At 53.7% G+C, this 56,386-nt stretch carries 62 protein-coding genes and 1 tRNA gene (1 of these 63 cut by a window edge); 37 read left to right on the top strand and 26 right to left on the bottom strand.

The genetic code is table 11. The features are described 5' to 3' along the window. The 3 genes from CLV80_RS02750 to murJ form a co-directional block, all read left to right on the top strand. Positions 1–608, top strand: partial view of a penicillin-binding protein activator gene (locus tag CLV80_RS02750; RefSeq protein WP_375342186.1) — the 3' end only. 640 nt of this gene lie to the left of the window's left edge; only the last 608 of its 1,248 coding nucleotides appear in the window; its start codon lies beyond the left edge, outside the window; its stop codon occupies positions 606–608. Continuing rightward, positions 568–3,381, top strand: a complete 2,814-nt coding sequence (locus CLV80_RS02745) for a [protein-PII] uridylyltransferase (protein ID WP_207766491.1) — start codon at positions 568–570, stop codon at positions 3,379–3,381. The genes CLV80_RS02750 and CLV80_RS02745 overlap by 41 nt, the downstream gene beginning before the upstream one ends. 96 nt (positions 3,382–3,477) lie before the next feature. Then, the gene (gene murJ, locus CLV80_RS02740; protein ID WP_106354579.1) at positions 3,478–5,040 is read left to right on the top strand and encodes a murein biosynthesis integral membrane protein MurJ; all 1,563 of its coding nucleotides are present in this window, start codon (positions 3,478–3,480) and stop codon (positions 5,038–5,040) included. On the opposite strand, the gene CLV80_RS02735 is transcribed toward murJ, so the two are convergent. Continuing rightward, positions 5,037–5,720 carry a rhomboid family intramembrane serine protease gene (locus CLV80_RS02735; protein WP_243394377.1) on the bottom strand — a complete coding sequence of 228 codons (684 nt, stop codon included), beginning with the start codon at positions 5,718–5,720 and terminating at the stop codon, positions 5,037–5,039. The genes murJ and CLV80_RS02735 overlap by 4 nt on opposite strands. Before the next feature lie 84 nt (positions 5,721–5,804). Here CLV80_RS02735 and trpS point away from each other — a divergent pair, with 84 nt between their 5' ends. From trpS to CLV80_RS02660, 15 genes are all read left to right on the top strand, one after another. Then, positions 5,805–6,824, top strand: a complete 1,020-nt coding sequence (gene trpS / locus CLV80_RS02730) for a tryptophan--tRNA ligase (protein WP_106354575.1) — start codon at positions 5,805–5,807, stop codon at positions 6,822–6,824. A gap of 60 nt (positions 6,825–6,884) precedes the next feature. After that, complete coding sequence (locus CLV80_RS02725) at positions 6,885–7,715, top strand: class I SAM-dependent methyltransferase (RefSeq protein ID WP_106354573.1); 831 nt, start codon at positions 6,885–6,887, stop codon at positions 7,713–7,715. 290 nt (positions 7,716–8,005) lie between these two features. After that, positions 8,006–8,461 (top strand): universal stress protein, encoded by a 456-nt coding sequence (locus CLV80_RS02720; RefSeq protein ID WP_106355325.1) that lies wholly within the window; start codon positions 8,006–8,008, stop codon positions 8,459–8,461. A gap of 75 nt (positions 8,462–8,536) precedes the next feature. Further along, positions 8,537–9,100, top strand: coding sequence for a NifU family protein (locus CLV80_RS02715; protein ID WP_106354571.1), 564 nt, complete (start codon positions 8,537–8,539; stop codon positions 9,098–9,100). After that, the gene (gene tsaB, locus CLV80_RS02710; protein WP_106354569.1) at positions 9,090–9,749 is read left to right on the top strand and encodes a tRNA (adenosine(37)-N6)-threonylcarbamoyltransferase complex dimerization subunit type 1 TsaB; all 660 of its coding nucleotides are present in this window, start codon (positions 9,090–9,092) and stop codon (positions 9,747–9,749) included. The genes CLV80_RS02715 and tsaB overlap by 11 nt, the downstream gene beginning before the upstream one ends. Further along, positions 9,746–10,165 (top strand): GNAT family N-acetyltransferase, encoded by a 420-nt coding sequence (locus CLV80_RS02705; RefSeq protein ID WP_106354567.1) that lies wholly within the window; start codon positions 9,746–9,748, stop codon positions 10,163–10,165. The genes tsaB and CLV80_RS02705 overlap by 4 nt, the downstream gene beginning before the upstream one ends. Before the next feature lie 189 nt (positions 10,166–10,354). Continuing rightward, positions 10,355–11,350 carry a BMP family lipoprotein gene (locus CLV80_RS02700; protein WP_106354565.1) on the top strand — a complete coding sequence of 332 codons (996 nt, stop codon included), beginning with the start codon at positions 10,355–10,357 and terminating at the stop codon, positions 11,348–11,350. A gap of 78 nt (positions 11,351–11,428) precedes the next feature. Beyond that, on the top strand, positions 11,429–11,797 hold the full coding sequence (locus CLV80_RS02695) for a nuclear transport factor 2 family protein (protein ID WP_106354563.1): 369 nt from the start codon (positions 11,429–11,431) through the stop codon (positions 11,795–11,797). Positions 11,798–11,860: 63 nt separating this feature from the next. Beyond that, on the top strand, positions 11,861–13,396 hold the full coding sequence (locus CLV80_RS02690; protein ID WP_106354561.1) for an ABC transporter ATP-binding protein: 1,536 nt from the start codon (positions 11,861–11,863) through the stop codon (positions 13,394–13,396). Further along, the gene (locus CLV80_RS02685) at positions 13,396–14,481 is read left to right on the top strand and encodes an ABC transporter permease (RefSeq protein ID WP_106354559.1); all 1,086 of its coding nucleotides are present in this window, start codon (positions 13,396–13,398) and stop codon (positions 14,479–14,481) included. Before CLV80_RS02690 ends, CLV80_RS02685 begins: the two co-directional genes overlap by 1 nt. Position 14,482: 1 nt before the next feature. Beyond that, positions 14,483–14,905: a hypothetical protein gene (locus tag CLV80_RS02680; RefSeq protein ID WP_106354557.1), complete on the top strand. Its 423-nt coding sequence runs from the start codon at positions 14,483–14,485 to the stop codon at positions 14,903–14,905. Further along, on the top strand, positions 14,906–15,871 hold the full coding sequence (locus CLV80_RS02675) for an ABC transporter permease (protein ID WP_106354555.1): 966 nt from the start codon (positions 14,906–14,908) through the stop codon (positions 15,869–15,871). After that, on the top strand, positions 15,855–16,661 hold the full coding sequence (locus CLV80_RS02670; protein WP_106354553.1) for a purine-nucleoside phosphorylase: 807 nt from the start codon (positions 15,855–15,857) through the stop codon (positions 16,659–16,661). Before CLV80_RS02675 ends, CLV80_RS02670 begins: the two co-directional genes overlap by 17 nt. 125 nt (positions 16,662–16,786) lie before the next feature. Next, positions 16,787–17,698, top strand: coding sequence for a sulfite exporter TauE/SafE family protein (locus CLV80_RS02665; protein ID WP_106354551.1), 912 nt, complete (start codon positions 16,787–16,789; stop codon positions 17,696–17,698). Continuing rightward, complete coding sequence (locus CLV80_RS02660; RefSeq protein ID WP_106354549.1) at positions 17,698–18,450, top strand: TIGR02186 family protein; 753 nt, start codon at positions 17,698–17,700, stop codon at positions 18,448–18,450. Before CLV80_RS02665 ends, CLV80_RS02660 begins: the two co-directional genes overlap by 1 nt. On the opposite strand, the gene CLV80_RS02655 is transcribed toward CLV80_RS02660, so the two are convergent. The 7 genes from CLV80_RS02655 to CLV80_RS02625 form a co-directional block, all read right to left on the bottom strand. Continuing rightward, complete coding sequence (locus tag CLV80_RS02655) at positions 18,447–19,157, bottom strand: SDR family oxidoreductase (RefSeq protein WP_106354547.1); 711 nt, start codon at positions 19,155–19,157, stop codon at positions 18,447–18,449. The genes CLV80_RS02660 and CLV80_RS02655 overlap by 4 nt on opposite strands. Further along, entirely contained in the window at positions 19,154–20,680 is a 1,527-nt protein-coding gene (locus CLV80_RS02650; protein WP_106354544.1) for an ATP-dependent DNA helicase, read from the bottom strand. The genes CLV80_RS02655 and CLV80_RS02650 overlap by 4 nt, the downstream gene beginning before the upstream one ends. A gap of 40 nt (positions 20,681–20,720) precedes the next feature. After that, on the bottom strand, positions 20,721–21,356 hold the full coding sequence (locus CLV80_RS02645; protein WP_106354542.1) for an acyl-homoserine-lactone synthase: 636 nt from the start codon (positions 21,354–21,356) through the stop codon (positions 20,721–20,723). A gap of 118 nt (positions 21,357–21,474) precedes the next feature. Beyond that, entirely contained in the window at positions 21,475–22,206 is a 732-nt protein-coding gene (locus CLV80_RS02640) for a helix-turn-helix transcriptional regulator (RefSeq protein ID WP_106354540.1), read from the bottom strand. Further along, the gene (locus CLV80_RS02635; protein WP_106354538.1) at positions 22,184–22,399 is read right to left on the bottom strand and encodes a hypothetical protein; all 216 of its coding nucleotides are present in this window, start codon (positions 22,397–22,399) and stop codon (positions 22,184–22,186) included. Before CLV80_RS02635 ends, CLV80_RS02640 begins: the two co-directional genes overlap by 23 nt. 196 nt (positions 22,400–22,595) lie before the next feature. After that, entirely contained in the window at positions 22,596–23,876 is a 1,281-nt protein-coding gene (gene ccrA, locus CLV80_RS02630) for a crotonyl-CoA carboxylase/reductase (RefSeq protein ID WP_106354536.1), read from the bottom strand. 237 nt (positions 23,877–24,113) lie between these two features. After that, positions 24,114–25,472: a 1-acyl-sn-glycerol-3-phosphate acyltransferase gene (locus CLV80_RS02625; RefSeq protein WP_106354535.1), complete on the bottom strand. Its 1,359-nt coding sequence runs from the start codon at positions 25,470–25,472 to the stop codon at positions 24,114–24,116. Positions 25,473–25,580: 108 nt separating this feature from the next. Between CLV80_RS02625 and CLV80_RS02620 the strand changes: the two genes are divergently transcribed. The 3 genes from CLV80_RS02620 to deoD all read left to right on the top strand — a co-directional run bounded on the left by CLV80_RS02620 (position 25,581) and on the right by deoD (position 28,781). Continuing rightward, positions 25,581–27,575, top strand: coding sequence for a methylmalonyl-CoA mutase family protein (locus CLV80_RS02620; RefSeq protein ID WP_279338289.1), 1,995 nt, complete (start codon positions 25,581–25,583; stop codon positions 27,573–27,575). A 105-nt stretch (positions 27,576–27,680) separates the two neighbouring features. Next, positions 27,681–28,007, top strand: a complete 327-nt coding sequence (locus tag CLV80_RS02615; protein ID WP_106354531.1) for an H-NS histone family protein — start codon at positions 27,681–27,683, stop codon at positions 28,005–28,007. A gap of 69 nt (positions 28,008–28,076) precedes the next feature. Further along, on the top strand, positions 28,077–28,781 hold the full coding sequence (deoD, locus tag CLV80_RS02610) for a purine-nucleoside phosphorylase (RefSeq protein ID WP_106354530.1): 705 nt from the start codon (positions 28,077–28,079) through the stop codon (positions 28,779–28,781). Here deoD and CLV80_RS02605 read toward each other — a convergent pair. The 13 genes from CLV80_RS02605 to CLV80_RS02545 all read right to left on the bottom strand — a co-directional run bounded on the left by CLV80_RS02605 (position 28,778) and on the right by CLV80_RS02545 (position 38,166). Then, entirely contained in the window at positions 28,778–29,623 is an 846-nt protein-coding gene (locus CLV80_RS02605; RefSeq protein ID WP_106354529.1) for an urea carboxylase-associated family protein, read from the bottom strand. The two genes, deoD and CLV80_RS02605, sit on opposite strands and share 4 nt — an antisense overlap. Positions 29,624–29,676: 53 nt before the next feature. Further along, positions 29,677–30,456, bottom strand: coding sequence for a succinate dehydrogenase iron-sulfur subunit (locus CLV80_RS02600; RefSeq protein WP_106354527.1), 780 nt, complete (start codon positions 30,454–30,456; stop codon positions 29,677–29,679). 42 nt (positions 30,457–30,498) lie between these two features. Further along, positions 30,499–30,792 (bottom strand): hypothetical protein, encoded by a 294-nt coding sequence (locus CLV80_RS02595; protein WP_243394375.1) that lies wholly within the window; start codon positions 30,790–30,792, stop codon positions 30,499–30,501. Then, positions 30,789–31,112 carry a succinate dehydrogenase gene (locus tag CLV80_RS02590; RefSeq protein ID WP_106354525.1) on the bottom strand — a complete coding sequence of 108 codons (324 nt, stop codon included), beginning with the start codon at positions 31,110–31,112 and terminating at the stop codon, positions 30,789–30,791. The genes CLV80_RS02595 and CLV80_RS02590 overlap by 4 nt, the downstream gene beginning before the upstream one ends. Before the next feature lie 40 nt (positions 31,113–31,152). After that, on the bottom strand, positions 31,153–31,599 hold the full coding sequence (locus tag CLV80_RS02585) for a hypothetical protein (RefSeq protein ID WP_106354522.1): 447 nt from the start codon (positions 31,597–31,599) through the stop codon (positions 31,153–31,155). Next, on the bottom strand, positions 31,599–33,404 hold the full coding sequence (gene sdhA / locus CLV80_RS02580) for a succinate dehydrogenase flavoprotein subunit (protein ID WP_106354520.1): 1,806 nt from the start codon (positions 33,402–33,404) through the stop codon (positions 31,599–31,601). The genes CLV80_RS02585 and sdhA overlap by 1 nt, the downstream gene beginning before the upstream one ends. Positions 33,405–33,424: 20 nt before the next feature. Then, the gene (gene sdhD, locus CLV80_RS02575) at positions 33,425–33,796 is read right to left on the bottom strand and encodes a succinate dehydrogenase, hydrophobic membrane anchor protein (RefSeq protein ID WP_106354518.1); all 372 of its coding nucleotides are present in this window, start codon (positions 33,794–33,796) and stop codon (positions 33,425–33,427) included. Positions 33,797–33,808: 12 nt separating this feature from the next. Then, positions 33,809–34,198, bottom strand: a complete 390-nt coding sequence (sdhC, locus tag CLV80_RS02570) for a succinate dehydrogenase, cytochrome b556 subunit (protein ID WP_106355322.1) — start codon at positions 34,196–34,198, stop codon at positions 33,809–33,811. 250 nt (positions 34,199–34,448) lie between these two features. After that, positions 34,449–35,537, bottom strand: coding sequence for a M48 family metallopeptidase (locus CLV80_RS02565; protein ID WP_165793306.1), 1,089 nt, complete (start codon positions 35,535–35,537; stop codon positions 34,449–34,451). Positions 35,538–35,551: 14 nt separating this feature from the next. Further along, positions 35,552–36,577, bottom strand: a complete 1,026-nt coding sequence (locus CLV80_RS02560; RefSeq protein WP_106354514.1) for a MaoC family dehydratase — start codon at positions 36,575–36,577, stop codon at positions 35,552–35,554. Then, positions 36,574–36,777, bottom strand: a complete 204-nt coding sequence (locus CLV80_RS02555) for a DUF1737 domain-containing protein (RefSeq protein WP_106354511.1) — start codon at positions 36,775–36,777, stop codon at positions 36,574–36,576. Before CLV80_RS02555 ends, CLV80_RS02560 begins: the two co-directional genes overlap by 4 nt. Positions 36,778–36,781: 4 nt before the next feature. Beyond that, complete coding sequence (locus CLV80_RS02550) at positions 36,782–37,327, bottom strand: NnrU family protein (protein ID WP_106354509.1); 546 nt, start codon at positions 37,325–37,327, stop codon at positions 36,782–36,784. Continuing rightward, the gene (locus CLV80_RS02545; protein ID WP_106354506.1) at positions 37,324–38,166 is read right to left on the bottom strand and encodes an HpcH/HpaI aldolase/citrate lyase family protein; all 843 of its coding nucleotides are present in this window, start codon (positions 38,164–38,166) and stop codon (positions 37,324–37,326) included. Before CLV80_RS02545 ends, CLV80_RS02550 begins: the two co-directional genes overlap by 4 nt. A gap of 172 nt (positions 38,167–38,338) precedes the next feature. Here CLV80_RS02545 and CLV80_RS02540 point away from each other — a divergent pair, with 172 nt between their 5' ends. After that, positions 38,339–38,650, top strand: coding sequence for a hypothetical protein (locus tag CLV80_RS02540; protein WP_106354504.1), 312 nt, complete (start codon positions 38,339–38,341; stop codon positions 38,648–38,650). Between the two features lie 115 nt (positions 38,651–38,765). Beyond that, a complete protein-coding gene (locus CLV80_RS02535) occupies positions 38,766–39,401 on the top strand; it encodes a PRC-barrel domain-containing protein (protein WP_106354502.1) in 636 nt (211 codons plus the stop codon). Positions 39,402–39,438: 37 nt separating this feature from the next. On the opposite strand, the gene CLV80_RS02530 is transcribed toward CLV80_RS02535, so the two are convergent. Further along, complete coding sequence (locus tag CLV80_RS02530; RefSeq protein WP_106354499.1) at positions 39,439–40,194, bottom strand: sulfite exporter TauE/SafE family protein; 756 nt, start codon at positions 40,192–40,194, stop codon at positions 39,439–39,441. Positions 40,195–40,354: 160 nt separating this feature from the next. On the opposite strand from CLV80_RS02530, the gene mdh reads away from it, so the two are divergent. Beyond that, a complete protein-coding gene (gene mdh, locus CLV80_RS02525) occupies positions 40,355–41,317 on the top strand; it encodes a malate dehydrogenase (RefSeq protein WP_106355320.1) in 963 nt (320 codons plus the stop codon). A gap of 61 nt (positions 41,318–41,378) precedes the next feature. Here mdh and CLV80_RS02520 read toward each other — a convergent pair whose 3' ends face one another. Next, a complete protein-coding gene (locus tag CLV80_RS02520) occupies positions 41,379–42,011 on the bottom strand; it encodes a LysE family translocator (protein WP_243394374.1) in 633 nt (210 codons plus the stop codon). 305 nt (positions 42,012–42,316) lie between these two features. Between CLV80_RS02520 and sucC the strand changes: the two genes are divergently transcribed. The 10 genes from sucC (at position 42,317) to CLV80_RS02470 (ending at position 52,846) form a co-directional block, all read left to right on the top strand. Then, a complete protein-coding gene (sucC, locus tag CLV80_RS02515) occupies positions 42,317–43,510 on the top strand; it encodes an ADP-forming succinate--CoA ligase subunit beta (RefSeq protein ID WP_106354494.1) in 1,194 nt (397 codons plus the stop codon). Beyond that, positions 43,510–44,040: a hypothetical protein gene (locus CLV80_RS02510; protein WP_106354492.1), complete on the top strand. Its 531-nt coding sequence runs from the start codon at positions 43,510–43,512 to the stop codon at positions 44,038–44,040. The genes sucC and CLV80_RS02510 overlap by 1 nt, the downstream gene beginning before the upstream one ends. 77 nt (positions 44,041–44,117) lie before the next feature. Next, positions 44,118–44,999, top strand: coding sequence for a succinate--CoA ligase subunit alpha (gene sucD, locus CLV80_RS02505; protein WP_106354490.1), 882 nt, complete (start codon positions 44,118–44,120; stop codon positions 44,997–44,999). A gap of 4 nt (positions 45,000–45,003) precedes the next feature. Then, positions 45,004–45,441, top strand: a complete 438-nt coding sequence (locus CLV80_RS18785) for a DUF805 domain-containing protein (protein WP_106354488.1) — start codon at positions 45,004–45,006, stop codon at positions 45,439–45,441. After that, the gene (locus CLV80_RS02495) at positions 45,438–48,395 is read left to right on the top strand and encodes a 2-oxoglutarate dehydrogenase E1 component (protein ID WP_106354486.1); all 2,958 of its coding nucleotides are present in this window, start codon (positions 45,438–45,440) and stop codon (positions 48,393–48,395) included. Before CLV80_RS18785 ends, CLV80_RS02495 begins: the two co-directional genes overlap by 4 nt. Further along, positions 48,395–49,594, top strand: coding sequence for a 2-oxoglutarate dehydrogenase complex dihydrolipoyllysine-residue succinyltransferase (odhB, locus tag CLV80_RS02490; RefSeq protein ID WP_106354484.1), 1,200 nt, complete (start codon positions 48,395–48,397; stop codon positions 49,592–49,594). The genes CLV80_RS02495 and odhB overlap by 1 nt, the downstream gene beginning before the upstream one ends. 164 nt (positions 49,595–49,758) lie before the next feature. Continuing rightward, the gene (locus tag CLV80_RS02485) at positions 49,759–49,962 is read left to right on the top strand and encodes a L,D-transpeptidase family protein (protein ID WP_279338292.1); all 204 of its coding nucleotides are present in this window, start codon (positions 49,759–49,761) and stop codon (positions 49,960–49,962) included. Positions 49,963–49,966: 4 nt separating this feature from the next. Further along, positions 49,967–50,377 carry an MAPEG family protein gene (locus CLV80_RS02480; protein ID WP_106354480.1) on the top strand — a complete coding sequence of 137 codons (411 nt, stop codon included), beginning with the start codon at positions 49,967–49,969 and terminating at the stop codon, positions 50,375–50,377. A gap of 66 nt (positions 50,378–50,443) precedes the next feature. After that, entirely contained in the window at positions 50,444–51,832 is a 1,389-nt protein-coding gene (lpdA, locus tag CLV80_RS02475) for a dihydrolipoyl dehydrogenase (protein ID WP_106354478.1), read from the top strand. A gap of 180 nt (positions 51,833–52,012) precedes the next feature. Then, the gene (locus CLV80_RS02470; protein WP_106354476.1) at positions 52,013–52,846 is read left to right on the top strand and encodes a tellurite resistance TerB family protein; all 834 of its coding nucleotides are present in this window, start codon (positions 52,013–52,015) and stop codon (positions 52,844–52,846) included. Here CLV80_RS02470 and CLV80_RS02465 read toward each other — a convergent pair. Then, positions 52,843–53,490 carry a GntR family transcriptional regulator gene (locus tag CLV80_RS02465; protein WP_106354474.1) on the bottom strand — a complete coding sequence of 216 codons (648 nt, stop codon included), beginning with the start codon at positions 53,488–53,490 and terminating at the stop codon, positions 52,843–52,845. The two genes, CLV80_RS02470 and CLV80_RS02465, sit on opposite strands and share 4 nt — an antisense overlap. Positions 53,491–53,522: 32 nt before the next feature. Next, the gene (locus tag CLV80_RS02460) at positions 53,523–54,215 is read right to left on the bottom strand and encodes a M48 family metallopeptidase (RefSeq protein WP_106354472.1); all 693 of its coding nucleotides are present in this window, start codon (positions 54,213–54,215) and stop codon (positions 53,523–53,525) included. A 111-nt stretch (positions 54,216–54,326) separates the two neighbouring features. On the opposite strand from CLV80_RS02460, the gene CLV80_RS02455 reads away from it, so the two are divergent. The 3 genes from CLV80_RS02455 (at position 54,327) to CLV80_RS18370 (ending at position 55,187) form a co-directional block, all read left to right on the top strand. After that, positions 54,327–54,647, top strand: a complete 321-nt coding sequence (locus CLV80_RS02455; RefSeq protein ID WP_106354469.1) for a TIGR02300 family protein — start codon at positions 54,327–54,329, stop codon at positions 54,645–54,647. A 101-nt stretch (positions 54,648–54,748) separates the two neighbouring features. Then, a tRNA-Ala gene (locus CLV80_RS02450) sits at positions 54,749–54,824 on the top strand. 189 nt (positions 54,825–55,013) lie between these two features. Next, on the top strand, positions 55,014–55,187 hold the full coding sequence (locus CLV80_RS18370; protein ID WP_165793305.1) for a hypothetical protein: 174 nt from the start codon (positions 55,014–55,016) through the stop codon (positions 55,185–55,187). A 268-nt stretch (positions 55,188–55,455) separates the two neighbouring features. On the opposite strand, the gene CLV80_RS02445 is transcribed toward CLV80_RS18370, so the two are convergent. Beyond that, a complete protein-coding gene (locus CLV80_RS02445; RefSeq protein WP_165793304.1) occupies positions 55,456–56,214 on the bottom strand; it encodes a hypothetical protein in 759 nt (252 codons plus the stop codon). Positions 56,215–56,386: the final 172 nt, after the last annotated feature.

Genomic DNA, 56,386 nt, shown 5'->3' with positions numbered 1-56,386 from the left:
AAGCGATTGCCACCGCCGTCCAAAACAACGGCGGTCAAGTTGTCGGCATGGAAAGCTACCCACTGTCACAACAAGGCATATTTACCTCGACACGTCGAATCGTTGGTAGCGTACGCAGTTCCGGCGCGCAGGCCGTTTTCACCACAGCTGGCGCAGCGGCTGATCTACCACTGATCGCGACCGCATTGCCGGATGCAGGCATGAACACGGACACAACAAAAATTGTGGGGCTCACCCGTTGGGATACCGTACCGCAGCTTCATGCTTTGCCCGGCATTCAAGGCGGGCTATTTGCAATGCCAGATCAGTCAACAGCGGCACTTTTTGCCAACCGGTATGCAGCAACATACGGCGAACAACCTCATCCACTTGCAGGCCTTGCGTACGATGGGGTCGCCGCAATTGGTGCGCTGGTCGCCGCAGGCAACTCCGAAGCGCTCACCAAATCCGCGTTGACGTCTCCGCAAGGTTTCCGCGGTACGTCTGGCGTGTTCCGGCTGCTGCCAAACGGGCTAAACCAACGCGCCTTGGCCGTAGCAACAATTAACGAAAATCAGGTAGTTATCCTTGAACAAGCCCCTCGCAGCTTCGGTGGCGCAGGTTTCTGACCTCGCTACAGAATTAAAACCAAACGCGCCGGACAGTTTCATCTGTCCGGTGTCCGACATTTTTGATCGTCACAGCGTCGCAGCAGAGCTGGCGGCGGCATTGGATGACTTACCCAACGAGCGTGATATTCGTGCGGCAACGGTCGCAGTCTTGTCACGCGCACGCGAAACTGGCCGCGCCGTTATTGCGTCCTCGTTCCAAGCACAGCCTTTTGCGTCGCGCACAACGACCCGCGCGTATAGCTGGTTGACGGATCAAATCGTCGAACTGGTGCTTGAGGTCGCGACACAAAGATTGCACCCGCTGCCCAACCCGACCGAGGGTGAAAAACTATCGCTTATTGCCGTTGGCGGTTATGGGCGCGGCGAAATGGCCCCTGAATCTGATGTCGATCTTCTGTTTTTAACGCCTTATAAAATGACCCCTTGGGCCGAAAGCGTGATTGAATCCATGCTTTATATGCTCTGGGATCTTAAGCTTAAGGTTGGTCACGCAAGCCGTACAGTCAAAGACTGCATTCGTCTTGCCCGCGAAGACTACACAATACGAACGTCGCTGGTGGAATACCGTTATCTTGCTGGCGACGAAAAACTGGCGAAACGGTTGGGCGCACAGCTTTGGTCTGATCTATTCAAAGGCACCGCGGGCGAATTTATCGAAGCGAAGTTGGACGAACGGTCTGAACGCCACCGCAAGCAAGGCGGTCAACGCTATGTGGTCGAACCAAACGTCAAAGAAGGTAAAGGTGGCCTACGCGATCTTCAGTCGTTGTTCTGGATTAGTAAATACGTCAACGGCGTCAAAGACGCGGCAGACCTTGTCGGGCTGGGCGTGTTTTCACCTGATGAATTCGAAACATTCGTCACCGCCGAGGATTTTCTGTGGGCTGTACGCTGCCATCTACACCTGATTACAGGCCGTGCAACCGATCAACTTACCTTTGACCTACAAGTCGAAGTCGCCGAGGCAATGGGCTACACCGATCATGGTGGTCGCCGCGCTGTCGAACACTTTATGCAGGCCTACTTCCGTCAGGCAAACAGCGTGGGCGAGCTGACACGTATCTTCTTAACCGCGCTCGAGGCCACACACACCAAGCCTGAACCGATGCTTGTAAGGTTGCTTGGCCGGCGCAAACGGGCAAAGGTCCCTTACGCGATCAAACAAAACCGCCTGACAGTCGCCGATGAAGACGCATTTCTGGCTGACAACGTGAATATGCTCCGCATTTTTGAAGAAGCGTTGCGCACAGGCACATTGCTGCACCCGGATGCGATGCGCTTGATCGCAGCGAACCTTGACCTGATCGACGAAGACATGCGCCAAAACAAAGAAGCGCGGCGTATCTTTATCGACTTACTGCTCAAACATGGAAACCCTGAACGCGGCTTGCGCCGTATGAATGAACTCGGCGTTCTTGACGCATTCATTCCAGAATTTGCGCCCATCGTCGCGATGATGCAGTTCAATATGTATCACCACTATACGGTCGATGAACACACCATCCAATGCATCAGCAACCTTGCTCAGATCGAACGCAAAGAGCTAATCGAAGAATTGCCTGTCGCGTCAGGCATCTTAGAACGCGGTGTGAATCGCAAGGTTCTATATGTTGCACTATTGCTGCACGACATCGGCAAGGGTCGGGATGAAGATCACTCGATTTTAGGAGCGCAAATCGCCCGCAAGGTCGCGCCACGGCTTGGCCTTAGCAAAAAAGACTGTGACACTGTCGAGTGGCTGATCCGGTATCACCTACTGATGTCCGATGTGGCCCAAAAACGCGATATTTCCGAACCGCGCACCGTGCGTGGCTTTGCCAAGGCTGTAAAATCGGTTGAGCGGCTGGACCTTCTGACAGTCTTAACTGTGTGTGACATTCGCGGCGTTGGTCCCGACACATGGAATAACTGGAAGGCAGTGCTACTGCGCAATCTCTACACCGCGACCAAAGATGCGCTTCAAAACGGGCTCGAGGATCTGAACCGCGAAACCCGTGAAAACGAAGCGAAACGTGCACTGCGCGCCACGCTTACGGACTGGAGCGCAAAAGCGCTCAAGGCCGAAGCGGGCCGCCACTATGGCCCATACTGGCAAGGTCTACCGCTCGCGGCTCATGTCATATTTGCAAACCTGTTGCATGACATCTCTGACGACGAAATCCGGATTGACCTGATGCTAGACGAAGATCGCGACGCGACCCGCGCGTGCTTTGCGATGGTCGACCACCCCGGTTTGTTCAGTCGCATGACCGGTGCTCTCGCGCTTGTCGGTGCGAATATCGTCGACGCAAGCAGCTATACATCAAAGGACGGATACGCCACCGCAGTGTTTTGGATCCAAGACAATGACGGCCATCCTTACGAAGAATCTCGCCTGCCGCGCCTACGTCAAATGATTGTTAAAACGCTCAAAGGCGAAGTCGTCGCCCGCGACGCGCTCGTCAGCAAAGACAAAATAAAGAAGCGTGAACGCGCGTTCAGAGTCCCGACGAATATCACATTCGACAATGAGGGATCAGAAATCTACACGATCATCGAGGTTGAATCGCGCGATCGTCCGGGGCTTCTTTTTGATCTAACGAGGACGTTGGCGAATAATCATGTCTACATCGCATCAGCAGTCATCGCGACATATGGTGAACAGGTCGTTGATACGTTCTATGTCAAGGATATGGTTGGGTTAAAGTATTACGCAGATTCCAAACGTGCCGCGCTTGAACGCAAGCTGCGCGAGGCTATCGCGCAAGGTTCAGAACGCGCACACACCTGACATCCTGCACATTTCTTGCACAATCGCATTCTTGCTGCGCCCCAGTCGCTTCCATAGGGTGTTCCAGAACGGCTCTACGATCGAGGTCACGACCCCATGAAACCAATCCGTCTGATGTCGGGCTTCTTCACCGTTGGCCTATGGACTTTGGCCAGTCGCCTGCTTGGCTTCGTCCGCGATATCATGATCGCGGCCTACCTCGGCACTGGCCCGGTGGCCGAGGCATTTTTGGTCGCGTTTTCACTGCCCAACCTTTTCCGCCGTTTCTTTGCCGAGGGCGCATTTAACATGGCCTTTGTGCCCATGTTTTCCAAAAAAATAGAAGGTGGTGAAGACGCCAAAGAATTTGCCCAAGACGCGTTTGTGGGCCTTGCAGGTGTGCTGGTCGTTTTCACAGTCGTCGCAATTGTTCTTATGCCAGCTTTGGTGACCATGATGGCCAGCGGCTTTATTGGCTCAGAACGGTTTGATCTGGCTGTCTATTACGGGCGTATCGCGTTTCCATATATTCTGTTTATATCGCTGTCAGCGCTGTTATCTGGCGTACTTAACGCGACGGGTCGTTTTACGGCCGCAGCGGCGGCCCCCCTGTTACTCAACATTGTCTTTATCAGCGCACTTGTTTTGACTGGCCTAACATGTGGCTGCACAGGTGTAGACAATCAGACGCTCATGGGTGCGGCGCTTGCCTATGCCGTACCTATTGCCGGTATTGCCCAGGTTACGCTTGTTTGGTTTGCAGCAAAGCGCGCAGGGTTTCCAATGCGGTTACGGCGGCCCAAGATGACCCCTGAACTCAAGCGCCTCGCAATTATCGCCGCCCCCGCGGCATTGGCTGGTGGCGTCGTACAGATCAACCTTTTAGTTGGGCGTCAGGTCGCCAGCTTCTTTGACGGCGCGGTCGCATGGCTCAACTATGCAGACCGCCTGTATCAGCTGCCGCTCGGTGTCGTTGGCATCGCGATTGGCGTTGTACTACTGCCCGATCTATCGCGCCGCCTGCGTGCTGGCGATCACGAAGGCGGGCAAAACGCCTTTAACCGTGCCAGCGAAATCAGCCTTGCGCTGACAGTACCTGCTGCGGTCGCGCTCATGGTGATCTCTCTCCCGCTTGTCAGTGTCTTGTACGAACGTGGTGTCTTTGACAGCGACGACACGGCAGCGACAGCAATTGCAGTGGCGATCTATGGCCTTGGCTTGCCCGCGTTTGTTATGCAAAAGACGCTTCAGCCACTTTATTTCGCACGCGAAGATACCAAACGCCCGTTCTATTACGCCTTGGTCGCGCTTGCTCTTAACGCGGCGCTTGCGATCGGACTTTCGCCCTTTATCGGCTATATTGCTGCGGCAGTTGGCACGTCCCTAACGGGTTGGGCCACCGTTCTGCTTTTACTGAATGGCACGCGCCATATGGATGGCGCATCAAAATTTGATGCACGCTTTAGACAGCGGCTTCCTCGGATCGTTCTGGCCTCTGCTGGAATGGGGCTGATCTTGTGGGTGGCGGCTGCGGTGCTATCGCCATTTTTCGGCGTCGCGACGCTACGCTACCTTGCGCTGCTTGTGTTGGTCCTAATCGGGATCGTCAGCTATTTTGGGATCGGGCATTTGATTGGCGCGTTCAAACTCGCCGAGTTCAAACGCAACCTGCGCCGCTAGGACCGCTGCCGCATCCGGCCCAAGAACGCTGTCCAACCGCCGGGTGCGAGCAATAGCGACAATGCAAAGCCAACAACAAATCCAGTCAGTTCCGCGACCCAGCCATAACCGGTCTCAAAGAACAGTCCGAACAACAACTGAAGCCCAAGCAACACAGCGATCAAGCGAAAAGCCTGTAGCTGGTTCTGCCCCATTGCGCCAAGGTTCAGCCAAAGCGCATAGGTGTATGCCCCGATCAAACCATAAACCGACGGGAACCCACCGATCAGTGGGTAATTGTTTGGTGCCAACAAGCCAAAGACCAAAGCGCCGATGATCGCCGTTACCGCATAGAGTACAAAGATTTTGATGCCGCCATAAAACTCTGCCGTGAATTTCCCCAAGGCAAGGGTCAGTGCAGCGCAAAACGCCGCTTGGGTCAGGTTCGCGTTGATGAACGGATAGGTCACCAATCGGCGTATCATTCCGAATGAATAGTCCCCGTGGATCAACATCCGGTCTAGCACAGCGCCAGAAAAACCATAGTCTTGGATCGCTGCGACACGCCAGCCGACACCCCGCGCGCCGCCTAAGACTCCCAAATCAGCAAGCTGCATGATGCATTCGACGGCAACGATAATCAGTGTCAGCACAATAATAATTGGCGGAATAGCGTTGATTGGGCTTTCAGGTTTCATCATGCTGCCTTGGGCTGTTGAAATTGACGGGTCCGTCTGGCATGGGTATGCGACCCCTGCCCCGAAATCCAGCCCGGACATTTTACAATGACAGATACGACATTCACGCCCCGCGTTTTCTCTGGGATTAAACCCTCTGGCGGGCTGACGCTGGGCAACTACCTTGGTGCGATCAAACGGTTTGTTGGCATGCAAGGCCAGATGGAAACCATCTATTGCGTCGTCGACATGCACGCGATCACGGTCTGGCAGGACCCAAAAGAGCTGGCCAATATGACCCGCGAAGTTGCTGCTGGCTATCTGGCCGCTGGCCTTGATCCGTCGCAATCGATCCTTTTCAACCAAAGCCAAGTCGCGGCACATGCGGAACTCGGCTGGATCTTTAACTGTGTGGCGCGTGTCGGCTGGATGAACCGCATGACCCAGTTCAAAGACAAAGCAGGCAGCAACGCTGAAAAAGTATCGCTAGGCCTATACGCCTACCCATCACTGATGGCCGCTGACATTTTGCTGTACCACGCAACCCATGTGCCCGTGGGCGAAGACCAAAAGCAGCACGTTGAACTGACCCGTGACATCGCCGCCAAGTTTAACCACGATTACAAAACCGACTTCTTTCCGATGACCACCCCAGTCATCGAAGGACCAGCCATGCGCATCATGAACTTGCGTGACGGAACCAAGAAGATGTCAAAGTCAGGCGAAAGCGACATGGAGCGCATCAACATGACCGATGATGCTGACAAGATCGCCAAGAAGTTCAAAAAGGCGAAAACCGATCCAGAGCCACTGCCCGAAACAGTCGAAGGGTTGGCTGACCGCCCAGAGGCACGGAACCTTGTCGAAATCTATGCCGCACTGGACGACACAACACCCGAGGCCGTGATCGCACAGTACCCCGGTGCTGGATGGGGAACATTCAAACCCGCACTTGCTGATCTTGCCGTCGCTAAACTGGCCCCCATTTCCGAAGAAATGGCACGGCTGATGGACGACCCCGCTGAAATCGACCGTATCTTGGCGGTAGGTTCGGACAAAGCGCGCGCAATTGCGGAACCAATCCTGAAAAAAACTTATGACATCGTTGGATTGCTCCGCTCCTCATAATCGGTCCACATGAACCGAAAATTTGGCGCGTAAATTACAGCTTTGAGAAAAGGCAATTTTATGACGACGAACCGTCCCAGACTACTCAGAAACTACTTCGATCAAGAAATAGCCTCATATCAAGTCTTGAAAGAATCTCGGGAAAATACCGCTTATCTCTCAGACAAATTAAGTAAGTGGATTAGTCGGACGCGACAATCATGGAAGTCGCTTGATAAAAAGGGTGTCACTATTCCGGTAGATTTCCTAAAACCCTACCCATTTCCAAAAGAAGAATTCCTGCCCAATAACTTTGACGCCATCGTTAATACGTCGCAGCGCATATTTGAGATGGTGCAACCAAAATATCAGTTGCGTGCGCATAACGTACTGCGCGAGTTCGATCGGTGTTTGACGCTATTTCCAGAAGTACTGGATAGCGCCAAACCCTACGATATATTGGAACTATCTTCCGGCGGATGCGGCGGCGCAGAGGTAGCAAAGCACTTTGGGAATACATATCAGGCTACTGACTTCCTTGATGGGCGCGGCTCGGTATATGCGCCTATCCATAATGCACTCAACCTGCCAGTTATCGGGTTTGATGGATCGAAAACTCCGTACGCTTTCGACGACAATTCTTATGATATCGTCGCTTGCTTTCAGGCAATCGACGCATACGGATACGAAGAGCACTACGAGACGTTTATAGACGAAATGCTACGCATAGCCCGAAAGAAAGTTGTACTTGTCTTCAATCCAGGTCTTCGCGCGAAGCATGATAAGATTGAAAACGGTTATGAACTATTAATCCGAGACCCGTTAATAAAACGGTACAATGGTCTCAACTTCCAGAAATGCCCATCAACCGGGATGCCCGCGGTTACCATCTGCCCCGACGATCAGGTTTAGCTAATCGGGAACGGGCCATCACCGCGTTCGCTAACGCATTTTCTAATACCCACCGTACTGTCAAGACCGTCACAAAACTGAATCGCGCCGCCCCGACCATGGGGTAGCGTCGCATCGATTCGCTCTGCACGCCCCGCCCGGGCGTCATCGCCCCGCCCAGTAGGACGCCCCGGTATACGAGGCGTTCGGTGTCCCCCGGCATCGAACGCCAACGTATTGGCTGTGTTTCAATTTCATTGCCAGCACACGAACTATGCTCCAATATCGGCTTAAACGGGAGAATGCTAACGATGCGCAAGTTTCTGGTCGTACTGGACGATAGCCGAGAATGCCTGAATGCAATGCGCTTTGCTGCTATGCGCGCTGCCAAAACAGGGGGTGGTGTTGCGATTTTATCTGTGATCCCGCCAGATGAATTTAACCACTGGATTGGCGTGGGTGAAATCATGCGCGCAGAGGCACGTGAAAGGATCGAAGTCCATTTCGAGGTCTTTGCAAAATGGATGCGTGACCGTCAAAATGTACACCCTGAATTGGTCATTCGCGAAGGCGAACCAATGCACGAGATCATTAACCACGTGAGTGAAGACCCCGAAATTGGGGTTCTTGTTCTAGGCGCAGGTACTGACAACAAAGGCCCCGGCCCATTGGTCACACAGCTATCGCGTCAATCCGGTAGCCTGCCAATTCCAATAACAATTGTACCCGGTGACCTTTCGAAAGAACGCCTTGAAGCCATTACCTAGTTTAGAATCGTTCCAAACCTTGACATAGACCTGTCCAAGGCGCATATCAGAACCCTGACAAAAAAGGTTTGCATCATGTTCATTCAGACGGAATCAACGCCGAACCCGGCAACGCTCAAATTCCTGCCCGGCCAGAACGTGCTAGAGGTGGGTACTGCCGATTTCCCGACCCTTGAGGCGGCTGAGAATTCTCCGCTCGCGAAGCGCATCTTTGCGGCTGGAAAAGTGACTGGTGTGTTCTTTGGCAATGATTTTGTCACTGTAACGAAGGCTGACGACGTCGAATGGGACCACATCAAACCCGGTATTCTGGGCGCGATCATGGAGCATTACCAATCTGGCCAACCAGTTATGGCTGACGACCACGCCCCGGCAAGCGGCCACGCCGAACACTCCGGCGAAGACGGCGAGATCGTAAACCAGATCAAAGAACTGCTAGACACCCGTGTCCGCCCTGCCGTTGCCCAAGACGGCGGCGATATCACGTTCCACGGGTTTGAGCGCGGCGTCGTTTATCTGCACATGCAAGGTGCTTGCGCAGGTTGCCCATCATCCACTCTGACGCTGAAAATGGGCATCGAAAACCTGCTACGCCACTACATCCCAGAGGTGGTCGAGGTGCGACCCGTTGCAGCCTAACACCAAAGTCATCGCATTTGACACTTCGGCGGCGCATTGCGCCGCCGCTTTGTTGTTGGGCGACCGAATTATCACCCGCATCGATGAAATGTCCAAAGGACAAGCCGAACACCTGATGCCCATGCTTGAAGAAATGCTGGCGGTAGAGGGACACACGTGGCGTGATCTTGATGCTATCGGCGTCGGGACAGGACCGGGCAATTTCACGGGCATTCGTATCTCAGTCTCTGCTGCCCGGGGTCTATCGCTTGGCCTTGGGAAGCCTTCGATTGGTGTTTCTAACCTAGAAGCCCAGACTTTTGGACTGAAAGGACCATTAGTCTCCTGCCTAGACGCTCGTCGAGGCCACGCGTACGTGCAAGTCTTTGTCGGTGACGCGATGACACCCCCTAGAATATGCGCATTGACAGCATCAGAGTTACCGAAATGGCATGACGGCTTGAAACCACGCGTTGTCGGATCATTAGCCGAACCAATTGCAGAGATCATGAATTGCGACACGGTGGAAGCCCCCAATCCGATAATCGAAGGCATCGCATATTTTGCAGCGTCCCGTATCGACACGACCACAGACCGCCCCACCCCGCTCTACGTACGCGCGGCTGACGCTGCTCCTCCTCGTGATCAAGCGCCAGCGATATTGCTGTGACCCCTGAAACGCTTGCTGAAATTCATGCCGCTGCATTTCCAAACGCGCGGTCATGGTCGGCAAAAGAATTTTCAGCGCTGCTTGAGCAACCGGGATCGATTCTATCAGGGGACGAGCGCTGCTTTGCTTTGCTGCGTGTTATCTTCGATGAAGCCGAAGTTTTGACCCTTGCCACCGCACCTAAGCATCGCAGAAAGGGCTTGGCCAGCGTTGCATTAGGACAAGCCGAGGCATTTGCCCAAAAATCAGGCGCCTCCAGCGTTTTTCTCGAAGTCGCCGAAAATAACGAAGCCGCAAAAGCCTTATATGCAAAAGCAGGTTACACCCAAGTGGGCCGCCGCCGCCGTTATTATATGCCCAAAGATGGGGCAGCCGTCGCTGCACTGGTTTTAAGTAAGCAACTTCAGGTCGTGTAACCCGACGTAAGCCTTTAATATAAAGCCCCAAACAACGCCAAACACCACGGGCGAAACGAAAAAGCAGTTGATCTTCCGCGTCAGTCAGGGCCTTATCGGCTGATGGACCGACGTAAAGATCGGCTCGGCTTTTGATAGAGGCGGCGAATTGCGCCGATCAAACCTCGTATAACGACTTGGGAGACCCAAATGACTCTTGCACAAAAATTTCTAGGCGCGTCTGCCGCGCTTGCACTGACAGCTGGCGCAGCGGCCGCTGACCCCGCCATCCTTTTTGACCTTGGCGGCAAATTCGACAAATCCTTCAACGAAAGCGCCTATAACGGTGCAGAGCGTTGGGCGGCCGAAACTGGCGGTTCTTATGCTGAAGTTGAAATTCAATCTGACGCACAACGCGAACAAGCGATCCGTCGCTTTGCCGAATCTGGCGCAAACCCAATTGTCATGGCTGGTTTCTCTTGGGGAACACCACTGGCAGAGGTTGCTGCTGATTACCCAGACACGAAATTCGCTATCATCGACATGGTTGTTGACGCGCCAAACGTACGCTCAGTTGTGTTTAACGAACAAGAAGGGTCATACCTTGTGGGTATGATGGCTGCGCTGACATCTGAAACAGGCACTGTTTCATTCATCGGCGGCATGGACATCCCACTGATCCGTAAATTCGCATGTGGTTACGCACAGGGCGCCAAAGCGGCAAACCCAGATGTGACAGTGATCTCTAACATGACAGGTACTACACCTGCGGCTTGGAACGACCCGGTTAAGGGTTCTGAACTAACACTTGCACAAATCAGCCAAGGTTCTGACGTTGTATTCGCGGCAGCTGGAGGCACAGGCGTTGGCGTTCTGCAAACTGCTGCAGACGAAGGCATCCTGTCCATTGGTGTTGATGCGAACCAGAACCACCTGCACCCAGGAAAAGTTCTGACATCCATGATGAAACGCGTTGATACTGCTGTTTACGACGCAATGTCTGATGGCGCTGATATGGAAACCGGCTTTAACGTGATGAGCGTTGCGAACCACGGTGTTGGCTTTGCAATGGACGCAAACAACGAAGGTATCGTTGGCTATGACGTTCTGGCGGCTACCTACGCTGCTGCAGCTCAGATCGAAGCTGGCGAACTGGCCGTTCACGACTACTCTAGCGACGAAACATGCCCCGCGCTTGATTTCTAAGCTGTTCTAATAAAAAGAACGACCAACGCCGCGCGAAGAAATTTGCGCGGCATTCCCGTTTAACATGAGGTAGAACCAATGGTAGATGCGACGAACAAGTTCTTCGCGGCATGGTCTATGCAAGATCCAAGTGCGCAAGCGGAGGTGATCGAGCAGTGTTTTGCCGAAAATGGCACCTATTCTGACCCACGATCAGGTGAACGCCTGTCGGGTGCGACCGCCATTGCAAATTATGTTGCCATGTTCAGCGCAAATGCTCCCGGTTGGGGCGCCGAAGTGACCAAAAGCGACAGTATAAACAACTACACCCGCGCCATTGTTCAGTTCAGCGGCAAAGGCCCAGACGGACAAGAAATGGCCCAACACGGAACCTATTTCGTGGATACCAATGCTGACGGCCAGATCATTGCGATCGCAGGGTTCGTCGGCGAAACGCCTGCAGATTAAGACACCTAAGAACGACCTTTGGTTGGCCAAAAATCGGCCAACTTCGAAATTAAAGGCCCCACTATGACCCAAGCCCCCGCAATCGAACTCAAAGGCATTTCTAAGGCCTTTGGACCCGTGCAAGCCAACAAAGACATCTCGATTCGTGTGATGCCCGGCACAATTCACGGGATCATTGGTGAAAACGGTGCGGGTAAATCGACGCTGATGTCGATCCTCTATGGCTTTTACAAAGCCGACGCTGGCGAGATTTTCATCGCAGGCGAAAAGAAAAACATTACCGACAGCCAAACCGCCATCGCGGCAGGTATCGGAATGGTGTTCCAGCACTTTAAACTGGTCGAAAACTTCACGGTGCTTGAGAACGTGGTGCTAGGGGCCGAGGATTCCGGCCTGCTTAAACCGTCGCTCGCCCGTGCCCGCCGCGAACTGAAAAACCTTGCTGAAGAATACGAACTGAACGTTGATCCCGATGCGGTCATCCAAGACGTCGGTGTTGGGATGCAGCAGCGTGTCGAAATCCTGAAGGCGCTCTATCGCAAGGCCGATATCCTCATCCTCGACGAACCAACAGGCGTGCTTACCCCTGCCGAGGCTGACCATCTTTTCCGCATTCTGGAAAACCTGCGTCGCGAAGGCAAAACGATCATCCTGATTACGCACAAACTGCGCGAGATCATGGAAATCACCGATACGGTCAGCGTCATGCGCCGTGGCGAAATGACCGCCACCGTCAAGACATCCGAGACAAACCCAGCCGAACTGGCCGAACTAATGGTCGGTCGCAAAGTACTTCTGCGCGTCGACAAGGCCCCTGCCCAGATCGGGCGCAAGATCCTTGAGGTCAAAGACCTGAACGTCACCGATGCAAAGGGTGTTCACCGCCTCAAAGGGATCAGCTTTGATGTGCATGCAGGCGAAATCCTTGGGATCGCTGGTGTCGCAGGCAACGGCCAGTCTGAACTGCTTGAGGTTCTGGGCGGCTATGAAAAAGCCACTGGCAGCATCAAGATGAACGGCGAAGAAATCGACCTGACCGGTGCGAAATCTGACGGCCAAAGCCGCCGCGCACGTGGCATCGCCCACGTTCCCGAAGATCGTCAGCGCGAAGGGCTGATCATGGACTTCCACGCGTGGGAAAACACCGGATTTGGTTACCACCGCGACGCCCGCTATCAAAAGAACGCGCTGTTCATGGATAACGCCGCGCTTAAGAAAGATACCGAAGAGAAGATGGCCCGTTTCGACGTGCGGCCACCTGACCCAACACTCGCCGCGAAAAGCTTTTCCGGCGGCAACCAACAGAAAATCGTTCTCGCCCGCGAGATTGAACGCAACCCCGATTTGCTGCTAATCGGCCAGCCAACACGCGGTGTGGACATCGGCGCAATCGAATTCATCCACCAGCAGATTGTTGCACTAAGGGATCAGGGCAAGGCAATTTTGCTGGTTTCAGTAGAGTTAGAAGAGATTTTGTCGCTCTCAGACCGGATCGCTGTTATGTTTGACGGAAAAATAATGGGCGAGCGGATGCCTCAAAATACAGACGAAAAAGAACTCGGGCTTCTCATGGCCGGGATGAGCGGAGGCGATTCCTAATGGACGTGATGCCAAAATGGGCTGACGTGATCCTGATTCCAGTGATCTCGATCATTCTTGCTGCTATTCTGTCTGCGCTCGTGATCCTCGCGATTGGTGAAAACCCTTGGGCCGCACTTAAGCTTATGGTCAGTGGCGCGCTCGGTTCCACCTATGGCTGGGGCTATACGATCTACTACGCTACCAACTTTATATTCACCGGCCTTGCTGTTGCGATTGCGGCACAGGCAAAGATGTTCAACATCGGCGGCGAAGGTCAGGCTTTGCTTGGCGGTTTGGGCGTTGCGATCGTGTGTTTGTACATCCCATGGCCGCACTGGACAGTAGCGCTAATTGGCGCGGCGGCTGCGGCGGCCCTATTTGGGGCCGCATGGGCTGCTATTCCTGCGTTCTTGCAAGCCAAACGCGGCAGCCACATCGTTATCACAACAATCATGTTCAACTTTATCGCTGCTGCGCTGCTGAACTTCCTGCTGATTGGCGCGCTCAAGGCACCGGGCATGGAACCAGCAACATCCAAATTCCCGGAACCCGCGCATCTGCCATCCTTCCAAGACATGTTTAACTTTGGCGACACCACGTTTTTCCGTGGCGCGCCTGCGAACGTGACATTTTTTGTGGCACTGGCGGCATGTTTGTTCGTTTGGGCATTGGTCTGGCGTACGCGTCTTGGTTACGAAATTCGTTCATTCGGGGAATCTGAATCTGCCGCGAAATACGCAGGCATCAGCCCCACAAAAATCATCATGGTCACCATGCTTATTTCCGGCGCACTTGCCGGTATGATGGCCATCAACAACGTACAGGGCGAGGCCGAACGGCTGGTCCTGAACGCAGCAGAGGGCGCTGGCTTTATTGGCATCGCCGTCGCGCTTATGGGTCGCAACCACCCCTTTGGGGTTCTTTTGGCGGCCCTTCTTTTCGGCTTTCTATATCAAGGCGGCGCAGAACTCGCCCTATGGACGTCGATCCCCCGTGAGTTGATCATCGTAATACAGGCATTGGTGATCCTCTTTACGGGTGCACTAGACAATATGGTGCGCATGCCGCTCGAGCGGCTATTCCTGGCAATGAGGAGAGCATAAAATGATGGCAGGACCCTTTAAAATAGGTGTCGATGATGACACCGGCGCAGATCTGGGCTTTGTGCTCAGCTGTCTTGCGCTTGGCATGATCACGATGGAAGAGCTCCACATGTGGATCCATCACGTGATTGCACAAACACCCGGCGGCGACGTACCACCACATTTGGTGGCACTGCTTGCACTGCAAAAACCCGCAAGCGTATTCCGCCCGAATGAGGCAGTGATGCGCCGCATCCCACACGACCCATTCATCACGGACGACCGTTTTGACGCAATGCTGGGGCTACAGTTCTTCTTGCGCCGTGACAAAACCCAAGCCGTCGACATCACACAGGCCGAGGCAGAAGACGCCCTTCGCCGGAACCCAGAAGTGGCTGACCGCTTCTTTGCCCTATTTCCATTCTTGATGGAGAAAGTTGCCTAAATGGACTTTGCGACCCTCTTGCAGATGCTAGACGCGACCCTGCGTCTAGCGACCCCGCTTTTGCTGGCCTGTTTGGCTGGCCTGTATTCCGAGCGGGCCGGGATTTTCGACATCGGGCTAGAGGGCAAGATGCTGGCGGCGGCGTTTATGTCGGCAGCGATTGCATCTGTCACAGGCGACGTTTGGCTGGGACTATTGGCAGGCATCGGTGCATCGATGCTGCTGTCTGGTATTCACGGATTGGCATCGATCACCTTCCGTGGAAACCAATTGATATCCGGGGTCGCGATCAACTTTCTTGCGGCGGGCTTAACGGTCGTCATCGCGCAAAGCTGGTTTAAACAGGGTGGTCGTACGCCGCAATTGGCTGGTGATGCGCGTTTTAACCCAATCGACCTGCCTTTCGCAGAGCAGTTACGCGATGTGCCGGTGTTTGGAACGATCTATTACGAACTCATTTCGGGTCATACGATCCTTGTATATGTGGCGTTGTTGCTCGTACCTACGACATGGTGGGTTCTTTACCGCACCCGGTTCGGCCTGCGCCTGCGTGCCGTGGGTGAAAACCCAGCGGCCGTTGATACCGCAGGTGTTTCGGTCATCGGCCTACGCTTTGCGGCTGTGGCGATCTGTGGCGTGCTTTGTGGTATTGCTGGCGCTTATCTGGCGACAGCGCTGCAAGCTGGCTTTACCAAAGACATGAGCGCCGGTCGCGGCTATATCGCTTTGGCCGCGCTTATCTTTGCGAAATGGCGCCCATGGTACGCGCTGTATTCGTGCCTGTTGTTCGGTTTCCTTCAGGCGATGGCGCTGCGGTCCGACGTTGTTGAAAACGTCATTGGCTTTGCGCTGAACAACCAACTGCTGGACGTACTACCGTTTATCCTCGTGGTTATTCTGACTGGTTTCGTCGGCAAGGCCGCTGGTCCCAAAGCTGGGGGGCAAGCCTATGTCAAAGAACGCTAAGGCGCTTGCTGACCAAATTCGCGGCATCGCTGGCGATGCACCCGTCCAGATAGGTCTGATCCTCGGATCGGGCCTTGGGCACATTGCAGACACTGTTGACGGCGTCGCGATCCCTTATGGCGACCTACCCGGTTTTCCACACGCGGGCGTGTCCGGACATAACCCCAACCTTGTGATCGGTGATCTCGAGGGCGTGCGTGTTGCCGTCTTCGGTGGCCGCGCGCATTATTATGAAAACGGCAAAGCCGACGCCATGCGCCTCCCGCTCGAGGTATTGCGCGAACTTGGTGCGGATCGCGTGATCGCGACCAATGCTGCCGGGTCGATGCAGGCTGACATGCCGACCGGGTCCATCATGTGCCTGTCCGACCATATCAACTTTTCCGGGCTGAACCCGCTGATCGGTGAACCAACTGACGCACGCTTTGTCCCGATGAAAGACGCCTACGATCCTGAAATCCGTGCGGCGTTACGCAAGGCTGCGGATACGGCAGATGTCGAAATGGCCGATGGCATTTACGCTTGGTATTCTGGCCCATCGTTCGAAACACCCGCTGAAATTCGTGCGATCAAATTGCTTGGCGCTGATGCCGTGGGCATGTCCACTGTGCCAGAGGTTATCCTTGCGCGTTTCCTTGGGCTAAAGGCTGCCGCGATTTCGACGATCACCAACATGGCAGCCGGGATGAGCGACGAGAACATCAGCCACGAACACACCAAGGCCATGGCCCCCATCGGCGCGGCCAAGCTGGAAAAGGTTCTGCGCGGGTATTTAAAGGCGCAGGCCTAGGTCTGCATTCCTCTCACTAAATCGGCAATTCAGCACCTCGCGTGCATTAAATTTGTGCGACCGTTTGACACTCCGACAGGAAACGGTTTTGGTGTGTGTACAGGCACAAACGCCCGGATCAGTTCATGCAAGTTTACCTTCCCATCGCCGAAGTATCGGTGAACGCTTTTCTTCTGTTAGGGATCGGCGGATTAGTCGGGATTTTGTCGGGAATGTTTGGCGTTGGAGGCGGGTTCTTGATCACGCCACTTCTGTTTTTTATCGGCATCCCACCAGCCGTAGCCGTCGCAACAAGCACGAACCAAGTTGTCGCTTCGTCATTTTCCGCCCTTCTTGCCCACCTCAAACGAAAAACTGTCGATATGGTGATGGGAACGGTGCTGCTGATTGGCGGGCTTATTGGGTCTGCGCTTGGGGTATTGCTATTTAGCTACCTGAGATCATTGGGTCAGGTCGATCTGCTTGTCCAGCTTTGTTATGTGCTGTTCCTTGGCGTGATCGGCGCGTTGATGTTTGTCGAAAGCCTGAATGCGATACGCCGTGCCAACAAACCCGGTGCGCGTATTACACGTCGCAAACATGGTTGGGTACATAACCTGCCCATCAAGATGAAATTTCGGGTTTCGGGGCTTTATATCTCGGTCATTCCGCCAATTCTTGTGGGGATGTTCGTTGGTGTCCTTGCCGCGATCATGGGCGTTGGTGGCGGGTTCATCATGGTACCCGCGATGATCTATTTGCTGGGAATGCCTACCAAGGTCGTGATCGGCACATCGCTGTTTCAGATCATCTTTGTTGCTGGCTTTACGACGGTTTTACACGCCACGACGAACCACTCAGTTGACGTAGTACTAGCCCTACTTCTGCTGATCGGCGGCGTCATTGGTGCCCAGTTTGGCACACGCCTTGGTGTACGGATGAAGGCCGAACAGCTGCGCATTCTTTTGGCAACGCTGGTGTTGGGGGTCTGCCTAAAGCTAGCAATTGATCTGTTGATCAAACCGACCGAGCTTTATTCTTTGACGGCGGGAATGTGATGATCCGGTTTATCGCATTCCTACTAATCTGCGCCCTGCCCGCTCATGCGGAAGAAGAAATCGTGCTTGGCCTGTCACAGGACCAAGTCGCAATCACCGCGACATTCGAAGGGTCCGATATCCTCGTGTTTGGCGCGGTAAAACGCGAAACTCCTATCCCTGACAAAAGCGAACTTGGCGTGATCGTCACGATCGCAGGGCCAGATCAGCCCGTCGACATCTGGCGCAAAGATCGTCGTGTTGGAATTTGGATCAACACAGATGAAGTCGAAGTAGACGCGGCCCCGTCATTCTATGCAGTCGCAACATCCGCACCGATGCGCGATGTGCTGCATCACGTCGAAGACCTGCAATACCGCATTACAACCCCCCGCACGATCAAGGCAATTGGCGGTCAGGTCAGCGACAGCGTCGCCTTTATGAACGCCCTGATCCGCATTCGCACAGACGAAGGATTATACCAGCGTCTTGAGGGAGCGATTGACCTTGAAGAGGACACGCTATTTCGGACTGCGATTACGTTGCCCGCGAACTTGACCGAAGGGACCTACGAGGCGCGTATATTTCTAACCCGCAATGGTCGTGTGATCGACGAATACCGAACCGAAATCCCGGTGCGAAAGGTCGGGTTAGAGCGTTGGTTATATAACCTCGCCCACAATTACGCCCTGCTGTACGGGCTGATGTCGCTGGCAATCGCTGTCGGCGCCGGTTGGGGTGCATCCGCGATCTTTGGGATGTTGCGCCGCTAACCGCGCCCGATATGTGGCATCTTCGTTGCCATCACCATCATCGTCTGCACGTTCGCCTCTGCGGGAAGCGAGGCCATGTGGTAAACAGACCGCGCCACATCTTCGACCGCCATTGTTGGCAAAGGATCTAGCCCTTGGGCGGCACGCGCCTTTTCCAAGTTTTGCACCATCTCGGTACGCGCATTGCCGATATCGATTTGACCGCAAGCAATATTAAAAGCCCGCCCATCAAGGCTAATCGTTTTGGTTAGGCCAGACACACCGTGTTTCGCGGTCGTATAGCAGATCGAACCTTCGCGCGGGGTGTAAGCCGAAATAGAACCGTTGTTGATGATCCGCCCACCTTGTGGCGTCTGGTATCGCATCTGCCGGAACGCGGCACGCGCACATAGAAACATGCCCGTTAGGTTCACGTCGATCACCTGCTGCCAATCCGACAGCGCGATTTCGTCGATGGTTGTTTGCGGACCAAACATGCCAGCGTTGTTAAACAACACACCCAAATGCCCGAAATCAGCAAAGGCGCCATCAACCGCTGCCTCATCCGTCACGTCGCAGGGCAAGTGCACCGCGTTAGCGTGGTCAATTTCCGCTAGCGCATCCGCACGACGCGCGATCAGCCCAACACGCCAACCGTTGTCTAGGAAATGTTCAGCTGTGACGCGCCCAATACCACTGCTGGCGCCAGTAATCATGATTGTCTTCATGGTTCCTCACTTGTCAGTTCTAGGGGCGCGGCCGGGACTTCAAGGTCGTCAACACGCAATACGCCATCTGGCCGTGCCAAACGGTTTCGAACGACCCAACGCAGCTGCGTTTCCGCACGGGTAATTGCAACATAGGCTAACCGCTTCCACAACGGCTGTCCTGCCTCAACACGGCCCATGCGGCTGGCCGCGTAAATATCAGGGGCAAAGACCTGCACCGTGTCCCATTGCGAACCTTGCGCCTTGTGAATGGTAACGGCTGCACCATGAAGGAACGTGGCCCCCATACGGGCAGCAAAGGGGATAAACGGCTCTTCATCGCCTTCTTGTTCGATCTTCACGATACTTGCTGCGCTGACCTGTGGATCCTCAGCGCCCATCACATGCAAGCGGGAAAACCCAGGTTTGCGACCCGGCCCAAGGTAGATCACTTGCGCGCCCTTGATCAGGCCGCGCGCCTCTAGGTCCAACCGCTTTTTGCGGTGTTTCATCGGAAGTTCGATACCATCGCAAATCAGCGGCTCGCCCGGTAGCAATTCGTCATGAGGGGCACCGAACGCAGACCGAAATGCGTGGATCAGACGAATACGGGTGGCGTTGCGCCAGACCAGACAGGGGGAACGTGCCATCAAATCGGCCTCGACCCTTTGGGCCATCACGACACGTTCATCTGTTTTTGACGCCTCTTCGACCATGCGCTCAAACGCATAGAAATCGAGCTGCGGATCAGCCAAAGCATGCGCCAGATCAAGGATCGGGTTGCCCGCGTCCTGCCGGTGGATACGGTTCAACGTTAGAACGCGCTTTTCCGGCAGGGTTTCAAATACCATCCCGCCAGACGACTGCACCGGAGGTAACTGCGCCGGATCGCCAAATAGGATCAGGGTCGGGAAAATCTCTTGCAGGTCTTCGAACTGCTTGCTGTCCAGCATCGAGCTTTCATCAACAAAGCCGATATCCAACGCTTCTTCGCGCCGCTTCCAACCCGTAATAAAATCACTGCCACGCAGACCAGCGGCCGCCAGTGCCGCAGGAATGGATTTGTTAACTTGATAGGATGCAAAGGCGCGATCAAGCGCGACATCTGTCAGGCCTTCGATTTCGGGGCGCTCACCCTGCCCGGCCAGCCATTCCGCCACCTTTTCATATTCTGGATCATAGACCGGGGTATAAAGAATCCGGTGGATCGTCGTCGCGGGAACGCCACGGTTTCGCAGCACGCTCGCGGCCTTGTTGGTCGGTGCCAGAATCGCCAGTGTTCGGCGGTCTTTGCGTTTGCGGCCTTCCCAATCGCCAGAAATGACGTCAACGCCCGCTTCTTCCAATGCTTTATAGAGCTTGGCCAACAGCATGGTTTTACCGGACCCCGCCTTGCCAATCACGGCCATTACTGACGACTTGTCAGATGCGGGCGGCATAAGCAAGCTATCGTCTAAGTCCACGCCGGATTGGCGCAGGGCGGTCGCGACGTTATCCCAAGCCTCGGCCTGATCGTCTGAAAATGTGATGACTGGTGCGTTCATGCCGCGACAGTACCTGTACCGTCGCGGCGGGACCAGTAGATTAGGCCACCTTTTGCATCTGCTGAATTGACCGCCCGAAAGAAAGATCGAACCAGCTTTCTGACACGTCAGAAGAAACCTCTGCACGCAGTAGAACACGCACACGATCTTCTGGCCGGTATGCCCATAATCCAACGCTAATCTTATCGCGGCCTTCGCCTGAACTACCCAACACTTCGGGCGATGCACCAATCATCGAATAGATTCTGACCATCCGCGGATCAAAAACCCCCAATAGATGAGTTAACGAAAACGCACGCATCAATTCGCCCCCCGCAAGCATCATAGCGGCAGCTACCCGCGGCGTCGCTTGCGCGCCCAACACAAAACGGGTGCATTCCCATATAAATGGGCTTTCAATTTTTTCACCCTTTAACAAATCACTAAAATGATCATTCACCATTGTCTGTTCAGACGTTGGTAAAAACCGCATCGATCCACCATGCGTGCCATCGGCGTTTTCCCAGATGACATAAAGCGGATTCATCGCGTCATATTCATCACGTTCCCACCCGTTGTCATCGACATGCACCGCCCATTTCAGACGCTCTGAAAACTGGGTCGCGCGGTCTCTGTGCATAGTATCTTGGAGTACAGGAAATTGAGAAAGATCATTCCCATAAATGTAACGAAGCATTCTATGCTCCCCTTGAGCCGTTAACGATGTCTCAAGGGTAGAAGCCGTCACACAGGTATTTGGTTAATTGCGCGAGCCGTTCGTTAACGTATTCTTAATAAAATGCCGCATTGCAGCGTTACCCCGAATCGCGACCAGGCCAACCACCTCGCGCGGCCTTTGCCGCACCGCCCAACACAATCAGACCTTCAGCAACGGCCCGCGCGACGGCATGGGTTGTATTCGATGCGCCCAGCTTAAAACGCGCGCTTTCAATATACGCCCGCAAAGTATGTTCAGAGATATTTAAAAACTCTGCAACCTGCGCTCGTCCATGGCCCATACCAAGATAGGTTAACGCCTCTATTTCACGCGGAGAAAGCTGACGGACTGGCTCTGGCCGACGGCGGCTTTCCAACTCCATCGCTTTGCGGTTCAGATAATGTGCGATCAAAATCCACTCTCGTTGATTGGATTTCGTGAAACTTTCCCAAGTTTCATCATCAGTAGTGTGAGATGCGGTCAACAACGCGAGCTGTCCATTCGGCCCGCGAATTGGGAAAGAAAACCCTTGATTGCCGACGCCATGAGCGATCGCATCTTTTTGAAGGGCCTGCGCCGCGCGCGACGACCAGTCAAGCGACTTCCAGTCCGCGGGATGGAAGCGTTGGAAACAGCCAATCACGACCGGATCAATACGCATATAATCGCGTTCGACATAGCGCTGCACCCAAACAGGATCGTAAGTACCGAACCCGTATTGTTCACCATCGGCGCTCAACCAATGATAGACCACATGATCAACTGCAAATTCATCACGTAAGCGCACGATCAGACCTTGAAGGTCATCAAGCGCGCCTGCCTGCTCCAATGCTTGGAGAAAACTGTCGATTTCCAGGACCGTCTCCCTGTGTCAAGTGACATGTATCTTCGACCATCCGCCCGATTTCTGCCGAAGCGACAAGCGTCGTATTTTCGAGCTGCGCTTCTAACATCGGTAGGTCGTGCGTATTCGCAAAGCGTTTCAAGTCTGCAAGTACGTCGATGATCCAATCGTGTCCCATTTTTATGTCTCTCTACTAATCATTTTTGTTTTACTGACGGCAAGAGTATCGATGAAATTTATGAAACAATAATTCATGCCTTCATACTCCCCAAAAATAGTGAGTAGACGGATTACGATTTAAAATCATTGCGATAGCAAAAAAGGCGTCACCCGTTTGGGTAACGCCTTTCTACCTTTTAACGCTGATATATGCGTTATTTCTTAGATGCCTCCAAGGTGTCGTCGAATGATCGCAAACCCGCTTTGGGGGATTGAATTAACACCGCCATATTTCCGGGCTTATGTTCATTTCTGCGCATCTTACTGTGTGCTTCTGGCAACTCATCCCAAGTAAATACTTCTGACATGCATGGATCCAAGCGGCGTTCGATCATCAGCTGATTTGCAGAACTTGCCTGCTTCAAGTTGGCAAAGTGACTGCCCTGCAAACGTTTTTGGTGCATCCACATATAACGAACATCGAAAGTCAGGTTATAGCCTGTTGTCCCCGCACAGATCACAACCATGCCGCCGCGTTTACATACGAACGTAGAAACCGGGAATGTTGCCTCGCCGGGGTGTTCAAACACGATATCGACGTTATTGCCTTTTCCGGTGATTTCCCAAATGGCTTTGCCGAACTTACGGGTTTCATTAAACCATTCCTTGTATTCGGGCGTATTTACGGTTGGCATTTGGCCCCAGCATTTAAAGTCATTCCGATTAATGACCCCTTTTGCGCCCAGCGACATGACGAAATCACGTTTTGATTCATCGCTAATTACGCCGATGGCATTTGCACCTGCTGTATTGATTAGCTGAATTGCATAGGAACCCAGACCACCTGACGCGCCCCAAACCAGTACGTTTTGACCTGGCTTTAGTTCATGTGGGTGATGGCCGAACAGCATCCGGTAAGCCGTGGCAAGCGTAAGCGTGTAACACGCGCTTTCTTCCCAAGTCAGGTGCTTTGGACGGTGCATCAACTGCTGCGATTGCACACTTGTGAACTGCGCGAACGATCCATCCGGAGTCTCATAACCCCAAATCCGCTGGCTTTCCGAGAACATCGGATCGCCACCATTACAGTCTTCATCATCACCGTCATCTTGGTTGCAGTGAATGACAACTTCGTCGCCAACCTTCCAGCGCTTAACCTTATCACCAACGGCCCAAACGATACCGGAAGCATCGGAACCAGCGATGTGGAAGTCTGCGCCGTGCACGTCAAATGGGCTGATCGGAATACCTAGTCCGGCCCAGATCCCGTTATAGTTAACGCCAGCTGCCATAACGAGAACCAGCACTTCGTGGCTGTCAGGCTTAGGCGTATCGACCACCTCTACCTGAAATGCTTCATCAGGCTCGCCGTGGCGTTCGCGGCGAATTGTCCATGCGTACATTTGATCGGGTACGTGACCGACGGGCGGCAGTTCACCGACCTCATAAAGCGCCTTTTTCGGTGCTGTTGCGGGTGCATTTTGGTCTAGGGCCATGTCGGTCTCCATTACTGAAAATCCATTTGTTGCTGCGCCGCAGAATCGACGCTCTGACTGATGGATAATATTCACTACGCAACTTTGCAACCTCATGGGGTTCACTTTTGTAATATTATGTCCGCCGCGCCGCAGCGTAACTTTGTCGAAGACGTAAAATCAGGCATAAAATTGCACGCACCGCAGCAGCGCAGGCGCATTTGGCGTCCCCGAAAACCGCAAAAGGTCGTTGATTGATTAGTTGTTTAGGTGGTGCGCGATTGAATTCGCGTAATAGGCCAGAATGTCCTGCCCGGTTTCCGTGACGCGAATACTGTCGCCATCCAGCACGACAACACCCCGCGCGACCAGACGCTCAAGCGCGTCAGCAGCGATTACAGCGGGATCACGACGTGGCAGTGGCATACGCCCAGACTTGAGCTGAGACAGCTTTTCCGTAATGCGGGCTACTAACGCAGCTTTGCTATCCACGCCGTCAAATACCAGCGTATGTGCAACGATTGGCACGCCAAGCACGGGAATGACGCTTGCAATGCGCCCCATAAGCTCTTGGGCGACCCCAGCAGTCAAATCGCCTGTCACGGTGTCACGAAACTTTGACAGCTCTAGCGGATCGCCAAAGCTGACGGATGCGGTGCCAAATGAATTGAACCGCCGCGTGACGCGCAGCCATACATGCCGACCGACACGACGCACCACATGCCAAAGAGGAGGTCTGAACTTGCGCGTACCAGAGTTGTCAGCGGCAATTAGGATCGTATCTTCAAGCACACGGTCATAGTTAATCGCCACGGGAACAAAGATTACTTCGCGCTGATCGGGGTCGAAATCTTCGATAATATAGTTCAGCAACCCAACCCGAGGTGCCGCCATTCGACCAGTAAGACTTAGCCCACCTTCAGGAAAAACAGCCTGACTAACCCCCCCGCGCGTCGCCATCTGCACATATCGGGCAAGAACCTTGCGATACAGCGCACCCCGCGACTTGCGCCGGATAAAATACGCCCCCATCGCGCGGATAATTGGCGATAGCGGCCATACCCGCGCCCATTCCCCAACGGCATAAGACAACGCGCCAGCATTTGCCGCCAGATACGTCACCAACACGTAATCCATATTACTGCGGTGGTTGATCACAAACACAACGGCAGCATCAGGATCGATTTCTGCCAATCGCTTACGGTCAAACGTCCCCAAGCGAATACGATAAAGCGACTTTGACAGCCAACGTGCCAACCTGATTCCAATGCTGAAATAGGCAGTCGCTGAAAACGAAGGCACGATTTCACGCGCGTACCCCTTGGCCCTTTCAAAGGCGACGTTTTCGGGCACGTTTTCTTTGCGGGCGTATTCAACAATGGCTTTGGTGACTTCGGGGTCATAGATCAGCCGCTGGATCATGTCATGACGACGCGCAAGCTTGAACGGCTCGATCGGACGCTGAAGGCGTTTGTTTACGCGTGCAATCACCCTTTCGGCACGCTTGCGAAAGAACCAGCGCACGGATGGAAACAGGAAATGCGACGCGAACGTCACTGCTGCAAACAGGACAATTAGGGCAAAGGCCCACAGCGGCATTGAAACGGTTTGCGTCATTGCGCGAACCTGACAGGGAAACGACCTGACGTAAATCCCATCATGCCGCAATGCAGCGAATTGACAGCGCCACAAAATATCGGATAATAAATCACGAACGCAATAAAATTGCGCAACAGAACCAGAGGACCCGATATGTCGCAGACGCAGAAAGACCGCCCATGGCTATTTCGCACCTATGCTGGCCACTCGACGGCTGCAGCATCAAATGCGCTGTATCGCGGCAACCTCGCCAAGGGTCAGACGGGTCTGTCAGTCGCTTTTGATCTACCAACGCAAACTGGCTACGACAGCGACCACGTGCTTGCCAAAGGCGAAGTCGGCAAAGTTGGCGTGCCCGTTAGCCATCTGGGCGATATGCGGGCCTTGTTTAACGACATCCCACTTGATCAGATGAACACCTCGATGACAATTAACGCGACAGCCCCATGGCTACTGTCGCTTTATATTGCGGTCGCCGAAGAACAAGGCGCGGACATCAGCGCCCTGCAGGGCACTGTTCAAAACGACATCATCAAAGAATACCTATCGCGCGGCACATATATTTGCCCGCCCGAACCGTCCCTGCGGATGATCACAGATGTGGCGGCATATACCCGCGAACATCTGCCCAAATGGAACCCGATGAACGTCTGTTCATACCATCTGCAAGAGGCCGGAGCGACACCCGAAGAAGAATTGGCCTTTGCTTTGGCGACAGCCACCGCCGTGTTGGACGACCTGAAAGGCAAAGTACCCGCCGAAAACTTCCCAGCGATGGTTGGCCGCATCTCATTCTTTGTGAACGCGGGTATCCGTTTCGTGACAGAGCTGTGCAAAATGCGTGCCTTTGTCGAACTATGGGATGAAATCTGCGCGGACCGTTACGGCGTTGAGGACGCGAAGTATCGCCGTTTCCGTTATGGTGTTCAGGTCAACTCGCTTGGGCTGACCGAACAGCAGCCAGAAAACAACGTCTATCGTATTCTGCTGGAAACACTGGCGGTGACGCTATCGAAAAACGCACGTGCACGCGCGGTTCAACTGCCTGCATGGAACGAAGCATTAGGTCTCCCCCGCCCATGGGATCAGCAATGGTCACTACGGATGCAACAAATCTTGGCCTATGAAACCGACCTTCTTGAATTCGACGACCTGTTCGACGGCAACCCAGCCATCGACCGCAAGGTGAACGCACTCAAAGAAGGTGCGCGCGCTGAACTTGCCCAGATCGACGGGATGGGCGGCGCTGTTGGGGCGATCGGCTATATGAAATCGCGACTGGTCGAAAGCAACGCTTCGCGAATCGCCGGGATCGAAAGCGGCAATACAACCGTAGTCGGGGTTAACAAGTGGCAATCCGGCGAACCGTCCCCACTGACCGCTGGCGATGACGCAATCATGGTTGCAGATCCCAAAGCTGAAGCGGACCAATTGAACCGCCTAAAAGACTGGAAAGCAGCCCGTGATACCACTGCGGTAAACAACGCGCTTGCCGCATTACGGACAGCCGCACGCGATGGTAGCAACGTCATGCCGTCATCGATTGCATGCGCACGCGCAGGGGTCACAACAGGCGAATGGGCTGACGTTATACGTTCTGTATTTGGGCAGTATCGCGGACCAACCGGCGTTAGCCAGAACCAATCCAACCGGACAGAGGGGCTCGACGAACTCCGCGAACAGGTTGATCGGGTAAGCTCCGCACTCGGACGGAGACTCAAGTTTCTTGTGGGCAAACCTGGGCTTGATGGGCATTCAAACGGGGCCGAACAAATCGCAACACGTGCGCGCGATTGCGGCATGGACATTTCATACGAAGGCATCCGCCTGACGCCAGACGAAATCATCGAAGCTGCACGCAACAATCAGGCGCATGTTATTGGATTGTCTATTCTATCTGGGTCCCATCTCCCGCTTGTTCAGGACGTAATGACCAAATTAGAAGATGCCCAATTGCAAGATATTCCGGTCATTGTGGGGGGAATTGTCCCTGACGAAGACGCGAATGCGTTGCGTGCTATGGGCGTCGCAAAAGTCTATACTCCTAAAGACTTTGAGCTAAATGTCATTATGGCTGACATCATAAATTTGGTCGATGGGCGCTTTCTTGCCGGTGAATAGTAGTGCAATTACAAACAATTGTACTTTTGTATAAGAATTGTGCGATTTCTGTGTCCGTATAAGTACGCCTAATGTTAGTACGCGGAAACTAAAAAGGAGACCGCCATGAACCTCGATCTTACCTCAATGTCACGGACAGACCTTGAAGCACTAAAGTCTGATGTTGAAAGCGCATTGATCGAAGTTGCGGAGAAAGAAAAACAAGCAGCACGCCAAGCCGCCGAGCAAGCCGTTGCAGCCTATGGCTTCTCATTGGACGACATTACCGGAAATGGCCCCAAGGGCCGCAAAGCCGGCCCAAGGTCACTGTCCAACCCAAAATATCGCAATCCAGAAAACGCCGAACAGACGTGGACTGGAAAAGGGCGCCAGCCTCAATGGTTTAAAGATGCAATTGCAGCGGGCCAATCGCCTGATGTAATGGAAATCTAAAACCAGTTGTCTCTGCCACTTTGCGAACAAGCGGCTTATGCTGTGTGCAAAATGGACAGGAGATGAAACATGACAATCCACATAGGTGCTGAACCGGGCGACATCGCCCCAACCGTTCTTATGCCGGGCGATCCCTATCGCGCAAAATGGGCTGCTGAAACGTTTTTGCAAGATGTACGCTGCATTAACCAAGTGCGCGGCATGCTTGGCTTTACCGGCACTTGGAACGGGCACCCGGTCACGATCCAAGGTTCAGGCATGGGAATGCCATCACTTTCGATCTATGCGAATGAGCTGATCAAGGACTTTGACGTTCAGACACTCATCCGGATCGGATCATGTGGCGGGATGCAAAAACATGTCGGTATTCGCGATGTCATTTTAGCAATGACAGCATCAACGCTGTCCACACCCTCGCGCGGTATTTTCAAAGAACTCAACTTTGCACCCTGCGCTGACTACGGCCTGCTTGCCGCGGCCCATAAGGCCGCCCAAACAAAAGACGTTCCAACACATGTCGGCGGCATCTATTCGTCAGATGTATTCTATGACGAACGGCCAGACCTGAACGAACAGATGGTGCGCCATGGCATTCTTGGCGTCGAAATGGAAGCGGCCGAGCTTTACAACCTTGCCGCCCGCTACGGTCGCCGTGCGCTTGCGGTGCTGACCGTCAGCGACCACCTGATCACACACGAAGCCCTGCCATCCGAAGACCGCGAAAAATCGTTCGGTGACATGGTCGAAATCGCGCTTGAGGCGGCATTCGTCTAAGCGCCGTGACTGCGGTCGTATTTATTCTTTGCAGGCGGCACCCATCTATCAAGGGTGCCGTCAGCAGGCCGCAGCACCTCCATCTCTAACGGATAGCAAGCTGCTGCATCACTTGAATGCTCTGAACTGCAATCGCCGCCGGGACATGCGCTTAGCACTGCAAGAAAATCAATCTCGGCGAACATTTCAATATAGTCACCGGGACGCACTGGGCTGGCTTTCATAAAGTACTGGCCAGTGTCACGGGTAAACCCGGTGCACATAAACACGTTCAATACATCATGCACATGTGTCTCTGCATCGTGTATCGACAGGCCGGTGTGCGCTGCCAACGCGCGAGTCAGGTTTGAATGACAGCAGTGATGATAATCAGTTCCAGTCAGCAGACGCCCCGTATAGGGATCGCAGCGGGTACCGATCACATCATGCACTGATCCACCAAATTCATCGATACCGTACCAGTCCAGCGTATCATGGGTAATCGTCGCCATCGGACGCATGTTCGGAAACGAAGCCCAAAGCCTATCACCTGCCGTAACATGCGTGCCATGCAGCGCACGTGTCTTACCCGAATAGAACTGCTCGGACAGATCGTCTGCACTAAACAAATTCAGGTCGCCAACTTGTGGTCCCTGCACGGAATGGATGCGCAAAAATTGCCCGGCGGAGACCTCTATTACCGCTGCATCCCTAGGGGGCACAATCACTTGCGACACCGATGTCAGTGTCGTCCGTGCTGCCGCGTAAAGCGACATATCGGCGGCAGGCAAACTATCTGTCGGATAACAAATTACCGGGGGAACTGCGCGCCGCGCGTCGGCATCGTTAGGGATGTCAGTCATGCGCGAAACCAAACCCTAGAACAGAAAACGCCACCCGAAGGTGGCGTTCAATCTTAGACAACACGTTCAACCATCATGCCTTTAATGTGGGCAATGGCTTTGGCCGGGTTTAGCCCTTTGGGGCACGTCTTGGCACAGTTCATGATCGTGTGGCAGCGGTACAGTTTGAACGGATCTTCAAGTTCATCCAAACGCTCGCCCGTTGCTTCATCACGGCTATCGATGATCCAACGGTACGCGTGCAACAAGGCCGCGGGGCCGAGGTAACGATCGCTGTTCCACCAGTAGGATGGGCACGAAGTCGAGCATGACGCGCACATCACGCATTCATACAGGCCATCCAGCTTTTTGCGGTCTTCAATCGACTGCTTCCATTCTTTCGCAGGGCGGTTCGTCTTTGTCTCAAGCCAAGGCATGATCGACGCATGCTGTGCGTAGAAATGGGTCAGGTCAGGGATCAAATCCTTGATCACTGGCATGTGCGGCAGCGGGTAAATCTTCACGTCGCCTTTGATTTCGTCGAGGCCGTAAATACAGGCCAGCGTGTTGATCCCGTCGATCATCATCGCGCACGAACCACAGATGCCTTCACGGCACGACCGGCGGAACGTCAGGGTGGGATCAATCTCGTTCTTGATCTTGATCAGAACGTCCAGAACCATCGGGCCACAGGTATCCATATCCACGAAATATGTATCCAGCTGCGGGTTTTTCCCGTCGTCTGGGTTCCAACGATAAATCTGCACCTTACGCAGATTTGTCGCGCCTTCAGGCTTTGGCCATGTTTTCCCGACAGTCATGCGGGAATTCTTAGGGAGTGTCAGTTGCACCATAGTGATGATCCTTCCGTCACGGACAGTATTGCCCGAAAATTCTTAAAGAGCCCGCAACCGCGCAGGGCGGATAGGCGGTTCGCCGGTCATATCCATGACACAGCTTTGATAAACTTCTAACGGGTCACGCCCGCGTATTAGGTCAGCCGAAACACCTATTTGGATGCCGGTCGAAACACCCGTCCGGCTATTCACACCGACGGTTACACCACCGGTTGGCGCCTGTGCAGCCTGCGCCCGCTCTTCGCATTTTTGTGCGGCTTCTTCTGGCGTTGGCGGTGTCGTCGCACAGCCAGCCAAAACACACATCAATGCAAAAGCGGAAACACGTATCACAGGGTTACCCCCAATAAACTGCTCGCTGCACACCGGGTTGTTTCAGGGCGCTGCGCGATATCAACGACAAGATCAGTCGTCGCTTGCGAAGTCCCCACCACGGCAGCCTCAGCGATGGTCAGAATTTCCGAACCAGAGGCGTTGTCGATAATGCAGTCCGTCACGGGCGTCGCATCGACGCCAGGAAACTTAGATGCCACGACATTATTTACGACACCCTTAGCCGCGCTGCGCGCAAGCACGTCACCTTGGGAGCCTAGATCTTGCATGCAACCGGACAGCGTACATGTCGCTAGGCCCATCGCTATCAATAATCGCATCGAACTATCCTTGTCTCTCATTGCGTCAGCAGCAGCTAACTTATGATCCCGGGCAAAGTGCACCACCGCCTTGGAATGGCCCTGCTCCTCGCTTACACTGCGATCCTCCAATGGCGGGTTGGTAGCCTGCAGAGGAACCGCTGTAGCTTGATGAGGCTGAGCCAATCGACGAGGTGTAAGTCGCACCTCCAGCAGGTGACGCCCCCCCAACACGTGCAATGCACCCTTGAAGACGGTTATTCAGAACACCTTCACCGATACCCTTACCAATTGCAGTCCCTATCAACGTTCCAAGTGCGTTTCCACCCGACGATGTATACTGCGTATTCCGCACATTTTGGCGTGCTTGATCAGATTCAGCCGCGTGCAAAACCTGACATTCGCGCACCGTTTCGGCCTGCGGATATGACTTCATCGGGTCTTGGCCAGCACAGGCTGTTAGGCCAAGTACCGATGCGCCTGTCAAAAATGCGATTACTATCTTCATTAGAATGTCCGCTCTTTAGGTGCGATTTTCGCTTCTGAAATCCCGCCTTCAGCTTCGGTTGTCAGCGGCGCAGTGATGACGGGGCGGTGGCTTAGGGTCACTTTGCTGCCATCAACGTGGCTGATGGTGTGCACCCGCCAGTTTTCGTCGTCACGTGTCGCGTAGTCTTCGTGCGCGTGTGCGCCGCGGCTTTCTTTGCGCGCTTCAGCACCAACAATCGTCGCCAGTGCGTTTGGCATCAAGTTGGTCAGCTCAAGCGTTTCCATCAGGTCAGAGTTCCAAACGAGGCTGCGGTCGGTGACCTTGAGGTCATCCATTTTGCCCGCGATTGCTGTCATCTTCTCAACGCCTTCGGCCAGTGTCTTATCTGTACGGAACACAGCTGCGTCAGCCTGCATCGCCTTTTGCATCTCAAGACGCAGATCAGCAGTAGCAACGTTGCCGTTTGCGTTACGCAGACCATCAAAACGGTCGAAACACGCGTCAACCGAAGGTTGGTTCAGCGTTGGGTTTGCTGCGTCGCGGTCAACCACTTGGCCAGCGCGGATCGCGGCGGCACGGCCAAAGACCACAAGGTCAATCAGCGAGTTAGAACCAAGACGGTTCGCACCGTGCACAGAGGCACAGCCAGCTTCACCAACGGCCATCAGGCCAGGAACAACAGCGTTCGGGTCTTTGGCAGTAGGGTTCAGAACCTCACCGTAATAGTTCGTTGGAATACCGCCCATGTTATAGTGAACCGTTGGCAGAACCGGGATTGGCTCTTTGGTCACGTCAACACCTGCGAAAATCTTGGCCGATTCAGAAATGCCGGGCAGACGTTCGGCCAGAGCTTCAGCTGGCAGGTGGTTCAAGTTAAGGTGGATGTGGTCACCACTTGGGCCGACACCGCGACCTTCGCGAATTTCCATTGTCATACAACGGCTGACATAGTCGCGCGGTGCAAGGTCTTTGTAGTTCGGCGCGTAGCGCTCCATAAAACGCTCACCCTCAGAGTTGGTCAGATAACCACCTTCACCACGGGCACCTTCGGTGATCAGGCAGCCAGAGCCGTAGATACCGGTTGGGTGGAATTGGACGAACTCCATATCCTGCAGCGCAAGACCCTGACGAGCAACCATACCGCCACCATCACCTGTACAGGTGTGGGCAGACGTCGCGCTGAAATAGGCACGGCCGTAACCACCAGTCGCAAGAACAACCATCTTAGCGTTAAAGACGTGCATCGTACCATCGTCCAGCTTCCAGCAGACAACACCCTGACAAACGCCATCTTCGGACATGATCAGATCAAGCGCAAAGTATTCGATGTAGAACTCAGCCTGCTGTTTCAGCGACTGACCATAAAGCGTATGAAGGATCGCGTGACCAGTCCGGTCAGCTGCAGCGCAGGTACGCTGTACGGGCGGGCCTTCACCAAATTCAGTTGTGTGGCCACCAAACGGACGCTGGTAAATCTTACCCTCTTCGGTCCGACTGAATGGCACACCGTAGTGCTCCAGCTCGTAAACCGCTTTGGGGGCTTCGCGCGCAAGGTATTCCATTGCGTCGGTATCACCCAGCCAGTCAGAGCCTTTCACAGTGTCATACATGTGCCACTGCCAGCTATCTGGGCCCATGTTACCAAGGGACGCCGCAATACCACCTTGGGCAGCAACAGTGTGTGAACGTGTTGGGAAAACCTTTGAAATACAAGCGGTGCGCAGGCCCTGCTCTGCCAGACCCAAAGTTGCGCGCAAGCCGGCGCCGCCAGCGCCAACAACAATCGCATCATAGTTATGGGTTTCGTATTCGTATGCAGCCATGATTGAGTTGCTCCGCGGAATTAAAGGGCGATGCGCACGATTGCGAAGATCGCAAAGGCGGCAGCAGTATAAGAAAGGCAAGTCATGCCAATGATCAGCGCTTTGCGGGTCATGCCACCGGTGTAGTCTTCGATGGTGGCGCGGACGCCGTTCGCAAAGTGGTTAAAACCAACTAGCATGGTCAGGATCGCGATCGTCGCCGGAACTGGGCGCTGATAATAGGCGATAACCTCTTCATAAGGGGATCCAAGGATCGCGCCGAATGTAAAGATGAACAGCACCACCAACGGCACAAGCGCCACAGAGGTTACCATCATGTGCCAGTGGTGTTCAGTTCCTGTTTTGGCGGAACCAAGGCCAGCAGCCCGTTTACGGTCAGTCATAAATGCCATGATCTGCCTCCCTTAAAGAACGATAACGACAAAGATTGTCAGCAAGACAGACCCAACCAACGCGGCTTGCGCGTAAAGTTCGGACTGGTCGACCTCAAGCATACGGCCAGAGTCCCAGATCAGGTGACGGATACCGAAAAGCATGTGATACCACATCGCCCAAGTGGACAGGAACAAGACCAGATCACCAAACCAGCTGGTCAGGAAACCGTTAGCCACCGCAAATGCGTCTGGCCCGGCCGAAGCGGCAACAAACCACCATACGATCATCAATGCAGAAACGAGCAGTGAAAGCCCAGTGATACGTGTGAAGATCGACGTCATCGACGTCCACTGTGGTCGGTAGTATTGCCCGATCATGAACGGAGACAGAGGACGGTTGTCCTGTTTATTGTCGGCCATGAATGTTCCCTTCTTTGGCTTGGCTGCCATTTCGGTCGCGCCTTTGGTCCTTTTTTGCACCAGTTCCAAACAAGAGTCACGCAGAGGAAGATGGATTAACGGTGAAATAATACGCCAATCAGCGAAATTCTGCGCTTTTGTGATCACACAATTTTTCCATGTGATCACAAATCATAAGATGACTGATTTAGTCAGAATTAATCTCAATTACCATACGCGGTGACTAGCCTCGCGCAGGTCGGCGATTAGTTCATTGAACTTCAAGCTGTGCCGCGAGGCTCTCACCCACGGCATCGAACGCTTTCTCGAACGACATATCTTCACGATCGAACAGATTGTTCAGAATTTTACGTTTGGTTAGGCAGGCAGCGTCGAGGAAAGCGATCCGATAGTGGGTAGGAGGATGCGTGGTATCAACTGAATGATCCACTTTCCCATTACCCATCGCAATTTCAACGCGTTCATCAGCATTCAATTGAACCACGGGCTCTACAATCATTTTGATAACATCGCGCCCCCGAGCAGAACCAACGCCATGCCGCGTGCTCCATTGTTCATCAATATACTCAGATAGGCTGATTGTGGACAGTAATTGCTTTACAGCATTGCCCCCTGCAGCTTCTGCCGCCAGAGCATCAGCCAGATATTCAGCGCGCTGCATTTGGACGTATAGCAACGTCCGAATTGTCTCATTCAGGAGTGCAACCAGCCAACGAAACGGCAAGAGAAGCAGTGCTGCGAAAGCATGCGCTGCATCACCAAAATCGGGCTCAAGAAGCATTTCCCATTTATCAAGCATCTGTAAAGCAAACCCAATCACTCGCGTTCGCGAAGGATCACCATTCACGAAATGCGCGGTCTCATGCGCAACAAGTGCAAGCCGTTGTTCCGGTGAACTAGCGTCCCACAACACGGCACCAATCCCAAGCACAACCTCTTTGCGATGCATCGCTGCGAAAGCATTAAAGCTTCCATCTACAGCCACGACCGTAACTTTCGGAGCGCCCAACGCTTCACTGACCCGGTCCAAATCCTTGAACAGGCGTGGCGCGTCATTGCGCCGAAGCGCACGTTCAGGTGCCCGAAAGCGCGCGGGCAACAGAAATACCCCGACGGCAATTAGGAGACCTCCCCAAAAGATGCCTCCTAAAGACGGCAAAGCTGCGACGGCGATGACGCCACCTGCCACGATTAGGGCGACAGGGGATAGCATCACAAACAACGATAGTAATAGCGCCGTGCGATGCGCGGCTTCGACCCGCCGCAATTTGCCAGCTTGCAAGTCTTCTAACGCCCCACGGAAAACTTTCTCGCCTGCTTTGCGATGAAGTTTAGCCATCCAGCCTGCATTGTTCATACAGGCATCAGCGCCCAGTAATCCAAGTCCAGAAGAACTTCTGACGCGTACTTCCCGTCTTCGCCGCGCAGCGTTCCGGCCTCGCCCTTGGTCGCGACCAGCCGCAAGCGGATCGCTCCGACGCCGGGTGCTGATGTTTCGGCAATATCCAAAACCTCTGACCACGCACGTACGGTGTCGCCGGCAAAGCAAGGGTTCGCGTGCGCCCCACCGTTCAATGCGACGATCATCTGCGCGTTTGCCAGACCGTTGAACGACAGTGCCCGCGCAAGGCTGATCACATGGCCACCGTAAATCAGGCGCTTGCCATCGGGTCGATTGGTCGCGTCGAAATGAACCTTCGCGGTGTTCTGCCACAAGCGCGTGGCGAGCATATGCTCGGCCTCTTCAATGGTGACGCCGTCAACGTGGTCGATAACCTCGCCCACAGAATAATCCGACAGGCGATGCGGCTCACCCGCAAGGGCAAAATCGTAGTTCGTGAAATCCAAACCCTTAGGGATAACAAGATCCTGCACTGATACGGCCTTTGCCAGTTCAGGGATCACGGTTTCAGGTGCTGGGCCTTCGCCCCGCTTGCGCACCATGACCCAACGAACGTAGGACATCAGTTCTTCGCCGTGTTGGTTCCGACCTGTTGTCCGAACCCAGACAACGCCGCTTTTACCATTCGAGTTTTGCTTAACCCCGATCACCTCTGACGTGGCAGTGATCGTGTCTCCGGGCCAAAGTGACGTGATCCAACGCCCCTCTGCATAGCCTAGATTGGCCACTGCATTCAGCGACACATCGGGCACCGTTTTCCCAAAGACCGTATGAAAGGTAACAAGGTCATCAAGCGGGCTAAACGGCAGGCCGCAGCTTTGCGCAAATTGATCTGATGAATGTAACGCATGACGCGCGGGATAAAGCGCGTGATACAGCGCCCTTTCACCCATCTTAATCGTGCGCGGCACCGCATGGGTGATCACATCTCCAACGGCATAATCCTCAAAAAAGCGGCCTGCGTTTGTTTTGGTCATTGCTGGCCCAACTTCATGTCAGGTGTATAAGGCGTGTCGACATCTTTGGTGACGGCCTGACCGCAACGCATCACGCCATTTGCCTGATCAAACGCATAGGTTGGGCTGCCGTACAGCTCCCAACCTTTTGATAGGGCCTCGGACACTTTGTGACAAAATGCAGCGGTGTCGTCTTCGGTCAGTAGTCGATAGATTTTCATGTCTTCATCCAAACGGGTTATAGCCAAGCGCGATATGAACGCCCGCCACAACGGCAAAGACGACCACAGTTGCGATCAAAGCAGTGATTTCTTTTTTCATGGGAACCGCATGGGCGGGCGTCCAGTCAGGTTCCGCGCGGTTGATCAGTTGGATTTCGGAGCTGGCCCAGACCAGCAGCCCACCGAACAAAATGAACGATGGCGTGTCACCGTTCACCAGCAAATGAGCAACAGCCCACAGCATTACGGCAGTTAACTGCGGGTGGCGAATATACTGTGTAATCCGTGCTTTTGATCCGGCTGCGGCGAACAAATAGAAGGCCAGCAGCATCAACAGGTTATTAATCCCCGTCATTGCAGGCGTGCGCCCCCAATAGAATGTCCCTTCAGCGCCACGATATCCGATGATCATCAAGATCAGACCGATGAAAGACCCTGCGGTCACGATCATCTTACCCTTGTCGCCCAGCGCTTCGCGGCTTGCGGGGGCCAGTCGTTTCCAAAAATGAACTCCGGCCCAAAGAACCAGTCCAAGAATGATAAATGTCATGAAGTCTCCAATGCGGCGATGGCGTCAGCTTTCGCTAGCGTCGCCCGCGCGGTGACAATATGCAAGTTCTCAACGATGCGGCCGTCCACAACAGCGACGCCCTGCCCTTCGGCTTCGGCGACGTCGAATGCTTCGATCTGACGGCGCGCAAGGTCAATTTCATCGTCACTTGGGCCAAAGGCCGCATTGGTAACGGCAACCTGCGCCGGATGGATCAGGGTTTTGCCATCAAAGCCCATATCGCGCCCTTCGGTACATTCCGCACGCAATCCGTCTTCGTCTTTGAATGCATTATAGACGCCATCAAGCGCGACAATGCCTGCCGCCTTTGCCGCAAGCAGACATAGCTGAAGCGAGGTCACCATTGCCGCCCTGCCCCGCGCGTTGAGATCTTTGGCCAGATCATTCGTTCCCAACACGAACCCCGCCATACGTGGGTGTGCTGCGATACTTGCTGCATTCAAAATGCCCCGCGGGGTTTCCATCATTGCCCAGATTGGCAAATCGGGAATAAGCGCCGCCAGTGCGTCGACGTCCGCCGTGCTGTTTACCTTGGGAAGAAGAACCGCGTCGCAATCCATTGCCGCAACAGCTGCCGCATCATCTGACCCCCACTCGGTATCAAGCCCGTTAATGCGCACGACCTTAAACCGTGGGCCATAGCCGCCTTGCTCTAGCGCGCTCGCGAGCGTCGCGCGTGCTTCGACCTTGGCATCAGGCGAAACGGCATCCTCAAGATCAAACAGAATCGCATCTACAGGCAGGCCACGCGCTTTGTCCAACGCGCGATCCTTTGAGCCAGGAATATAAAGTGCTGAGCGGAATGGGCGGTCGTGCATGGCGTGTCCTCGCAATATTGTTGCGCGTAAATGTCCAGATTTTGAATGATAATTCAAGCGAAAACATGCCGCACTGCGGCAATCAGTACATCGTTACGGTGCGTTAACCAATTAATCATAGATACCTTCCAAATATCGAAGCACCAAACCCAGCCCAATCAGGTGCCCCAAGATGCAGCGTATACTACTTCACATGCCGTTACTTATTGGCGCAATGCTGCTTGCCGCACACAACGCACGCGCAGAACAAACATGTATCCATCGTGATGCAATCATTGAACGCCTTGCGCGCCAATTCGGTGAACATCCCCATGCGGTCAGATGGGCCGACGACCACACAATGGTCGAGTTATTCGTCGCGCCTGATACTGGCAGCTGGACAATCACGTCAACACGACCGGGAAATTTGACCTGCTTGGTTTCAGCGGGGCAAGCGTTTGAATACAAACACGAAAAATTCTCTGTGCTTTCCTCTTTGCTTTAGATAGGGCAAAATTATTTCGGATTTCATGCAACCTAAATAGACCCTGACTGTTCTCCTATCACAAGGCGGCGGCAACACGTTGCAACCGCCATCACAGACCGTGAAAGGAAACGACATGAAACGTATGATGACAACAACTGCCCTGACACTTTTGGTTGGTACAGCTGCATTTGCGGACAGCAACTTGAACACAAGCGCGGACACCGCGGTAACTGCTCAGGCTAACGATTCAGCTGTTTCAACTGAACTTGAAATGAACGCACAGGCAGATGCGGATACGACATTGCTTGATGATGCAGGCAACGCAATGGCCCAAGCTGGCGACAACATCGAAGCCGGCGCTGAGGCAACAGGTGAAGCCATCGTTGACGCTGGTGAAAAGCTAGACGCCGAAGCTGACGCATTTATCGCGGAAACCAATGACACCGTGACAAGCCCCATGATCGAAAACGGCGCGATGATCTCTGCTCAAGCTGATGTTATGGTCGCCGCTGATCTGGAAGGTGCCGTAGTCTACGACGAAACCGATGCGGAAATTGGTGAAGTCAGCGAAATCATTCTATCTGCTGACGGCAACGCCGAAAAAGCAGTGATCGACGTAGGTGGTTTTATTGGCATCGGTGAAAAATCCGTTGCGGTACCATTCACTGACCTCGCCCTGATGAAGACCGAAGTAGATGGAGAAGTGGTGGTATATGTTGCAGCCACGCAAGAAGAGCTCGAAGCAATGCCAGAGTTTGAAGCAAGCTAATCCATGACGCTATAGCCCCTCAGCGTTTGCTGGGGGGCTATGCTACTGCGACCCATATCAATCGTATCCCGGTCAAAACCAAAAGAACGTAGGTTAGACCAAAGAACAGCCGTTCAGGAACAAAGTCATGGGCCCGCACACCGATCCATGCGCCGATCAGTGCAAATGGGGCCAAGGCCAAGCTGCCAAGCAATGTGTTCCACGTGAATATCCCTAAAAACGCATAAGGCACGACCTTCATCCAATTCACCGCCCAAAATGTGATAACCGTGGTGGCTTGGTAAGCCGTCTTACTTAACCCTTGCGACAGCAAAAACACGGCCGTCGGCGGACCGCCTGCATGGCTGACAAAGCTCGTAAAGCCGCCAACCATCCCTGCCAGCCACGCGAAGGGACGCGAAAACGGGGCCTTTTCAATAGTGAGCCACCCCATGGCACGACTTACCTGAAACATGACAAACGCTAAGCAAATCAAACCGATTAATATGCGGAAGAAATCTGCGTCCACCGCAGTATAGACCCAAGCTGCAAAAATGACTCCCGGAATCGCCCCCTGCATCATGCCTTTGGCAGATGGCCAATGCCATTTCCCCCAATAAGGCTTTAGCGTTGCAACATCGATCAACATGAATAGCGGCAATATGACGGCCAGCGCGACGCCCGGTGGCACGACCAACGCCAGAATCGCCCCGGCTACAAACGCAGCGCCAGACCCGAATCCACCCTTTGAAATCCCCCCAAACATGATCGCAGGGATGCCTACCATGAAAAATTGCCAATCAAATTCAATCATCTGCCTGCCCTTAAAATACCTTGAATTCATCCTTCGTTAGCGCCTTACAGGATAAGGAACCACCACATAATAAGGGATGCCGCGATGCAGCGCTCTTGCGTGCGGGCGATCAAAGGCTTACCCAATGTCGCAAATCGAACCCACCAAAGGATCCATTTCCATGGCTAGACCCAAGATTGCCCTTATCGGCGCCGGACAAATCGGCGGTACGCTTGCACACCTCGCAGCGATCAAAGAACTCGGCGATGTCACGCTGCTTGACCTCAATGACGGCGCCGCAAAAGGCAAGGCGCTTGATATCGCCGAAGCTGGCCCATCTGAGGGTTTCGACGCCGAAATGGCCGGTACAGCAGATTACGCTGACATCGCTGGCGCAGACGTCTGCATCGTGACAGCTGGTGTTGCACGTAAACCCGGCATGAGCCGTGATGATCTTCTGGGCATCAACCTAAAAGTTATGAAAGCCGTTGGCGAGGGCATCGCAGCACACGCGCCTAACGCATTTGTTATCTGCATCACCAACCCGCTTGATGCGATGGTTTGGGCACTGCGCGAATTCTCTGGCCTGCCACACAACAAAGTTTGCGGCATGGCTGGTGTCCTCGACTCTGCGCGCTTCCGTCACTTCCTTGCTGACGAATTCAAAGTATCCATGCGCGACGTCACAGCCTTCGTTCTTGGCGGTCACGGCGACACAATGGTCCCACTGACACGTTACTCCACAGTTGCAGGCATCCCATTGCCTGATCTGGTCGACATGGGCTGGACAACACAAGACAAACTGGACGCAATCGTTCAGCGTACACGTGACGGCGGTGCCGAAATCGTTGGCCTGCTGAAAACGGGTTCTGCGTTTTACGCACCAGCGACATCCGCGATTGAAATGGCAGAAGCCTACCTCAAAGACCAAAAACGCGTTCTGCCATGCGCAGCCCACGTTGACGGCGCTTACGGCCTGGACGGTTTCTACGTTGGCGTCCCAACAGTCATCGGCGCTGGCGGCGTTGAACGTGTTGTCGAAATCAAGATGAACAAAGACGAACAAGCCATGTTCGACAAATCTGTCGATGCGGTCAAAGGTCTGGTTGCTGCTTGTAAAGACATCGACGGCTCACTCGCATAAGCGACTGAAACACATCCAATGCAAAAGGGTGCCCATCGGGGCACCTTTTTTGTTTAATGCATCAAGTTTTTCCCGCACTGACGGTGGCCATCTTAACACCAGCGAACAACAGTGCGGCGCCAGCTACCTTGTTGACAGAGGCGACAACCCAACTTTTGATCCCGCCGCGCGTTAGTCGGTCTCCCATTAATGCATAACCACTGTAAATAGACACATCGATCACGACGGTCGTCATGCCCATTAACGCAATCTGCTGAATTACGGGTTTCGACAGATCCAGAAACTGAGGTAGAATAGCTGCAAAATACAGTAATGCTTTGGGATTGGCGAACTCGACGATAAATCCATGGGTGAACAATGCCCGTCGCGATTTTCGTTCCTCCCCTACGCGCACCTGAATTCCGCCAGATGACGAAAATAGCGCCATGCAGCCTAAATACATCAAATAAGCGACACCAATCCATTTAATGATTGCGAACATGACATGTGATGCGATCACAAGTGACGCGATACCTGTCGCTGACATAGCGAAATAGACAACGTTCGCAGATGCAACGCCAAGCACGCCATAAACTGCACGCTTTACGCCATTACCCGCGCCTTGTGACGCTACAGCGATCGCAGCCGCACCCGGCGACAGCACCACAACAATCGTTGTGACTAAAAATATTAAATACAGTTCAACTTCCAACACGTGTACTCCTTTTGAATAAATAGCCTTCAATTAATCGAACAAAATAAGAACATTCATCTATTAACGCGTCAACTACGAATACAATGTCGGATACCGACCGTAGCTGTGTACCACATGCCAAGATTACGAATCTTTTAGCGGCCTCGAATGTCCACGAACCGACCACCACCCGCTTTTGTGATCACACTCAAAAAAACTGTGATCACAAATGTTCGATTATCCGCCGATCTGACATTTTTCAGTTACAAAACCTTCATTCCTTGTGCTTTAGATAGGGTAACCGAAGCCAAATTGGACATGTCCCTATGAACATCCACGAATATCAGGCCAAAGCTCTGCTGCGCAGCTATGGCGCTCCTGTTTCCGACGGTCGCCCTGTGACGCGCGCCGAAGACGCAAAAACCGCCGCTGGCGAACTTGATGGCCCACTGTGGGTTGTTAAGGCGCAGATCCACGCTGGTGGACGCGGCAAAGGTAAATTCAAAGAAGCGGACGCTGGCGAAGCTGGCGGTGTACGTCTTGCTAAGTCAGTCGAAGAAGCTGCCGAAGAAGCAAAGAAGATGCTCGGCCGCACATTGGTCACGCACCAGACTGGCCCAGTCGGCAAAGTCGTAAACCGTATCTACATCGAAGACGGTTCTGGCATTGAAACCGAACTTTACCTTGCTCTACTGGTTGATCGTCAAACAAGCCGCATCGGCTTTGTTGTTTCCACCGAAGGCGGCATGGACATCGAAGAAGTAGCCGAGAACACTCCTGAGAAAATCCTGAACTTCACAGTTGATCCTGCAACAGGTTACCAGCCCTTCCACGGCCGCCGCGTTGCGTTCGCACTCGGCCTGAACGGTCCGCAAACAAAGCAGTGCGTCAAACTGATGGGCCAGCTTTATACAGCATTCGTCGAAAAAGACATGGAAATGCTGGAAATCAACCCGCTGATCGTCACTGACGGCGGCGACCTGAAAGTGCTGGACGCTAAGGTTTCATTCGACGGCAACGCGATCTACCGCCACGCTGATATCGCCGCCCTGCGCGACGAAACCGAAGAAGACCCAAAAGAACTGGCAGCGTCTAAGTTCGACCTGAACTACATCGCTCTCGAAGGCGAAATTGGCTGCATGGTGAACGGTGCGGGTCTGGCGATGGCCACAATGGACATCATCAAACTCTACGGTGCTGAACCTGCCAACTTCCTTGACGTAGGCGGCGGCGCGACCAAAGAAAAAGTAACCGAAGCGTTCAAGATCATCACATCTGATCCAAACGTCAAAGGCATCCTTGTGAACATCTTCGGCGGCATCATGCGCTGCGACGTCATCGCCGAAGGCGTGATCGCTGCAGTCAAAGAAGTCGGCCTGCAAGTTCCACTGGTTGTTCGCCTCGAGGGTACAAACGTCGAAAAAGGCAAAGAGATCATCAACAACTCCGGCCTCGCCGTGATCGCTGCTGACGACCTGAAAGACGGCGCCCAGAAAATCGTGAAAGCGGTTAAAGGGTGATGCGTAAGGCGATCAACAACCTGAGCGTAGCAATGACAGCGTCATTGCTTGTAGCTTGTTCCAATCCAACTGCATCTACCAGTGAGCAGGCTACAGGTGGAGCGGGCCCAATGCGATCTTCCTTGGTCAACGCGACTATTGAAAGCAGCTTTAGTCAGGCGATCGCCGCGTGCGCAAACTATGTTGTCTCTGGAACGTCACTGTCGTCACTTGGGAGCTACGGATTTCAGCCGTCGGGCTCAAAGTATATCATCGCTTTAGAAAACCCCGATGTGCTGGGTAACTCAAAAGTAGTTGCGGCACCACGTCGCGACGAATGTCGAGTTACCGCATCTCCCACGAACTTCCGAGACAACAATACGGTCGCGAGCTGGGTAGAACCTGCCCTCATTCGAGCAGACTTCGAAAAGCGACTTCGCCCACTAAACGAATACGTTGCAGAAACGTATTTTGTGAAAAACGGTGTTGCAGTTGATCTGCGTCGTTCTTCCGGCGGTGGAGGAACCAACGTGATCTTAAAGCGTCAATGATAACACTCAAAAGCTAATAACACTGTGGCGATGACCTCATTCGCCACAGCGCAAATAGGAAACTAGGAGCCACCATCATGGCCATTCTCGTAAACGAAAACACCAAAGTCATCTGTCAGGGTCTTACAGGCTCTCAGGGGACGTTCCACTCTGAACAAGCCATTGCTTATGGCACTAAAATGGTTGGCGGCGTGACACCCGGCAAGGGCGGCATGACGCACCTTGACCTGCCTGTGTTCAACTCTGTCCACGAAGCCAAGCACGTGACCGAAGCAAACGCATCGGTAATCTACGTGCCTCCGCCCTTCGCTGCGGATTCCATCCTCGAAGCGATCGACGCTGAAATGGAACTGATCATCTGTATCACCGAAGGCATCCCTGTGCTGGACATGATGAAGGTCAAGCGCGCGCTTGAAGGTTCTGCATCCCGTCTGATCGGGCCGAACTGCCCAGGCGTTATCACACCTGACGCATGCAAAATCGGCATCATGCCGGGCCACATTCACAAACGTGGTTCTGTTGGTGTTGTGTCCCGTTCCGGTACCCTGACATACGAAGCCGTAAAACAGACATCTGACTCTGGCCTTGGTCAGTCCACAGCTGTTGGTATCGGTGGCGACCCCATCAAAGGCACAGAGCACATCGACGTGCTGGACATGTTCCTTGACGATGACGAAACACATTCGATCATCATGATCGGTGAAATCGGTGGTTCTGCAGAAGAAGAAGCTGCCGAATTCCTTGCTGAGCAAAAGAAAAAAGGCCGCTGGAAGCCAGTCGCTGGTTTCATCGCAGGCCGCACAGCCCCTCCGGGCCGCCGCATGGGTCACGCTGGTGCGATTGTTGCCGGTGGTAAAGGCGACGCGGAAAGCAAGATCGAAGCAATGAAATCTGCCGGTATCGTCGTCGCAGACAGCCCCGCCACACTTGGCGAAGCTGTGCTGAAGGCAATCGGCTAATGTGATGTCTAGCGAAGAAGCCATTAGAGCCTGCTTTAGAAAGTTCTTTGTGTTTTGGCTAACTGCTAAACGCTCAGAGTTTTGGCAGTATTGGCTCTTCGCGACCGTCGTCTCTATGGTGTCCGTTAGCCTAAACGAAGCAATCTGGCGGTGGCCTGAGACATTACGTATAGTTATCGGTTATTGCATCATTGCCGCTAACATAATGGTCCAAATCCCTCTGCTGGCGGTAACCGCCCGCAGAATCAACGACGTAGGCATCTTTGCGTGGGGCCTCCTCCTCGCGGGCGGTGCCCTAACATTTTATCTTGTTCGGTTCGCCGAATACAACGACCCGCCAACACCTCTCTTCTTTTTTCTAGCTGGCCTTCTTGTCATACTTGCTTGGCCATCCCGTAACGCCCAAAAACTGCCGATCCCGCTCCATGAGGTTCAACAATGAACGATCAATCACCTAACGACATTCTTCACGCCTCATCGTTCCTGCAGGGGCATAATGCGGAATATGTAGAACAGCTTTATGCGCGCTATGCCGACAACCCCAATGCGGTTGATGAAAGCTGGCGCGACTTTTTCAAGGCGCTGGGTGATGCCCCGATGGACGCCAAGGCAGAGGCCGCTGGCCCGTCTTGGGGCCGTATGGATTGGCCTCCGGTACCGAATGACGATCTGACGTCTGCGCTTGACGGTCAGTGGCCCGCGGAACCAGCCGCCGCTGGTAAAAAGATCGAAGCGAAAGCCGCCGAAAAAGGCGTGAGCCTGTCTGAGGACCAAGTACGCGCAGCCGTCTTGGACTCTGTTCGCGCACTGATGATCATCCGCGCCTACCGCATTCGTGGCCACTTGGTTGCTGACCTTGACCCATTGGGCATGCATGCAAACGTTCCGCACCCGGAATTGGACCCAGCATCCTACGGCTTTACCGCCGCCGACATGGATCGCCCGATCTTTATTGATAACGTGCTTGGCCTCGAAGTTGCGACGATGAACGAGATCATTGCGATTGTTAAACGCACCTATTGCGGCACCTTCGCCTTGCAATACATGCATATTTCCAACCCCGAAGAAGCGGGTTGGCTGAAAGAACGCATCGAAGGCTACGGCAAAGAGATCGCCTTTACCAAAGAAGGCCGCAAAGCCATTTTGAACAGCCTTGTTCAGGCCGAAGGTTTCGAAAAATTCCTGCACGTCAAATATATGGGCACCAAACGTTTCGGCCTAGATGGCGGCGAAAGCCTGATCCCTGCGATGGAGCAAATCATCAAGCGCGGCGGTCAGCTGGGTCTTGAAGAAATCATCATCGGTATGCCGCACCGTGGCCGTTTGTCGGTCCTCGCGAACGTGATGGAAAAGCCCTACCGCGCGATCTTTAACGAATTCCAAGGCGGGTCGTTCAAACCCGAGGAGGTCGATGGTTCCGGCGATGTAAAATACCACCTTGGTGCGTCATCTGACCGTAGCTTTGACGACAACAATGTTCACCTATCACTTACCGCGAACCCATCCCACCTAGAGGCCGTGAACCCGGTTGTATTGGGCAAGGTCCGCGCGAAACAAGACCAGAAACATGATACTGACCGGACAAAGGTCATGGGTATTTTGCTGCACGGTGATGCTGCGTTCGCAGGCCAAGGCGTCGTTGCCGAAGGGTTCGGCCTGTCTGGTTTGCGCGGTCACCGCACCGGCGGCACGATGCATATTGTCGTGAACAACCAAATCGGCTTTACCACCGCACCCCACTTTAGCCGCTCTAGCCCGTACCCAACGGATATTGCGCTGATGGTCGAAGCACCAATCTTCCACGTGAACGGTGACGATCCAGAGGCTGTGGTACACGCCGCCCGCGTCGCAACGGAATTCCGTCAAAAGTTCCACAAAGACGTGGTTCTGGACATCATCTGCTACCGCCGCTTTGGTCACAACGAAGGCGACGAGCCGATGTTCACCAACCCGGTGATGTACAAAAAGATCAAAAAGCAGAAGACAACGCTGACGCTTTACACTGATCGCTTGGTCAAAGACGGCCTGATCCCTGAAGGCGAAATCGAAGACATGAAGGCGAGCTTCCAAGCGCACCTGAATGCTGAATTCGAAGCGGGTCGTACGTTTAAGCCTAACAAAGCTGACTGGTTGGACGGCAAGTGGTCACATTTGGATGCCCAGAAAGAAGATTACCAGCGCGGCGCGACAGCGATTAAGAAAAAGACGTTCCAAGAAATTGGTCGTGGCTTGACAACCGTGCCAGACGGTTTCCCACTGCACAAAACGGTTGGTCGTATCTTGGCTGCAAAATCCAAGATGTTCGAAACCGGCGAAGGCATTGACTGGGCAACTGGAGAGGCGCTCGCGTTTGGCTCACTGGTCACCGAAGGCTACCCCGTACGTCTGTCCGGTCAGGACAGTACACGTGGTACATTCAGCCAACGTCACTCTGGCCTGATTAACCAAAACAACGAAGATCGCTATTATCCGCTGAACCACATCCGCGAAGGTCAGGCGAACTACGAAGTAATCGACAGCATGCTGTCCGAATACGCGGTGCTTGGGTTTGAATATGGCTACTCATTGGCTGAACCAAACGCGCTGACGCTATGGGAAGCCCAGTTCGGCGATTTCGCCAACGGTGCGCAGATCATGTTCGATCAGTTCATCTCATCCGGCGAAAGCAAATGGCTCCGGATGTCCGGCCTCGTTTGTCTGTTGCCGCACGGGTATGAAGGCCAAGGGCCGGAGCACTCCAGCGCACGTCTGGAACGTTTCCTGACCATGTGTGGTGGTGACAACTGGATCGTTGCGAACTGTACAACGCCCGCGAACTACTTCCACATTCTGCGTCGTCAGCTGCACCGCAGCTACCGTAAGCCGTTGATCATGATGACACCAAAGTCACTGCTACGTCACAAGCTGGCGGTGTCTAAGGCCGAAGAATTCACCACTGGCTCAAGCTTCCACCGCGTATTGTGGGATGACGCCCAGCACGGCAATTCAGACACCACATTGGTCGCCGACGATAAGATCAAGCGCGTCGTGATGTGTTCTGGTAAGGTCTACTATGACCTGCTGGAAGAACGCGATGCACGCGGGATCAACGACGTCTACATCATGCGTTTCGAACAATTCTACCCGTTCCCGGCCCAATCCGCTGTGAACGAACTTGAGCGGTTTAAGAACGCTGAAATGGTCTGGTGTCAGGAAGAACCTAAGAACCAAGGTGCTTGGTCCTTTATGGAACCAAACATTGAATGGGTCCTCACCCGGATCAAAGCAAAACACACACGGCCTGTATACGCTGGGCGTGCGGCTTCGGCCTCTCCGGCGACGGGTCTTGCCAGTAAACACAAAGCAGAACAAACAGCGCTCGTGAACGATGCGCTGACTATCGAAGGAACAAAGTAATGAGCACCGAAGTCCGCGTACCAACACTTGGCGAATCCGTCACCGAAGCCACGGTTGCCACATGGTTCAAACAACCCGGCGATGCCGTCGCAGTTGATGAAATGCTTTGCGAGCTGGAAACAGACAAAGTGACCGTCGAAGTACCTTCGCCCGTCGCTGGCACCCTGTCAGAAATCGTTGCCGCCGAAGGCGACACGGTTGGCGTTGACGCGCTGCTGGCACAAATCAGCGAAGGCGGTGCAGCCGCAGCGCCCGCCGCGCCTAAGGCAGAAGCACCTGCCGCAGCCCCAGCACCCGCTGCTGCCGCACCAGCAGCCAAAGACGTCGAAGACGCGCCATCTGCGAAAAAACTGATGGCAGAAAACAACCTTTCAAACGTCGCAGGCACAGGCAAAGACGGCCGCGTCATGAAAGAGGACGTGTTGAACGCACTGTCCGGCGCATCCGCCGCCCCTGCCCCAGCAGCCGCGCCACGCGCACCTGTTGCTGCGTCTCAGGCTGACCGCGAAGAGCGCGTGAAAATGACACGCCTGCGTCAGACAATCGCCAAGCGCCTCAAAGACAGCCAAAACACCGCTGCCATGCTGACCACCTATAACGAGGTCGACATGACCGAGGTGATGGCCCTACGCAACGAATACAAAGACCTGTTCTTGAAAAAGCACGGCGTTAAACTGGGCTTCATGTCCTTCTTCACCAAGGCATGTATCCACGCGCTGAACGAAGTCCCAGAAGTGAACGCGGAAATCGACGGCACTGACATCGTTTACAAAAACTACGTGAACATGGGTATCGCTGCGGGTACGCCAACCGGTCTGGTTGTTCCTGTGATCAACGACGCCGACCAGCTGTCATTCGCTGGGATCGAAAAAGCCATCGCTGAAAAAGGCGCAAAGGCACGTGACGGCAAACTGTCTATGGCAGAAATGCAGGGCGGCACATTCACAATCTCTAACGGTGGTGTCTACGGGTCACTGATGTCCTCGCCCATCCTGAACCCCCCGCAGTCCGGCATCCTCGGCATGCACAAAATTCAGGACCGCCCAATGGCGATCAACGGCCAAGTCGTCATCCGTCCGATGATGTATCTCGCGCTGTCCTACGACCACCGGATCGTAGACGGCAAAGGCGCCGTGACATTCCTCGTGCGCGTCAAAGAAGCATTGGAAGACCCACGTCGCCTGTTGATGGATCTGTAACAAAACATAGGGCAACGCCCGGACCTCGGGGTGGGTGCAAAGCGCCCTCCCCATGGGGGAGGTCCGGGCGCTGCCCGGCAATGCCGGGCAAGACCACCCCACAAACGCAGGGCTTTATTGAAACCGTAGAATGATATGCCACGCTTTCTGAAACCACTCGCCCTATTGGCTTTGATTGCGCTCGGCCATTTCGCCTATCCCCCGGCGACAGCATCATGATCCACGGAATCCTCAACGGTTGGGGCTGGCTTGGCCCGCTGCAAACCTACTTGAATTGGACAAACGGCTGCATCGCCGTCAATAATGAGCAAATGCGCGAAATCTGGTCGCTGGTCCCGAACGGCACCCCGATCACAATTCAGGAATGACGCCATGACACCCGAGCTTACTGTTCTTGCCCTTGCTGGAGTGCTCCAAGGAATCCAGTTTTGTCTGATGAGCATTCCGGCCAACATCGAACTCGGCACCGGCAAAACATCATCGCCCCGTGATCCTCAGCGTCTTAGTAAACCGTTAATGGACCAAGCCAGCGTCGGAACAGGCCGTCTGTTCCGTGCGATGAACAACCATTTCGAAGCACTGATCATGTTCACGATCGCGGTCGTCGTGATCACGCTAGGTGATAAGGGAACTGGGTTCAGCGCGGCCTGCGCGTGGGCCTATCTTGGTGCCCGCGTTCTTTACATCCCCGCCTACTACTTTGGCTGGGCGCCTTGGCGTTCGCTGATCTGGTTTGTGGGGTTTCTCTCGACCATGCTCATGATAATCTCGACGTTGTTCTAGACGCCGACTAATAACCGACCTGAGTCCGACGCAAGTCCGACACTTAAAAACTCTGAAGGAGACCCCATGTCCAGCTATGATGTCATCGTGATCGGTGCAGGCCCCGGCGGCTATGTTAGCGCCATTCGTTGCGCCCAACTTGGGATGAAAGTTGCCGTCGTTGAAGGCCGTGAAACGCTTGGCGGTACGTGCCTGAACGTTGGCTGTATCCCGTCCAAGGCATTGCTGCACGCCACACATATGCTGCACGAAGCAGAACATAACTTTGCGGAAATGGGCCTCAAGGGCAAAGCCCCATCTGTTGATTGGAAACAGATGATTTCCTACAAAGAAAAGACCGTTGGCCAGAACACGGGCGGCATCGAATTCTTGTTTAAAAAGAACAAGATCGACTGGCTCAAAGGTTGGGGATCTATCCCTGAAGCCGGCAAAGTCAAAGTCGGCGACGATGTCTATGACGCCAAGAACATCATCATCGCATCTGGTTCCGAGGCATCTGTATTGCCCGGCATCGAAGTCGACGAAAAGACCGTCGTGACATCGACCGGTGCGCTGACCTTGCCAAAGGTTCCAAAGTCACTGGTTGTTATCGGTGCTGGTGTTATCGGGCTAGAGCTGGGTTCCGTTTACGCCCGCCTTGGCGCCGAAGTCACTGTGATCGAATACCTCGACGCCATCACCCCCGGCATGGACGCTGAAATAGCACGCCAATTCCAAAAAATGCTGACCAAACAGGGCCTTAAGTTCACCCTTGGTGCCGCAGTTCAGGGCGTTGAAGTCAAGAACAACAAAGCCACCGTCAGCTATGTTGTCCGCAAAGACGAAAGCGAACATACAATCACAGCTGACACCGTGCTGGTTGCGACAGGCCGCAAGCCTTACACCACAGGCCTTGGCCTTGATGCATTGGGTGTTGCCCTAACTGAGCGTGGACAGATCAAGACCGACGCAAGCTACGCGACGAACGTGCCGGGTATCTATGCTATCGGTGACACCATCGAAGGCCCAATGCTTGCCCACAAAGCCGAAGACGAAGGCATGGCCGTCGCAGAAGTCATCGCCGGTCAAAAGCCGCACGTGAACTACGGCGTCATCCCCGGCGTGATCTACACGCACCCCGAGGTCAGCAATGTTGGCGAAACCGAAGAAACCCTAAAGGCCGCTGGTCGCGCCTATAAGGTCGGCAAATTCCCGTTCTTGGGCAACGCGCGCGCTAAGGCAAACTTTGCCGGTGATGGTTTCGTTAAGCTGCTGGTTGACGCGCAAACGGACCGTATTTTGGGTGCACATATCATCGGCCCAATGGCTGGTGATCTGATCCACGAAATCTGTGTCGCAATGGAATTTGGTGCCGCTGCCGAAGACATCGCACGCACTTGCCACGCGCACCCAACCTACTCCGAAGCTGTCCGCGAGGCTGCTTTGGCATGTGGTGACGGTGCAATCCACGTCTAATAATTTGCCGCGCTAACCTGAGTTGGCGCGGCATACCTACACCGGCTTTCGCCTATTTACGTGAATAATTCGCGCAAATAGGGTCGACTTTCCCACGTATCAGCGACTAATCAACCACATAGCTGCCATATTTTGGCACATAATTAGTGTTTTAACACGTGAGTGTTGTTGAGAGTTCGTATGAAAAACCTCGTTTTTATATTGTTATCGTTTATTTCCTTCGGCGCTCCGGTGCAGGCGGCAACATTCGATATAGCCCGTGAAACGGGGTTAGAGTTTGTAGCCCAAACGCGCATCCCCGGTCCGACAGACAAAATGATGTCACTTTGCTATCTGACCGACGATCTGACGGTGTTCGGGCTGCGGATTACCAGTGATATCCAAAGCTATGCACTAGCGAGCGACGGATGTGTGGCTGAGTATGAACAGCTTTATACAGAGGACAAGATAATCGCAGCGCAGGCTCTCAATCTTATCCCCGAAAATGTTGATCCAATCGCACGGAACGATTTGCAACGGAATTTATCCGTGTACGGACTTTTGATCGCGGGCTTCTTGGGACTATTCGCAGTCATTATTCGTCGTGTTAAATCGCTGATGGGCTACGATCTGCGCGGGCCAATGCGCAAAAAAGCAGCTCATCGTATCCTGTCGGCAATGTGTCATATGGCCAAGTGCGACAGTATTGTCGACGCAACAGAACTCGCACATATTCGCAAAATGGCGCGCCACCTAACGGGGCGCAGCTACCCGAACTCAGACATTATTCACATGGTGGACGCGATTGATATGTCTGCGGGACTGGCGGAACATGACTTTATTGCGTTTGGTAAAGGCCTGCGAGACCGCGAAAAAGATTTAATGATGCAAGGCATTCTATCTGTCGCAATCGCTAGCGGGCGCATGCAACCAAACGAGCATGAATTTGCAACAGCGCTGGCCTATGGGCTTGGTATGCCCGGCGAAGACTTTCGGCGGGTTCTTGATAACGCCCTAGCAGCGCCCACATCTTAGGCCTTTAGCATCCGCAACCCTTGCGTCGCGTCCGTGCGCACGGCTAAACGCAAGCCCGGCTCATCGCCGGCCTTCAGAGCGCTTAAGATAAGCTTGTGATGATAAGGCGGCTCTGTGCGGTTCAAACGACCGTATAGGGCCCGCATCGTTGGTCCCAACTGCAACCATACAGTTTCCGTCATCGCGAGCATCGCAGGCGCCTGTGCACGTAAATACAACGTCCTGTGAAATTCCAAATTCATGCGGATATATCCGGCAGCATCATGGCGTGAAATCATCTGACTTACACCGTGGTTTATGGCTTCCAACCGGTCAATCAACGCAAAATGGGCACGTGGGAGCGCACGAGACGCAAGTTCCGGTTCGAGCATCGCACGCAATGTTGCTAGCTCTTCGATACGATCATTCGACAATGCCGGCGTAGAAACACGGCCCGATGTCGACAACGATAGCGCACCTTCGGCAACCAAGCGACGTATCGCTTCACGTGCGGGCGTCATCGATACCTGATAGTCGTTGCCAATCCCGCGCAATGTTAATGATGCACCGGGATCAATCTCTCCATGCATTATACGGGTGCGCAAGGCACGATAAACGCGTTCATGGGCCGCAGTAGAGGGGTCGACAGGACGAGGTTGAATCATGTGTCTCTATGTGATCACAAAAAGCCGAGCGGTCAATCGTCGAAAGACACACGATGCAATTGATCCCCGTTTTTGCGTAACCAATCCCGATGCGTTTTATAGTCAGGACACAAATGCGAAACCACGGCCCAGAATTCGGGCGCATGGTTCATTTCTTGCAGATGGGCGACTTCGTGCGCGGCAACATAATCAAGCACCTCTGGCGGGGCCATAATCAGCCGCCACGAATACATCAAAGCCCCTGCACTACTGCATGACCCCCAGCGCGATCGCGTATCGCGAATCGTCAGCTTGCTATAGGCGCGCCCCAATTCAGTAGAATAGCGATCTGACGCCTCGACCAAAGCATCGCGCGCCATGTTTTTTAACCGCTTAGGGATCACCATCCCAATCGATTTCGCGCCAACGGGAACCTCTACAGCGGTCTCTGTAATGCGCAAACGCCGGACGTCGGCATGCAAAATAGGCAACTGCTGCCCACGAACCATCAGCGTCCCGCCCAAAGTCACCTTTGAAACAGGGCTAAGTTCTGCCAAATGCCCCCGCAACCATGGCTCTTGCACGCGTAAAAACGCGATTCCCTCGCGATCAGGGGTGCGATGCGGCATAGTTAGCGTCACACGGCCGTCCAAACGGGACACCCGTAGTGATAATCGCTTTGCCCGTGCAGAACGGCGTAAACTCACCGCAATCGGGGGGTTGCCTTCAAGCGTATGACGGCCCATATCCAACTACTCATATTTTTCATGTGTCAAAGGCTTTGACACGCCTGCCTGCTTATGGCAGTTGGCACCGATCACCCGCAAGGGTACGACAAGAATTTGAAGGGATAGCCTATGCCTAAGGAAGAATGGGGCACAAAGCGTGTTTGCCCTGAAACCGGCAAACGCTTTTACGACCTGAACGCGACACCAATCATTAGCCCGTATACTGGCAATGAAGTGACTGTCGACACGTCCAAGACCCGGACCATGGTCGCAGACGCAGAAGACGCGCAATCTAAAAAGGCTGCAGATACGTCAGATGACGATGATCTGGTGCTTGACGATGACTCAGATGACGTTGATCTGGGTGATGACGTGCTGGAAGACGACGATGACGACGATACTGTCTCGCTCGACGAACTAGCGGACGTTGCCACAAACGACGACGACTAAATTTACGATCCCGGGCGCGATTTACTCTTGATCTCGCCCGGATCGCTGCATAGACAGCACCTCGCAACGCAAGTTGTACCCGATGACACTATCATCATGATGGGGCCTTAGCTCAGCTGGGAGAGCGCCTGCATGGCATGCAGGAGGTCAGCGGTTCGATCCCGCTAGGCTCCACCAAATACCCTTTGTTAAGCACCCCATAATAGTTCCTCTACGGCAGCGTAGTTTTTCCTTTTTACAAAGAAATTGGCGATATAACCGAATTTAGTTAGTTGAGCGGATTGAGTTAGCAACTTGCATGCTGTCGCTGGCGCGGGCACCTTCCGCACTATCTTCAGCCAAGCGAGGTTGTAGAAAGGATGTGATGTGAAACAGCCCAAAGACACTCCTGATGAGCAGCAGATAGCAAATGATATAAGTGCAAGGTTGCCCGCTGCTGGGTCTCTCGCGGACCGTATGATGGCCTTGCAAGAGGCTGCGGACAAAATCGGCCTTGTGGACCCCAGCTTTAACCAGAAGTCATTCTTTGACGTGCTGTGAAGATCAAAACAGTTACATGGTCACCATCGATCACATTGTTAAAAATAGAGAGGTTGGGGCTGGCGATTAAGCTATGCGTGTAGTGATGTGGCCGCTCTTGCGGTCTAAAGATCGGCAATGTGGACAAAACTAATTGCTAGTTCAGGTGCGCCGATGTCCGCTTTCGCATGCAGGCGATATGATTAACATATTGAACCTTATGCGAATTTGACCAGAAGATAAAAAACTCACCTGTCGACACATGCAGATCGGCCTTTCATGGAAAAGCTTACATTCCGTAGGGAAAATCAACTTTCTCAATAGCACTCATGATTTCGGCAATGAGAGATGGGTTGCCTTTTTCTATAACCGCCGCAATTCTTGCGTCGAAGGCTACTCTCGGATGATTTAAGCTCGAAGTCCCGGTAACGACGATCGTTCTTTCGAGAAGACGGCGATCGATGTGATTGATACTATCAAACAGCTGTTCAAGTGCCGACATGCTCGACGCATCATCATTTGATCCTGCTGGCGATGCAGCTAAATTAGGAAACTCTAGTATGATGGCATGAGTGGTATCGTGATTTGTCGAAAGATATTCTATCGCGCGATCTGTTCTGTTGCTTGAACTAGCCGCGATGCCTTGCCTAGATAGCTCTTTTGATAAGTATTCTGTGAACTCTAAGCTGTCGTCAATGATATGAACCCTTTTGAACTTAGGTTCTGTCGTCAGGTACTTCTTGGCCCATCCGAATTCGGGACGAAGATTCGACACCTTCTCGAAGAGTGGCCGGTTGCGATCTACGAGATCGGACATGCGCTTCAGCAACGCACGTTCTTTGTCATCGGCGTGTTTCTCTGCCTTGTCGATCGCATTCTCAAAATGATCGCCGACCGCACCTGTAGCTTTCTTGAAGCGTGGCATCGTCTTGACGGCTTCCCAGAAAAAGCCACCAACTAAGCCCGTCGCGCCAATTGCCACGGCTGGTACGATGAGCGTTGCCACCGTTCCTCCCGCACTAAACCAGGCGGCACCACCGACGATCACTGTTAGGGCGGATCCCGTCGCTGCTATGCCCAACCCCCTGCTTCGTGTGAGTTGAGGATCCCCCTCTATTTTCGCGGTGAATAGCCCCTAGTATTGTAGACGCTTTCTTCCCTAATTTTGAGGCAAGGAGGCTGTTATGAGGAAGCCAAATTTCAGTGAAGATTTCAAGCGT

The sequence above is a fragment of the Yoonia maritima genome (assembly GCF_003003285.1).
Classification (GTDB): Bacteria; Pseudomonadota; Alphaproteobacteria; order Rhodobacterales; family Rhodobacteraceae; genus Yoonia; species Yoonia maritima.
The sequence above is the reverse complement of the archived record's forward strand: the minus strand, read 5'-3'. Positions and strand labels throughout refer to the sequence as shown.

Bases quoted from the DNA above. Each gene is read 5' to 3' on its own strand.
- murJ (WP_106354579.1), top strand. From the start codon at position 3,478: ATGAAACCAATCCGTCTGATGTCGGGCTTCTTCACCGTTGGCCTATGG.
- CLV80_RS02735 (WP_243394377.1), bottom strand. From the start codon at position 5,720: ATGATGAAACCTGAAAGCCCAATCAACGCTATTCCGCCAATTATTATT.
- trpS (WP_106354575.1), top strand. From the start codon at position 5,805: ATGACAGATACGACATTCACGCCCCGCGTTTTCTCTGGGATTAAACCC.
- CLV80_RS02725 (WP_106354573.1), top strand. From the start codon at position 6,885: ATGACGACGAACCGTCCCAGACTACTCAGAAACTACTTCGATCAAGAA.
- CLV80_RS02720 (WP_106355325.1), top strand. From the start codon at position 8,006: ATGCGCAAGTTTCTGGTCGTACTGGACGATAGCCGAGAATGCCTGAAT.
- CLV80_RS02715 (WP_106354571.1), top strand. From the start codon at position 8,537: ATGTTCATTCAGACGGAATCAACGCCGAACCCGGCAACGCTCAAATTC.
- CLV80_RS02700 (WP_106354565.1), top strand. From the start codon at position 10,355: ATGACTCTTGCACAAAAATTTCTAGGCGCGTCTGCCGCGCTTGCACTG.
- CLV80_RS02695 (WP_106354563.1), top strand. From the start codon at position 11,429: ATGGTAGATGCGACGAACAAGTTCTTCGCGGCATGGTCTATGCAAGAT.
- CLV80_RS02690 (WP_106354561.1), top strand. From the start codon at position 11,861: ATGACCCAAGCCCCCGCAATCGAACTCAAAGGCATTTCTAAGGCCTTT.
- CLV80_RS02685 (WP_106354559.1), top strand. From the start codon at position 13,396: ATGGACGTGATGCCAAAATGGGCTGACGTGATCCTGATTCCAGTGATC.
- CLV80_RS02680 (WP_106354557.1), top strand. From the start codon at position 14,483: ATGATGGCAGGACCCTTTAAAATAGGTGTCGATGATGACACCGGCGCA.
- CLV80_RS02675 (WP_106354555.1), top strand. From the start codon at position 14,906: ATGGACTTTGCGACCCTCTTGCAGATGCTAGACGCGACCCTGCGTCTA.
- CLV80_RS02670 (WP_106354553.1), top strand. From the start codon at position 15,855: ATGTCAAAGAACGCTAAGGCGCTTGCTGACCAAATTCGCGGCATCGCT.
- CLV80_RS02665 (WP_106354551.1), top strand. From the start codon at position 16,787: ATGCAAGTTTACCTTCCCATCGCCGAAGTATCGGTGAACGCTTTTCTT.
- CLV80_RS02660 (WP_106354549.1), top strand. From the start codon at position 17,698: ATGATCCGGTTTATCGCATTCCTACTAATCTGCGCCCTGCCCGCTCAT.
- CLV80_RS02655 (WP_106354547.1), bottom strand. From the start codon at position 19,157: ATGAAGACAATCATGATTACTGGCGCCAGCAGTGGTATTGGGCGCGTC.
- CLV80_RS02650 (WP_106354544.1), bottom strand. From the start codon at position 20,680: ATGAACGCACCAGTCATCACATTTTCAGACGATCAGGCCGAGGCTTGG.
- CLV80_RS02645 (WP_106354542.1), bottom strand. From the start codon at position 21,356: ATGCTTCGTTACATTTATGGGAATGATCTTTCTCAATTTCCTGTACTC.
- CLV80_RS02635 (WP_106354538.1), bottom strand. From the start codon at position 22,399: ATGGGACACGATTGGATCATCGACGTACTTGCAGACTTGAAACGCTTT.
- ccrA (WP_106354536.1), bottom strand. From the start codon at position 23,876: ATGGCCCTAGACCAAAATGCACCCGCAACAGCACCGAAAAAGGCGCTT.
- CLV80_RS02625 (WP_106354535.1), bottom strand. From the start codon at position 25,472: ATGACGCAAACCGTTTCAATGCCGCTGTGGGCCTTTGCCCTAATTGTC.
- CLV80_RS02615 (WP_106354531.1), top strand. From the start codon at position 27,681: ATGAACCTCGATCTTACCTCAATGTCACGGACAGACCTTGAAGCACTA.
- deoD (WP_106354530.1), top strand. From the start codon at position 28,077: ATGACAATCCACATAGGTGCTGAACCGGGCGACATCGCCCCAACCGTT.
- CLV80_RS02605 (WP_106354529.1), bottom strand. From the start codon at position 29,623: ATGACTGACATCCCTAACGATGCCGACGCGCGGCGCGCAGTTCCCCCG.
- CLV80_RS02600 (WP_106354527.1), bottom strand. From the start codon at position 30,456: ATGGTGCAACTGACACTCCCTAAGAATTCCCGCATGACTGTCGGGAAA.
- CLV80_RS02590 (WP_106354525.1), bottom strand. From the start codon at position 31,112: ATGCGATTATTGATAGCGATGGGCCTAGCGACATGTACGCTGTCCGGT.
- CLV80_RS02585 (WP_106354522.1), bottom strand. From the start codon at position 31,599: ATGAAGATAGTAATCGCATTTTTGACAGGCGCATCGGTACTTGGCCTA.
- sdhA (WP_106354520.1), bottom strand. From the start codon at position 33,404: ATGGCTGCATACGAATACGAAACCCATAACTATGATGCGATTGTTGTT.
- sdhD (WP_106354518.1), bottom strand. From the start codon at position 33,796: ATGGCATTTATGACTGACCGTAAACGGGCTGCTGGCCTTGGTTCCGCC.
- sdhC (WP_106355322.1), bottom strand. From the start codon at position 34,198: ATGGCCGACAATAAACAGGACAACCGTCCTCTGTCTCCGTTCATGATC.
- CLV80_RS02565 (WP_165793306.1), bottom strand. From the start codon at position 35,537: ATGGCTAAACTTCATCGCAAAGCAGGCGAGAAAGTTTTCCGTGGGGCG.
- CLV80_RS02560 (WP_106354514.1), bottom strand. From the start codon at position 36,577: ATGACCAAAACAAACGCAGGCCGCTTTTTTGAGGATTATGCCGTTGGA.
- CLV80_RS02555 (WP_106354511.1), bottom strand. From the start codon at position 36,777: ATGAAAATCTATCGACTACTGACCGAAGACGACACCGCTGCATTTTGT.
- CLV80_RS02550 (WP_106354509.1), bottom strand. From the start codon at position 37,327: ATGACATTTATCATTCTTGGACTGGTTCTTTGGGCCGGAGTTCATTTT.
- CLV80_RS02545 (WP_106354506.1), bottom strand. From the start codon at position 38,166: ATGCACGACCGCCCATTCCGCTCAGCACTTTATATTCCTGGCTCAAAG.
- CLV80_RS02540 (WP_106354504.1), top strand. From the start codon at position 38,339: ATGCAGCGTATACTACTTCACATGCCGTTACTTATTGGCGCAATGCTG.
- CLV80_RS02535 (WP_106354502.1), top strand. From the start codon at position 38,766: ATGAAACGTATGATGACAACAACTGCCCTGACACTTTTGGTTGGTACA.
- CLV80_RS02530 (WP_106354499.1), bottom strand. From the start codon at position 40,194: ATGATTGAATTTGATTGGCAATTTTTCATGGTAGGCATCCCTGCGATC.
- mdh (WP_106355320.1), top strand. From the start codon at position 40,355: ATGGCTAGACCCAAGATTGCCCTTATCGGCGCCGGACAAATCGGCGGT.
- sucC (WP_106354494.1), top strand. From the start codon at position 42,317: ATGAACATCCACGAATATCAGGCCAAAGCTCTGCTGCGCAGCTATGGC.
- CLV80_RS02510 (WP_106354492.1), top strand. From the start codon at position 43,510: ATGCGTAAGGCGATCAACAACCTGAGCGTAGCAATGACAGCGTCATTG.
- sucD (WP_106354490.1), top strand. From the start codon at position 44,118: ATGGCCATTCTCGTAAACGAAAACACCAAAGTCATCTGTCAGGGTCTT.
- CLV80_RS18785 (WP_106354488.1), top strand. From the start codon at position 45,004: ATGTCTAGCGAAGAAGCCATTAGAGCCTGCTTTAGAAAGTTCTTTGTG.
- CLV80_RS02495 (WP_106354486.1), top strand. From the start codon at position 45,438: ATGAACGATCAATCACCTAACGACATTCTTCACGCCTCATCGTTCCTG.
- odhB (WP_106354484.1), top strand. From the start codon at position 48,395: ATGAGCACCGAAGTCCGCGTACCAACACTTGGCGAATCCGTCACCGAA.
- CLV80_RS02480 (WP_106354480.1), top strand. From the start codon at position 49,967: ATGACACCCGAGCTTACTGTTCTTGCCCTTGCTGGAGTGCTCCAAGGA.
- lpdA (WP_106354478.1), top strand. From the start codon at position 50,444: ATGTCCAGCTATGATGTCATCGTGATCGGTGCAGGCCCCGGCGGCTAT.
- CLV80_RS02470 (WP_106354476.1), top strand. From the start codon at position 52,013: ATGAAAAACCTCGTTTTTATATTGTTATCGTTTATTTCCTTCGGCGCT.
- CLV80_RS02465 (WP_106354474.1), bottom strand. From the start codon at position 53,490: ATGATTCAACCTCGTCCTGTCGACCCCTCTACTGCGGCCCATGAACGC.
- CLV80_RS02460 (WP_106354472.1), bottom strand. From the start codon at position 54,215: ATGGGCCGTCATACGCTTGAAGGCAACCCCCCGATTGCGGTGAGTTTA.
- CLV80_RS02455 (WP_106354469.1), top strand. From the start codon at position 54,327: ATGCCTAAGGAAGAATGGGGCACAAAGCGTGTTTGCCCTGAAACCGGC.